Genomic DNA, 53,975 nt, shown 5'->3' with positions numbered 1-53,975 from the left:
AGGAATCGTGCGACCGCTGACAGCCAGGCACTTTGACCCTCTGTTCCCTCAACACAACAAGAGCAACCCAGCATGTCGATAGATAACAGCCTGATCGGTTCCGTCATCAACGCCCTGCCCATGGACCGCATGATCGCAGGCCCTTTGCAGGCCATGGTCCAGGCGCAGGTCACGGCCAGTAAATCGTACGCCGACTTCCTGATGCAGGTGTGCGTGCAGGACGGCAAGGCCGTGGCCATCCAGTTCGACTACGACGAGACCATTGTCGACGAACAGGGCGAATACAAGGGTGTGGTCAGCAAGACCATGAAAGTGCCGCTGCTGGCGGCCATCACCCACCCGAACATCTCCATCGATGAAGGTACCGTCGAGTTCGAACTGATCATCAACCAGATGTCGGAAGACAACTCCAGCACGGAAATGGGGGCCGAGGTGACCGGCTCGCTAGGCTGGGGGCCGTTCAAGCTGAACGTGAAGGGCAGCGTCAGCCACAAGTCCTCCCAGACACGCAAGACCGACACTCGCGCCCGCTACGCCTTCAACACGACAATGAGGCGCCAGGAACCACCTGAAGCGATGATGAGGGTGATCGAGTTTCTTACCGATGCTGCGACCAAGCCAACCGTGATCAAAACGGCTGAACTGGCAAGCCCGGACGAGATTTCCCAGGCAGACCGGTTGAAAGGGCCCGAACCTCAAAGCACCCCGACCCCGTGATACGACAGGGCCTCATACAACAGCCCCTCCTGGCTGGCCAAAGGAGGGGCACAATCCGGCTTGAGGAGTGGAACCATTGCAAAAGCCCCCTGCCCCCATGACGTCCCTTGACCTGCGAGAGATCACCCGCGGGCTGCAAGAAGCTGCAAGCGCCACCAACAGCCTGATTGCGCAGCAATACATCAACCTGTTCGACCAGTTCTTCGAGTGCGACCCCGACGCGCTGGGCGCCCCCATGAAGGCCAAGATGGTCGAAGTGGCCATGGATGGGCAGCACATCATGCGCGTGCCCTTGTTTGCTTTGGTGTCGCCCAAAGGCCTGGCCCTGGAGCGCATGCAGGTGGATCTGTCGGTTCGGGTCAAAGGCACCGAGGCACGGCAGGCACTAATGAACGCAGAAGGTAACCCGGCCGCAAGTTTCAAGGTCACTATTGGTGGTCATGGCCGCCAGGGCGAGAACCGTGACCCGGACGAAGTGCAGATCCGCATGCAATTCCAGGCCAGCGAGCCCCCCGAGGCCCTGAACCGGTTGATCGAGGAATACACCAGCCTGATCGTGCCAGTACGCACACCCAACCTGCCACCCTCGCCCGACACCAATGAGTTTATCGAGGCGGCCACCGTGCGTTGACGGCCACCTCGTCAGCGCATCAGAAATCGCGTTTGTAGAAGATATCCAGCGAGCTCGCCAGCCCACTGGCAGCCTCCAGGTACACCTTCTTGCTCAGCTTGTAGCGCAAGGCGATGGTGTTCGCAGGCTCGAATACACCTACGCCGTAACGCAGGCTCAGCTTTTCAGTGATGTTGCCGCTGGCCACAACGCTGGTGCTATTGCCCGAACCCTCGGTGTCCAGCTGGAAGTCATCAATACCCAAGCTCGATGCCAGGCTGCCAGTAATGCCGGCGCTGCCGGCCAGCCCCAGGCCCAACGCCGCTTCGGCAAGCATGTTGTTGTCCTCGCCAGAGTTGCCCAGGGGCCTGCCCAGCACAAGGTACGACAGCGCTTGCTCCTGGCTCATGGCAGGTTCCGAGAACACCTTGGTGGTCGGTTGCTCGGCACTGCCGCTCAGGCGGATACCGGCAATCACGTCATCAACCGTACGGATGGCTTCTATGTCCAGGTAGGGCTGGTCGATCGGCCCGGCGAACAGCAGGCGCGCGCGGCGGATGGTCAGGCGCTGGCCGTAGGCACGGTAGCGGCCGTCGGCCAGGCTCAACTCGCCACGGGTATCGAGGTTGTCGCCTATATGCACGTGGCCAAGCAGGTTGGCGGTGAGGCCAAAGCCACTGAACGACAACTTGTCGCGGCCCACTTCCACATCGATGTCCATGGCCATGGCCATCGGCGGTTTGCCCTCCTCGGTCTGGTGGCCGACGATCACCGTGTCATCCGACACCTTTACGGTCGACGGCGGCAGCTCGCGCACGGTGATCTTGCCCTTGGGCACTTGCACCTTGCCGGTAACCGCCAGCTTGTCGTCGACCAGGCGCAAGGTCAGGTCCGGGGCGACTTCCAGCGTTGCATAGGGTTCGACCGTGACCGGCAATTGCTGGCCTTGCAGGCGCAGGTCCATGCCCAGCGCCTGGCCCCACGTCAGGTTGCCGGCAAGCTGGCCGCGGCCTGCATCACCACTGCGCCAGCTGCCATTGAGTTGCACCTGTTCGCCGGCAATCAGCGCCTGCAATGACAGGCCCTCAAGACTGACCGGTAGCTCGGCGCCACTGACCTCGCCGCCGCTGAGCGTGATGTTGCCGTTAACCTGCGGCGCCAGCAAGGTGCCCGAAAGCTGACCACTGCCATTGAGCTGCCCGGCCAGGCGTTCGACCATCGGCACAAACGGGCGGGCCACCGACAGGTCCAGCCCGGCCAGGCGAAAATCGCCCGACAGCGGCTTGTTCTTGCCCAGTGGGTCGAGGCGCGCATTGACGTTCAGTTCACCCAGGCGCTCACCCCGGAAGGCCAGGCGGGTGTCGATGCGCCGTGGCGCCAAGGTGCTGTCCACACGCAGCGCCTGGTAAGGGAAATCGACCCAGAGGCCTTTGTCGCGCACGCGCAGGGTGCCGCCGCTGGCATCGATGACAATGTTGCCTTTAGGGCCACTGGCCGGGATATCCATATTGATATCGGCATTGAGCAGGCCTTGCCAGGCTAAGTCCTTTGGCAGCCATTGCGCAAGGCTGTCGAGCGGAAACTGCTTGAGGTGATAGCGCAAGCGCGGCTCAGGCGCCAGACGCTGGTCGTCCCCACACAGGCTGGCCTGGCCGGAGCGCCAGCAATGGGCACCGAAATCCAGTTGGCCGCTGGCCAGACGCTGCAGGCGTGCCGGCGCTTGCAACTGCCAATCCTGGCCACCGGCCTGGATGCGCCCACTGGCCAGGCGCCCACGCCAGTCACCCTTGTTCAGCTGGCCATCCAGGCCGAGGTCGAGCTTCAGTTGCGGGCCATCCAGCGCCAGGGTCAAGGCCTGCTGACGAATGTCGCCTTTGCCGTTGGCCTGTAGCGTGCCGAGTGCCGTGTCGCCCAGGTGAATACCCGTGGCCTTGAGGTCGATCACGCCTCGCTGGGCATTGTCCAGGCGGGCATCGAGATCCAGTTGCTGCAAACGGTTTTCGGCCAGGGCCAGGCGCTGCCCCTGCAAGGTCAACGTACCTTGCGGGGCTTGCAGGGTGCCCGCTACATCCAGCCGGCCCTTGACCTGGCCCTGCAGCCGTGGCCACAGCTGGCCCAGGCGCGGCAGGTCGAGGTTGATGCGCCCAGCCAGGCGCTGCTGCAAACTGCCACTGCCGTTGATACGATTGTCACCCAGCTGGATCGCCAGGGCGCCGAGCGTCCAGCTCTGCCCCTGCCCCTGGGCTTCGGCCTTGAGCACGGCCGGCTGGCCGCGCAGGCGGCCTTTGAGATCAAGCTGGGCATCAAGGGTGAGTACTTCGCCCTTCATCTCACCTTTGCTGCGAAGCGGCCCGGCCAATGTGCCTGGTAGCTCCGCCAGCCAGTAAGCCGGGTCGAGCGCCGAAAGCTGCAGGTCCACATCCCAGGCCAGGGTGTCAGCAAAGCGCACGGCAACACTGCCGGCAGCTTTGCCTTGCCCGGCGGTCAGCGCCAGCTGCGGGAGTTTCACCTGGCCAAGGTCGCCTTCGAATGGACTGGCCAGGCTGAATGCACCTGCGGGGCCGTCGAGATCACCCTTGAAGGTGCCCTGGTAATTGCCATCGCGGTAATGCACTTGGGTATTGAAGCGCTTGAGGGTGACCTCGGGCGGCGTCTCAAGTGGGTACAGGCGCAACCACGGGAAGTCCTGCCAGTCCAGTTGCGCGTCGGCGGTCAGGCCTTGCTGCCAGTCGGCCGAGGCCTGCAGTTTGACGCGCTGGGTGTCGCTGGCAGTCAGGTCAAGGGCGTCAACCCTGGCGCCTTTGCTTGTCACCAGCCCGGACAACGCCAACGCGATTGGCGACTGTTCAGCCGGCAGGCTGGCCGTTCCCGATAGTTGATAGCCCTTGAGCAGATCGCCCTTGGCTTCAAGCTTGAGTTGATTCAGCTGCAAGGTGTCGGGCAACGCGCCCGCCGGTTTGAACGCCTCTGAACGAATCTGCAGGGTCGCTGGCAGGTGCTCGGCCAACGCTTGCAACTGCCCGCTCAGCGTGGCGTCAAGGTAACCGCTGCTGGTGCCGTCAAGCTTCAAGGTCTTTTGCAAGTCGCCGGTGGCGGTCAGCGCCAGCTGCCAGGGTTTGCCCTCAACGGCAGGCAGTTGCAGCTGCGCCTGGAGTTGCAATGGCCAGTCACCTTCGGGCTGCAGGTCGCCCTGCAGGTTCAATTGCAGGTCATCGCGCTGCAGGTGCAGGCTGTCGATGCGCATGCCAGTACCGGTCCAGTGCGCCGCCAGTTGCACGTCGCCCAGCAGGTCGCTGCCATCCAGCCGCAGTTGGCCGACCTTGACCTCACCCAGTTCGATAGCCAACGGCAAGCGCAGCGCTGGCAACTGCAGCGGACCACTGTCGGCCGGCTCGGTAGTTGGCGCAAAGGCCATGTCGATGCGTTGCGCTTGCAACCGGTCGATGCACAGGGTGGCGCGCAGCAAGCAGGCAGGCGACCACGCCAGTATCGGTGCCTGCACCTCTACCGTGCTGCCGCCGTCGGCCCAGCGCAGCACGCTGGCCTGCCAGCTACCCGCCAGGCGACCCTGGAAGCCAGCCACCTCAAGCCCGGGCACCTTGCCCAGTGCCCAACGGCTGCCCGCCTCGGTACCTACTAGCAGGCCCAGCGCCAGGCCCAGGCTCGCGACGAGTCCGAGCAGGCCCAGCACACTATATTTGATCACACGTTTCACAGCTCAGGCCCCATGGAAAAGTGCAGGCGAATGCCCCCTTCGTCATCCAGCGCCTTGGCCAGGTCCAGGCGCAGCGGCCCGACTGGCGATACCCAGCGCACACCAAAACCCACACCGGTCTTGAGGCTGGGCAGCTCAAGGTTGTTGAACGAATTGCCCTGGTCGACAAACGTCGCGATCCGCCACTTTTCAGTCAGCGAGTACTGGTACTCGACACTGCCGGCCACCATGTAGCGTCCGCCGATGCGGTCGCCATCACTGTTTTTCGGTGACAGGGTCTGATAGTCGTAGCCCCGCACGCTCTGGTCGCCACCGGCGAAGAAGCGCAGCGACGGCGGGATGTTGTTCTTGAAGCCATTGGTCGCACTGCCGCCGAACTGCACACGGCCGAGCAAGCGGTGGTTGTGACCGAGCGTTGTAAGGCCCTTGAGCAGCACGTTGCCGTGCAGCAGGTTAGTGTCGGAAACCAGCCCTTCCTTGGCCCCCTGCACATCGAATTGCAGGCGGTAACCGTTGTGCGGGTCAATACGGTTGTCGCTGCGCAGGAAGGAATAGCTCACCCCCGGCATCAGCAGGTTGCTCAACCCGGAGTCGTCACCCAGGCGATATTCCTCGCGCTGGTACTTGAGCGAAATGACGCGCTGCCAACCGCTGGGCAGCTTGCTGTGCCACTCAGGGCCGACGGTCAACAGCTTGCTGAGGGTATCGGTACCGGCAATTTCCTCGTTCTGGTAGCCGCCGGCAAAGCGCAACTTGTCGGTCAGTGGCGGGTCGAGGGGAATGTCGTACCACAGGCCCACGTTCTGCCGGGGTGCCGAAAGCTCGGTTTCCCAGCCATAACTGTGGCCCTGCGGGTTCACCCAATGGCGGGTCCAGTTGGCCTTGCCGCGCGGCCCGACGTCGGTCGAGAAACCCAGGCCCAGGCCCATGGTGCGTGGCTTGCGGGTTTCTAGGTGGACATCTACCGGAATTTCCTCGCCCACGGCGGCGGTCGGCGCAGCATCCACCCGTACCCCTTCGAAATAGCCGCTCGACTGCAGGTCGTTGTTCAGTTCGGCGATCAGTTCCGAGTCGTAGGGCGTTCCCGGCTTGAATGCGACCATGCGCTGCAGCAGGTCGTCGTCCAGCGGTGTGTCGCCACCGAAGGTGACGGCGCCCAGGTGATAGCGTGGGCCACTCTGGTAGACCAGTTCGATATCCGCCACACCCGCCTGTGGGTCGACCGCCAGGCGCTGGCGGCTGAAGCGGCCACTGAAGAAACCATAGCGCGAGGCCTGGTTCTGGATCAGCCGCTTGGCATCTTCGTAATGGCCATGGTTGAGTTGTTCGCCCGCACGCAGCGCCTTGCTGTCGGGCACGCGGAAGGCCTTCATCTCGCTGGCCGGGCCTTCGATACGCACGGTCACGTTGCGCAGGCGAATCGGCTCGCCCGGGTTGATGTTGAGGATCAGTTGTGGGGAGTGGTCGGCATCTTTGGGGGGCTTGACCTCGGTATCGATCTGCGCCTGATAGTAGCCAAGTGCCTGCGCGGCTTTGCGCGCCTGCTCCTCTGCCCCGCGACTGAAGCGCAGCAGCGCTTCTTCATCGCGGTCACCCAACGTGCCTATATAGCCTTCGACATTGGCCTTGAGCGCCTTGTTGGCTGGTTTAACCTTCACCAGCAACTCGCTCTGGCCCCATGCTGCGAAACTGGCGGCCCAGAAAACCAGGCCCCAGGTCAATCTTCCTGAATACGTCATGCGGCGCATGCTACCAGAGCCAGGCGCTCAAGGGAGCAGCCTGGCCGCCTGCTCAGGCAAAAGCCGAATTTGATGAGACCGGATTGGGATGGAAAAACACCCTTTCACGGATTGGTCCTACAGCCACCTCGCCAATTTCTTCATAGCCCTGGCGCTGGTAAAAAGCCAGGTAATGCTCATTGCCGGTGTCTAGTACCACGCCTTGGGTACCGGGGTCGTCCGCACACCAGTCATGCACCGCTTGTAACAATTGCTCGCCGTAGTGCTTGCCCTGAAATTGCGGGTGCACTCCCAGCAATGGCAACACATGTACCTGGTTGGTGGGCAAGCAAGTGGCCAGGGCGGCCTGGTAGTCCATGTAGCGCCGCGTGCAACGCAGGCCAGTACCCAGGATCATGCGCAGGCGCCAGGCCCAGCTGTCGGCCACGCCCAGCCGGCGCAGCGGCGGCACGATCAGGGCCAGGGCGATCAGGCGGTCATCCACCAGCAAGCCAATGGCCGGCAGTTGCAGGTAGAAGTGCTGGCGTACCCATTCGCGCACCATCACCCGCAAGCGCCGCTCATACCCTGGGCGCTGGGCTTCGAAGATATAGGCAAAGGTAGGTTCGTGGCGGTAGGCGTTGTACAGCAGTGAACGCGCCTCGCGGCTGAAACCGTCATCGAGCAGGCAGATACGAGCCGGAGCGGCAGTGGTTTCGGGCATTGCGGGCAGACCTCCTGGAATGGGCGTACAAGGCCTTGGAGGTGCCGCACCGCGTATCGTTCACCCCCTTTGGCACGTTAGCAGCTGAATCCCCAGGCTGCCACGCTGGTGATGACGGGCGATGTCGGCTAGCATCGCGCCTTTTACCGGGATTGTCTTTCCATGAAGATCGTCTGTTTCAACATCAACGGCCTGCGGGCCCGCCCGCACCAGTTGGCGGCGCTGATCGAAAAGCACCAGCCAGACGTGATCGGCCTGCAGGAAACCAAGGTCAGCGACGATCAGTTCCCGCTCGCCGACGTACAGGCACTGGGTTATCACGTGCACTACCACGGCCAGAAGGGCCACTACGGCGTGGCCCTGCTGTCGCGCCAGGCACCGCTGAGCCTGCACAAGGGCTTTGCCACTGATGAAGAAGACGCACAGCGCCGCTTCATCTGGGGCACGTTCGCCGATGCCGATGGCAACCCGATCACCATCATGAACGGCTATTTCCCCCAGGGCGAAAGCCGCGACCACCCTACCAAGTTCCCGGCCAAGCAGCGCTTCTACAGCGACCTGCAGGCGCTGCTGGAAGGCCAGTTCCGCAATGACCAGCCACTGCTGGTAATGGGCGACATGAACATCTCGCCGCAGGACTGCGACATCGGCATCGGCCCGGACAACGCCAAGCGCTGGCTGAAGACCGGCAAATGCAGCTTCCTGCCGGAAGAGCGTGAGTGGATGGAACGCTTGAAAGGCTGGGGCCTGGTCGATAGTTTCCGTCACCTGCACCCTGACGTGAGCGACCGCTTCAGCTGGTTCGACTACCGCAGCCGCGGCTTCGAGGACGATCCCAAGCGTGGCCTGCGCATCGACCTGATCATGGCCTCGCAGCACCTGGTACCGCGGATCAAGGCGGCGGGCGTGGACTATGAACTGCGCGGGATGGAAAAACCTTCGGACCATGCGCCGATCTGGCTGGAGCTGGGCTGAGGTATTGGGCTGCGGCGGCCTGTCTTGGGAGTTGCGGCGCCTGTGAGATTGAGCGCCGCCCGCGCGGCGCTTCGCGGGGCAAGTCGGATCGCCGCACCGCCGCTCCCACATTTGTTGCAACGTGCCGAACCTGTCAGGCCATGGTTGCCAGCCTTGTCGGGCCGACTCGATTTCCCTACTGGCGCTGCTACCGCCCACCCGTCTCAAGACATGCGCCAAGGCTGACAACGCCTCTTCCACAGGCATGGCCACGTTGCAACAAATGTGGGAGCGGGCTTGCCCCGCGAAGCGCCGCGCGGGCGGCGCTCGATCTCACCGCCACCAAAAATCCCAAGGCATGCACCCTGAGGTTCCCTCACAACCCCAACCGCAACGCCTCCCCCACCCCCGCCCCACGCACATCATCCGCCGCGCTGACCAAGGCAAAGTTGTAAGCCCCATGCGACCAATAGCGCGCCTCCAATTGCCCATCAACCCGCTGCCCGTCCGGCATGCGCCGATACAGCTCGCCCGGTGAACGCAGGAACAGGCTGATGCGCTGCCCCTTGCCATCTTCAAACACCAGCAGCGCCGCCGGCCCTTGCTCGTTGCTGAGCAAGCGCGCCCCCACCGGTTTGAAGCCATAACCGGCCAAATCCGGTAACTGGCCCACGCGGCTGAAATGGCGCCCCAGCCAGTCACGCAACTGCCCTGGGTCGCTGGCCTGGATATCCAGCGCCTCGCTGGCGGCGAACAAACGATGGGCCTGCACGGCATCGGCCATGGGCAGCTCAACACGCGCCAGGGAGGCATCGCGCACCTGCCAGCCGCCTACCCCACCAACGCCCACTGCCAGCATCAGCACCGCCGCCGCCGCCCAACGCCGTTGCCGACGCTGGCGCAATTGCCGACGCAACTGACCAAGGTCCAGCTGCGCCGCCCCAGGCAGCTCACCAAACCCGGCCAGCGCCGTACGCAGCCGCCGAGCATCGGCGCGCCAGCCCTCTACGCGTTGCGCAGCCTGCGGATTCGCCGCCAGCCAAGCGTGCACCTCAGCCCGACGCACAGGCTCCAGGCGCTCATCGACGTAAGCGTGCAATTCGTCTTCGCTGGGGATCAGACGGGTCATTTCAGTCTCCGCAAGGCCGGTGGCTGGGGGTTGCCCTCGGTCAGTTCGCGCAAGGCACTGCGCGCCCGCGACAGGCGCGACATCACAGTGCCGATGGGGATGCCCAAGGCCTCGGCGGCCTCCTTGTAACTCAAGCCTTCGATGCTCACCAGTAGCAACAAGGCACGCTGTTCGGTGGTTAACCGGGCAAACGCCTGCAAGTCAGCTTGAGCCAGGACAATGGATTCGAGATTGTCACCGGCCGGTTCTTCCTCACGTTCGCCACGCCCAAACCAGGACAGCCACCGCGCATGCAGGCGGTCGCGGCGCTTACCATCGAGGAACAGCCGATAGAGAATGGTGAACAGCCAAGCCCGCAGGGCCTCGGCTTCACGTTGCTGGTCGCGCCGGCTCAGCGCCCGCTCGACCGTGGCCTGCACCAGGTCGTCAGCGCTGCCAGGCTCGCGGGTCAGCCACACGGCAAAGCGGCGCAGGCGGGCCAGCAGCTCGCGCCACTGATGGTCGTCCAGATCGTGCATGGCAAAGTTCCAGGCGTTGAGGTTGTCAGTGTAAAAGGCAGACGCCCGGCAGCAAATTCTATTCCCGCCGATGGAATAAGTTTTTCCCTGCGCCGTCGTACCGGCACACTCACCCAACCGGACGATGACCATGAACCCACCCTTGCACGGCCCGGCCAAAGCCTTGCGCCTGGCCGCCATCGGCGCCGTGATGCTGGCCGCAGGCGCCGGCTTTGCCTATGCAGCCGGCTGGCTCGGCGAAACCCGGCTGACGCCGCAGCGCATCATCGACACCTTCGAGGCCCAGGCCGGGCACTACCCGGGCTACCGGAAAAACCACGCCAAGGGCCTGTGCGTCAGCGGTTACTTCCAGGCCAGCGGGCAGGCTGCCAGGCTGTCCACGGCGCGCGTGTTCAGCCAGGCGCGCGTGCCGGTGATCGGCCGTTTCGCCATTGGCGGTGCCAACCCGTTCGCCCCGGACACCGGCATCCCCGTGCGCAGCCTGGCCATCCAGCTGAGCACAGACGACGGGCAGGTCTGGCGCACTGGCATGAACAACCCGCCAGTGCTGGCGGTCAGCACCCCCCAAGGGTTCTACGAGCAAGTACTGGCGGGCACGCCCGACCCCGCCACCGGCAAGCCGAACCTTGCCAGCATGCAGGCGTTCTTCGCCGCCCACCCGGAAAGTGCTGCGTTTCGCCAATGGGCGGCGGGCTACAAGCCCAGTAACAGCTTTGCCAGCACGCAGTACCACAGCATCAATGCCTTTATGCTGATTGACGCAGACGGCACGCGCCACCCCGTGCGTTGGCAGCTTGAGCCGCAGGCCGCGTTTGCCGCATTGCCTGGTCAGGTCGATGACAAGCAATTCTTGCAACACGACCTGCAGCAACGCCTGGCCCAAGGCCCGCTGCGCTGGACGCTGCGCCTGGTGCTGGCCGAACCCGGCGATGCGGTGGACGACCCTGCCCACCCCTGGCCAGCCGAGCGGCGCAGTGTAGACGCCGGCACCTTGGTGCTGGAGCAGGTCGACGCTCCGGAACAGGGGGCATGCCGTGACCTCAACTTTGACCCGCTGATCTTGCCCAAGGGTATCGAGGCCTCTGCCGACCCAATCCTCGCTGCCCGTTCGGCTGCCTATTCGGAATCGTTCAACCGCCGCAGCCGCGAATCGCTCGGCACCGGAGCCCGCCCATGAAACCTGACGCCTTCCACCCGTTCGCCCGCTTGCTGCACTGGCTGATGGCCGTGCTGATCCTGGCCATGCTGTTCATCGGTGTGAGCATGGTTGCCGACCTGTCGACGCGCCACCCGGTACTGATCGGGCTGCACAAGGCCACCGGCCTGGCGCTGCTGGTACTGGTGCTGTTACGTATCGGCGTGCGCCTGGCCGTGCCTCATCCACCCTTGCCGCGAGACCTGCCGCCCTTGCAGCGTTGGGCCGCCGGGGCATCGCACCTGGTGCTCTATGGCCTGATGCTGGCCATGCCGCTGCTGGGCTGGGCCATGCTGTCGGCCGGCGACTACCCTCGCCCGTTGGGCTTGCCTGCCATCGCCCCGCACAACCTGCAACTGTATGCCGTGCTGCGCATGGCCCACGGTTGGGCCGGCTACCTGCTATTCGCCACGGTACTGGTGCATGTGGCTGCCGCCTTGATGCACGCGTGGGTGCGCCGGGACGGCGTGTTGCGTAGCATGTGGCCTGGCCCCCTGCACCGCAGCGAATGACCTGCAGCAGCCCGGGGCATTAGACATGCGATAATCATTCTTATTAAGATCGGCGCTCTTATTGCCGCACTGCCCTGGACTGCCCATGAACGTTGCAAAGGATCCTGCAAGACTTCTACCCGCCAACACACTGGACCTGCGCCCGCTGCTGCTGGCCAACATGGCCTGTACCATGTCGATGATGGCCTTCGTCGCCCTGATCGGCCCGATTGCCCGCCAACTCGGCATGGCCACCTGGCAGGCCGGCGCCGCGGTAACGGTCGCTGGCGTGGTCTGGGTGCTGCTGGCGCGCCCCTGGGGCCGTGCAGCTGACCGTTTGGGCCGCCGGCGCATCCTGCTGCTGGGCACCGCCGGCTTCACCATGGCCTACTGGCTACTGTGCCTGTTCGTCGAAGGTGCCCTGCGCTGGATGCCAGGGGCGACCGCAGCGTTCATCGGCCTGATGGTCGCACGCGGCTGTATCGGTGCCTTCTATGCCGCCATCCCGGTAGGCGGCAACGCGCTGATTGCCGATCACATCGAACCGCAGCGCCGGGCACGGGCCATGGCCTCGCTGGGGGCGGCCAACGCCGTCGGCCTGGTGGTCGGGCCGGCGCTGGCGGCGCTGCTGGCGCGGCACAGCCTGAGCCTGCCGTTCCATATCATGTCACTGCTGCCGGCGGCTGCGTTTGTCGTGCTGCTGTTCACCCTCAAGCCGCAGGCGCTGCCCCACAACCATGCCCCCAGCCCGGTGCGGTTGAACGACCCACGCCTGCGCCGGCCCTTGCTGGTAGCGTTCAGCGCCATGCTCAGTGTTACCGTTTCGCAGATAGTTGTCGGCTTTTTCGCCCTCGACCGCCTGCACCTGGGGCCAGCAGAAGCGGCGCAGGCCGCAGGCATCGCGCTGACCACCGTGGGTGTAGCGCTGATGCTGTCGCAAGTGCTGCTGCGCAAACTGGAATGGCCGCCGCTGAAAATGATCCGGGTGGGTGCCACCGTTTCGGCGATCGGCTTTGCCTGCGGCTCGCTCGCTACCAGCGCACCGATGCTATGGGCCTGCTACTTCGTCGCAGCAGCCGGCATGGGCTTCGTATTCCCGTCGTTTTCAGCGCTGGCCGCCAATGCCATGCAGGCCTCCGAGCAAGGCGCCACAGCCGGCTCCATTGGCGCTGCCCAAGGCATGGGGGCAGTCATCGGGCCGCTGGCCGGCACCTTGGTCTATGCGCTCGATCCGCGCCTGCCGTTCCTGGCTGTGGCCGCGCTGTTGCTGCTGGTCGGCCTGTGGCCGATGCCGCGTGAACAGCGGGTTTGAAAGCACAGCGCGCAAGCGACCAGAGTGTGTTTTAATGCGCATCGCTCATTATTATTGACACCTCTGATTACAAGGCGGCTATGGACACGGGGACGCGACTCAAACTGGTGCGTGAACGCAACAACCTCTCCCAACGGGAACTGGCCCGCCGCAGCGGGCTGACCAATTCGACGATCTCTCAGATCGAGCAGAATCGCGTCAGCCCTTCGGTCAGCTCCCTTAAAAAGCTGCTCGAAGGCATCCCGATGAGCCTGGCAGAGTTTTTCAGCTTCGACGAGCCGGTCCGCGAGGAGCGCTACGTGTTCCGTGGTGGCGAACAGCCAGACCTGGGCCGCAATGGCCTGCGCATGCTGCTGGTGGGAGCCAGTGTCGAGGGCCGGCAGATGCGCATGCTGCGTGAGCTGTATGCGCCCGGTGCCGACTCGGGCGATCCAATCGTGCACGCCGAGGGCGAAGAATGTGGCCTCGTTACCCGGGGCACCGTGGAGCTGTGGGTCGATGGCCAGGTCAGCGTGCTGAACTCGGGCGATGGGTATTACATCCCCACTACCCTGCCGCACAGCTTCAAGAACATCGGCCAGGACGAAGCCGAGATCATCAGCGCAAACACGCCGGCTAACTTCTGACTGTTTGGTGCGCAGTGCATGGCACCGGCTACGCCGGTGTTCGCGGCTGAAGCCGCTCCCACAATGACCGCGTAGCCGTAGCGTTCAAGCTGGATGCGACAGCGCCTCCTCGACAAAGTCCAGACGGTCCTGCCCAAAGAACATCGCCTCGCCAACGAAGCAGGTCGGTGCGCCGAAAACCCCGCGCCCGACCGCTGCCTCGGTCGCCTGCCTGAGCGCTGTTTTCACTTCGCCGTCAGCCACCACGGCATGAAAAGCCTGCGGATCGAAGCCTGCCTGGGCCAGTGTTTCATCCAGGACTGCGCTGTCGCTCAGGTTGCGGCGCTGCACCCACAACCCGTTGAACAGCGCGGCCAACAACGCCTCGAACCGCTGCGGTGAATGCATCTGGGTGCCCATCACGCCGCGCATCAAGTTCAGCGTATTGACCGGAAAACCTGACGGCATGCCGAACGGCACCCCATAGCGCGCAGCAAAGCGTGCCAGGTCGGTGAACATGTAGCGCCCCTTGGCCGGGATCATGGCCGGCGACGCATTGCCGGTAGCCTGGAACACCCCGCCCAGCAGCATGGGCCAGTAACGCAGCGTGGCGCCCTGGCGGGCACACAGGCCTGGCAACTGGGTCCAGGCCAGGTAGCTGGCCGGGCTGCCCAGGTCAAAATAGAAATCGACAGTCTTGTGCATGGTTTCGGTCCTTGCTCGGTGAAAGAGGCTTACCAGCGTTCCATCCAGGGACGCAGGTCCAGTTCAAATGTCCAGGCGTCGCGGGGTTGGGCGTGCAGGAACCAGTAGCTGTCGGCAATGTGCGCCGGGGCGAGGATGCCATCCTGGTCCTTGAGGGCATAGCGCTCAGGGAAGGTGTCACGAATGAAGGCGGTGTCGATGGCCCCATCCACCACCGCATGCGCAACATGGATGTTTCGCGGTCCGAGTTCGCGTGCCATGCTCTGGGCCAGCGCACGCAAGCCATGCTTGGCCCCGGCGAACGCCGCGAAACCCGCCGCCCCGCGGGTTCCCGCAGTGGCTCCGGTGAACAGGATGGTGCCGCGCTCACGCTGAACCATGCGCCGGGCAACCGCCTGAGCGGTGAGAAAGCCGGCAAAACAGGCCATTTCCCAGATCTTGAAGTATTTGCGCGGGGTTTCGTCAAGAATGCTGCAGGGCACGTTTGCGCCGATATTAAAGACAAATACCTCGATCGGGCCGATATCGCGCTCGATGGTCTCGACCAACGCTGCAACTTCATCCTCCTTGCGCGCATCGGAACCAAACCCGTGGGCCTGGCCGCCGGCGTCGCGTATTTCGTCCAGCAGCGGTTGCAGCTTTTCAGCCTGACGCCGGGTCACGCAGGCAATGTAGCCTTCACGAGCGAAACGCTTGGCAATCTCGCCACCGGTCGCGTCGCCCGCACCGATCACCAGCACTACTTTTTGTTGTTCTGCCATGCCTGCCTCCATTGGTGAATGATCGTTTAGTAAACGAACGCTATGTTATGATCCCCGTCATCGTCAAGCCCGCCTGCAGAGGCAAGTGAATGCGTTACTCCACCGAACACAAGCAACAGACCCGCGAGCGGTTGCTGAGCAGTAGCGGCGCGCTGGCCAAGCGCGGGGGCTTTTCCAGCACCGGTGTAGCCGGGCTGATGAAAGCGATCGGCCTGACCGGCGGCGCCTTTTACAACCACTTCCCCTCAAAGGACGACCTGTTCACCGAAGTCGTGCGCCAGGAACTGTGCAACAGCCCACTGGCGCGCCTGGCCAACCAGGGCGCCAACCGCGAACGCCTGGGCCGCTGCCTGCAGCAGTACCTGAGCCTGGCCCACCTGCACAACGCCGAAGGTGGCTGCCCGCTACCGCCGTTGGGTGTGGAAATCGCCAGGGCTGCAGCGCCAGTGCGTGAACAGGCCGAACACTGGCTGGTCGAACTGCACCAGGCCTGGAGCGCAACCCTTGAGGATGAGCAGCTGGCCTGGGTGCTGATCAGCCAGTGCGTAGGTGCATTGATGGTCGGCCGCATGCTGGCCACAGAAACAGTGCAGGCGCAGGTGCTGGACGCTAGTCGCCAGTTCGTCGAAAAGGCCCTGCATGAAGTGGATTAGCGCAGTGCTGGGGTTGCTGCTGGCAGTGCCTGCATTCGCCGAACAAGCTTGCCCGCCCGGGCAGTACCAGGTGTGCCTGATGGGCTGTTTTTGCGCGCCGATCGACCCTGGGCAGGCCGGCCAGATTCTCAAGGATGTTGAAGTCATGGCGTCGTCCAGCCTGGCGTTGGCCTTACGCCAGGCCAGGGACGAGGCCACCGCCAGTGGCGTCGAGCCCATCCCGCTTCATATCCGTGCGCAGCTCGAAGCCTGGTACGACTTTGCCGTACTCGACGCAGCCCGCTTCCGGGTAGGTGACGCGCAGCAGATGAGCGCGGCCAATGCGCTGCTGCAAAACCCCGACGTGAATGCCGTTACGCTGATCGATACGATCATTTTCCGCCGGGCGGGCGATGCCGAAGACAACGTGGCCTTGTGGGCGCACGAGTTGAAGCATGTGCAGCAGTACCAGGAACTGGGCGTGGAGGAATTTGCCCGGCGCTATACGCGCGACTATGACGCGCTGGAGGGGCCGGCTTACAAGATCGAGGCCGAGGTGGGCAAGGCCTTGCGCGAACGCGCTTCGGGCCAAGCCCGCTGATATCAGCTACTACGCGATCCCTGTGTAGGAGCGGCCTTGTGTCGCGACGGGCTGCAAAGCAGCCCCTTATTCAGAGTCGCTGCTGATATTGCCGGGGCTGCTTTGCAGCCCGTCGCGACACAAGGCCGCTCCTACAAGGGACCGCGTATGGGCTCAGGACGCGGCAGAAGCCTCTTCAGCCACCTGTTCACGACTGGCATAGCGCTGCGCCAACACTGCACAGACCATCAACTGGATCTGGTGGAACAGCATCAGCGGCAGGATCATCGCGCCAATACCACTGCCCACGAACAGCACCTGGGCCATGGGAACCCCGGTAGCCAGGCTTTTCTTGGAGCCGGCGAACAGGATGGTGATGCGGTCTTCGAGGTCAAAGCCCAGCAGCTTGCCAAGCACACGAGTGCCGAACAGCACCACCGCCAGCAGAATCCCGCAGACGGCAAACAACCCGGCCAGGTGCTGCGGCGAGACTGTGTGCCACAACCCGGTGACCACGGCTTCGCTGAAGGCGGTGTACACCACCAACAGGATCGAGCCCTGGTCCACCACCTTGAGCCAGCGCGCATTGCGCTTGACCCAGGCGCCAATCCAGCGCCGCGCAATCTGCCCGGCAACGAACGGTACCAGCAGCTGCAGGGTGATCTTCAGCACGGCATCCAGACCAGAACCCGTATCACCACTGGCGCCCAGCAACATCATCACCAGCAACGGGGTCAGGAAGATGCCCAGCAGGCTGGACGCCGCTGCGCTGCAAATGGCTGCCGGCACATTACCGCGGGCCAGCGAGGTGAAGGCGATGGCCGACTGCACGGTGGCCGGCAAGGCGCACAGGTACAGCACACCCAGGTACAGCTCGTTACCCACCAGCGGCAGGAACAACGGCTTGAACGCCAGGCCCAGCAGCGGGAACAGCACGAACGTGCAGGAGAACACCAGCAGGTGCAGACGCCAGTGCCCGGCACCGGCAATGATCGCCTCACGCGAAAGCTTGGCCCCATGCAGGAAGAACAGCAAGCCAATGGCCAGGTTGGTCAGCCAGCCAAAATATACCGCGCCGTCGCCCGAGCAAGGCAGCACGGTGGCGATCAGCACCACCCCGAGCAAGGCCAGGGTGAAATTGTCGAATAACATGCGCAAATACTTCATCACTGTTTCCATCTTGTCATTGTGCAAGGGCAGACGATAAGGTCTTCGGCTTTTTACCGCTAACGCCGGAACCCCCACCGGTATCGCTCAACGGACACGTTCCACAAAAGGACCCTGCCATGCCCCTCTCTCGCCTGGCCGCGCTTGCGGCCGCCACCACCCTTGCGCTGGGCCATGCCGGCGCCCAGGCTGACGACCAGCTGCAAGCCAAGGTAGACCGTATCATCCGCCCGCTGATGCAGGAGCAAGGCATCAGCGGCATGGCCGTGGCCATCTATGCCCGCGACCACGCGCACTACTTCAGCTACGGCGTGGCCAGCAAAACCGACAACGTGCCGGTAAGCCGGGATACGCTGTTCGAGATCGGCTCGCTGAGCAAGACCTACACGGCCACACTGGCCGCGCTGGCCAGTGCCGAGGGCAAGCTGGACCTCGCGGCCAAGGCCAAGCGCTATCACCCGGCACTGGCCGGAACGCCCCTCGGTGACGCCAGCGTGCTGGACCTCGGTGCCTACAGTGCAGATTGCCTGCCATTGCAGTTCCCCGACGAAGTACAGTCCCCGCAACAGGTCGTCGATTTCTTCCGCCACTGGCAGCCCCGCGCCAAGCCCGGCACCCAGCGCTGCTACTCCAACCCCAGCCTCGGCTTGTTCGGCGACCTGGCTGCACGCGCACAGCATCAACCGTTTTCCACGCTGATGAGCGACGGCCTGCTGGCCGAAATGGGCCTGAAAACCACCTACCTGCATGTCCCGACCAGCGCTCAGGGGCTTTATGCCCAAGGCTACGACGCCGCCGACAAACCGGTGCGCGTCGGCCCAGGCCCTTACGCCGACGAGGCCTACGGCATCAAGACCAGCGCCAGCGACCTGCTGCGCTACGTGCGCCTGAACATGCAGCCAGACGACCTGCGACCGGCGCTGGTGAAAGCCACCGAAATCACCCGGCAGGGCTATTTCCAGGTCGGCGCCATGACCCAGGGCCTGGGTTGGGAACGCTACCCCTACCCTGTCACGCTGGCCACCCTGGTCGATGGCAACAGCCCGCGGCTGATCCGTGAACCGCAGGCAATCACGCGCTTGCAACCGGCCCTGCCGGCACAAGCGGCCGCCTGGTACAACAAGACCGGTTCAACCAACGGCTTCGGTGCCTACGCCGCGTTTGTGCCCTCTGAGCAACTGGCTGTCGTGTTGCTGGCCAACCGAAATTACCCGAACGAAGCGCGGGTTCGCGCCGCCTTCGAAATACTGTCCGGGCTGTAACGGACGCAGTGATTGTCGAACAAAATGACAAAATGTAGTGCCAAAAAATATTCACTACAAAATCATTGACGCCGCTCATCGCCCTTGTGCATGATGAAGCCGTCTCCCTGATCGGGAGCGGTGGCAAGGGTGTTCCAGACGGCCTGCGCGGTAACGCAGGCCGTCCGTGGAGAGGGAACTGTCCAAAAGGCAGCGTGAGAAAGCCCCTGTTGCGATGCTGCTGTAGCAGCCTTGGTAGTGCGCTACACCGTGGTAGCGCCAACTGTGAAAATCACCAACGAATGGGTAATGGGGGCTTTATGATGAACTTGAACAACAATCCGACTATCGATCAACTGGCGCAGCTGTTCGCCGTACGCAAGGACAGCCTTGACGACCACTTGCTGTGGGTCAGCCAAACCGGTGAGGTGCGGCTCGACCGCCTGCCACCGAACACCATCGAAGATGAATTTGAAGAGCACCTGCCCAGCATGCGTGCTCGCTTCAAGGTCTACCGCCGTGGCCAGGGCTACGTCGGCAAGAAAGCCGCCGCCGACACCGAATTCGTTGGCCGCGTGCTGCAGACCCTGCAACAAGAATGGCCCGCTGCCCGTGAGCAGCAGGCAGTCAAGGTGATCGAACCGCTCAACTGAGGGTTCCCGCCTTTACCTGAGCCCGGCCCACCTTGGCCGGGCTTTTTCATGCCTGGCGCCGATGGCTGCGGGTTTTCGGCAAAGGCAAGGCTCCGGTTGCCATGGCCCGGGCACGGTCGACACCCCACACCAGGGCGCGGGTCATGGTCTCGCCGGGTCGTGCCGGGTAGTACTCCTCCAGCATTGCGTGGCCATCCTTGGCATACAGCCCCAGAAACAGCTGGGTCGCCCCAAGGCGTGACAGGCGTACCTGCACATCCAGTGTGGTACCGTCACTGAGGGCTTCGTCGTGGCTGCGGCTGTGCAGCTGGGCGTCGGCCCACTGCCAATAGGTCTGTTCCCTGACTCGCATGAGCATTCAACCTCCGTTACTGGAATGCCCTGCCAGAAAAGCACAACCTCGGCCAGCCGGCGAGTGCTACCGATCAATGCCATGAGGCGGATCAACAAAGCGCAATAAAAACCCCGCCATTGGGCGGGGTCTCGAGCTGGATGCCGGTTCACTTCTTCAGCGGAACCCGCGGCATGAAACGGCCTTTTTTACTGCGCTGCAGGTGTGCAGGCTGAAGTTGTTCGGAATCATCCAGCGTCATATGGGCGAAGCCCAGACGGAACGCCGCCTGGCCACAACGCACCTGGCTGTTGATCGGGAACGCGTCATTCAGGTCTTCGAAAAAGGATTCGCTCATGCCCTGTCTCCCTCCAGTGGCGGACGCGCCAGCAGCCAGAAAAGCTGCCAAGGAAACGCGGCCTGTGAAAGTGAGACTAGCCGGTCATTTGCGGACTGCCCGGACAAGCGCCCGACAGCCGACCAGTGGCAGACCGCTCTATTTCAAACGCACCGCCGTGCCAGTGGCAAATACCACGACCATGCCGCCCTGCACCGACGGCATGCTGATCTCAAAATCCACACCCACTACCGCATCGGCGTGCAACTGGCGTGCCCGCGCCTTGAGTTCTTCGGTGGCCTGCTCGCGGGCCTCGCGCAGGGCGCTTTCCAGCGTTTGTGAGCGGCCACCAAAGAAGTCCCGAAAACGTGCAAAGAAATCGCGGACGAAGTTGATACCCTGCACCGATTCGGAGCTGACCACGCCCAGGTATTCGGCAATAGGGCGGCCTTCGAGCTGGCTGGTGGTGGAAATGATCATGAAAGCGCTCCATTGGCCTGGCAAAAGAGGCCGATTCTAACAGAGCACAAGTCACCCCACAGATCCGCTGGTTGGCCGCAATCCCTGTGGGAGCGGGCGCGCCCGCGAACACCGGCAAAGCCGGTGCCATCCACTGCGTCGCCTGTTTCGCGGGCATGCCCGCTCCCACAGTGACCGCGCAAGGCTTTGCAGACTCATCACATCATGCATTGGCCGCGCGAAACCTTTGCCCGATACGCGCACCAAACACGTTCACCAGCAACCCCGCCATCACCAGCAGGGCACCCCAGCCCTGGGTTGCGGTCAGGCGCTCACCCAGTAGCAGCGCCGACGAACTCAGGCCAATCACCGGCACCAGCAACGAGAACGGCGCCACTTTGCCAGCCGGGTGGCGCGACAGCAGCTTGCTCCACAGGCTATAGCCGAGCATGGTGGCGACAAAGGCCAGGTACGCCAGGGCCAGCACCGAGCTCCAGCTGATGTTGCCCAGGGCATGGCCAATACGCTCAGGCCCTTCCAGCCACCAGGACAACGCCAGGAACGGCAGTGGCGGAATCAGGCCACCCCAGATCACCAACGCCACCAGGTCGACCGAACCAAAACGCCGGGTGATGATATTGCCCAAGCCCCACATGGCTCCACCGCACAAGGTCAACACCAGCGCCAGCATGGGCACATGGCCGCCATCTTCATTGCCGATCAGCGCCAGGCCGCTGGCGGCCACCAGCAGCCCCAGTACGCTGGCCAGGCGCAACCGCTCACCGAGGAACACCGCGGCGAAGCCCAGGGTAAAGAATGCCTGCGACTGCAGAATCAACGAGGCAAGCCCGGGTGGCATACCGCTGTACATGGCCTGGAACAAGAAGGCGAACTGACCCAGCGATATTGTCGCACCATAGGCGATCAACCAGCGCCAGGGCAGTTTGGGCCGTTTGACCAGCAAGATCGCCGGGAACGCCACCAACAAGAAGCGCAGCGCACCCAGCAGCATCGGCGGCAGGCCGTCGAGGCCAACCTTGATGACCACGAAGTTGACTCCCCAGGCGACAATCACCACCAGGGCGATGAGCAGGTCCTTGAGCGGCATTGCGGCTTCCTTCTTTAGGCTTTTCTAGACATATTTCGTTACAGCATAAGGCTATTCCTTTGCCAGGGAGCAGTACAGTTGCGGCTGAGGGTTGCGCAACAGTGCGACTGTTATCGTATGAGCGGCACACGACCCTGTAGAAGCGGCCGTGCAGCTTTGCCAGGTCGTGTCAGTCCCGGTAGCCAGGCGCTACCTTTTCCAGCACCCGCAACAACGCTGCCCAGGCCAGTTGCAGCGCATCCGGGTCCGCCAGTTCCCCCTGCTTCAACCCCCTGCCCGGCTCGTTGAACTGCCGCTCGGTATGTGCGCACACCGCCTCGGCCGGCAGAACCAGTTGCCCGGCACTCTGCGCCGCCAACTGGATCTCGCAGGCCTTCTCCAGGTAGTACATGCGCAGGAACGCTTCGGCCACGCTGCGCCCGGTGGTCAGCAGGCCGTGGTTACGCAGGATCATGACCGACTTGTCACCCAGGTCGGCCACCAGCCGCTGCTGCTCATCCATATCCAGCGCGATACCTTCGTAGGCGTGATAAGCCACCTTGCCGTAAAACTCCATGGACATCTGGTTGACCGGCAGCAACCCGCACTCCAGCGCCGCCACTGCGCAGCCTGCCCGGGTATGCGTGTGCAGCACGCACTGGGCATCTTCGCGGGCGGCATGAATGGCGCTGTGAATGACGAACCCGGCCGGGTTGACCGGGTGCGGGGTCGGCTCCACCGGCCTGCCCTGCAAGTCGATTTTCACCAGGCTGGAGGCCGTGATCTCATCGAACAGCAGGCCGTACGGGTTGATCAGGAAGTGATGCTCCGGGCCAGGCAAGCGCAGGGATATATGGGTGAAGATCAGGTCGCTCATGCGAAAGTGCGCGATCAACCGATAACAGGCTGCCAGCTCCTGGCGCAAACGCTGTTCCATTGCGGTCATGGTTGTTGCCCCTGTAAATGAAGTGGCGAGAGACTACTTGGTCGCCCAGGCATTGAACCGTTGCTCCAGTTCTTCGCCATGGTCCACCCAGAACGCCACATTCATTGCCAGCGCCCCTTGCAGGTTCTGCGGTGAAGTAGGCACCCAGCCGGCCAAGGCCGGGTCGAGCCTGGCAGCAGCCTGGATGTTGGTAGGCCCATAGGGAATCTGCTGCACATAACGCAGCTGGGTATCGGGCTGGTTGGCATAGGCGATCAGCCGCTTGGCCTGGTCGACATGCCGCGAGCCTTTGATGATTGCCCAGTAATCCATGCCATACAGGCTGCCGGGCCAGACCACTGCCAGCGGGCTGCCCTGCTGCGCGGCCACCGCAATACGCCCGCTGTAGGTGGAGGTCATTACCACATCACCGGCGGTCAGCCACTGCGCCGGCTGGGCACCCGCGTCCCACCACTGGATGTAGGGCTTGAGTTCACTCAATTTGGCGAAGGCACGTTCAACACCGGCCGGCGTCGACAATACCTGGTAGACATCCTCGACCTTGACCCCATCGGCCAGCAGGGCGAACTCCAGGTTGTACACCGCACGTTTGCGCAGGCCGCGCTTGCCCGGGTACTTGTCCACGTCCCAGAAGTCGGCCCACGAGGTGGGTGCCTGGGCCAGCTTGTTGCGGTCATAGGCAATGGCCACGCTCCACACCAACGCAGCCGAACCGCAGTCCTGGGCTGCATCGGGGATCAGTTCGGCGGCATGGCCCAGGCGCTGCCAGTCAAGGTGCTCGTACACACCTTCGTCACAGCCGCGCATCAGGTCCGGGCCTTCGATCTGCACCACGTCCCAGTCGACATTGCCGGTGTCGGCCATGACCTGGATACGCGCCATCTCACCGTTGTACTCGCTCTGGATCAGCTTGCTGCCGTCCTGCGCACTGAACGGTTTGAATATCGCCTCGTCCTGGGCTTTCTGACCCGCGCCGCCATAAGCGACCACAACCATCTCTGGCGCGGCTTGCGCACAGCCCAGGCCAAGCGCGAGCAATGCTGCGCAAAGGCCATTCACCCGTGGGAATACCTGCATCGTAGTTGCCTCCTGTCGGTGCCCGAAGGGCCCGATTTCTTGTTGTTGTGAGGTCACGCCCTCGCTGTGAGGGTGAACAAAAGCTAGTCGCGCACCAGTTAAAAAACAAGTTGATTTTTTACTCCCGCTACACTTTTATAAACAAAACAAGAACAACACCATACCGGAGCCGCCTGTATGCAGACCGCCTTCCCTCACCTGTTCGAAGCCTTGCAGATCCGCGGCAAACGCTTGAAGAACCGCATCATGTCCACCGGCCACGACACCTGCCTGCCCACCGACAATCTGGTCAACGACAAACTGATCGCCTACCAGCGCGACCGCGCAGCCGGCGGCGTCGGCCTGATCGTGCTGCAAGTTGCCGGGGTGCATGACAGCGCCCGCTATACCTCACATGTGCTGATGGCTACCGACGATGCCTGCATTGAGGGCTACCGCCAGCTTGCCGAGGCCTGCCATGCGCACGGTACGGTGGTGCTGTCGCAACTGTTTCACCCCGGGCGGGAGATCATGGAGTCGGCGGACGGGCTGCTGGCGGTGGCCTACTCCGCATCGTCGGTGCCCAACGAACGTTTCCGGGTGATGCCACGCGCACTGGACCAGGCGATGATCGACGAAATCGTCCAGGGCTACGCCAGTGCCGCCCGGCGCCTGCATCAGGCCGGGCTGGACGGGGTCGAGGTGGTGGCCAGCCACGGCTACCTGCCCGCGCAGTTCCTCAACCCGCGGGTGAACCTGCGCAGCGACGGCTACAACGGCGACCTGGAACAGCGCCTGAGGTTCCTGCGTGAGGTGCTGGCCGCCGTGCGCGCCGCCACCGACGAGCAGTTCATCATCGGCCTGCGCATCAGTGCCGACGAACGCGACGACCAGGGGCTGAGCGAAGACGAATCGCTGGCCGCAGCGGTAGCCGTGCAAAGCCAGCTCGACTACCTGCACATCGTCGCCGGCACCTCGGCGTCCCTGGGAGGGGCGGTGCATATCGTTCCGCCCATGGCCATCGAACCGGCCTACCTGGCCCGAGAGGCTGCCACCTTCAAGCAGCAACTGGATATCCCGCTGTTCGTGACCGGGCGCATCAACCAGCCCCAGGAAGCCGAACTGATCCTGGCCCGCGGCCAGGCCGATGTCTGCGGCATGACCCGTGCACTGATCTGCGACCCACTGATGCCGAGCAAGACCGAGCGCGGCCAGGTCGAGGACGTGCGTGCCTGCATCGCCTGCAACCAGGCCTGCATCGGCCATTTCCATCGTGGCCTGGCCATTTCCTGCATTCAGCGGCCGGAAACCGGTCGCGAGTTGCAATACGGCCAGCTAACGCCCACCACCACGCCCAAACGCATCCTTGTGGCCGGTGGCGGGCCCGCCGGCATGAAGGCCGCCGCCGTTGCCGCGGCGCGCGGGCATAAGGTCACGCTGTACGAGGCCGGCCCTCAACTCGGTGGCCAGGTGCTGCTGGCCCAGCTACTGCCACGGCGCAGCGAGTTCGGCGGCGCCAGCACCAACCTGCAACGGGAAATGGCCTTGGCCGGTGTGGAAGTGGTCCGCAATACGCGGGTCGACCGCGCCCTGGTCGAGCGCGAACGCCCCGACCTGGTCATCGCCGCCACCGGTGCCACCCCCTACTGGCCGGCGTTCGAGCGCACCGGTGAGCTGCAAGTGGTCGACGCCTGGCAAGTACTGCGCAATGACGTGAAGCTTGGGCGTTCGGTGCTGGTGATCGACTGGCGTTGCGACTGGATCGGCCCCGGTATTGCCGAACGCCTGGTGCGCGAAGGGCATCAGGTACAGCTTGCGGTCAACGGCACCCATTGCGGCGAAAGCCTGCCGCTGTACGTACGTGACCAGCTGGCCGGCGAGCTGCATCGCCTGGGCATCCCGATCACCCCGTATGCACGCCTGTATGGCAGCGACGACAATACGGTGTACCTGCAGCACACCGCCAGCGGCGAGCCGATGATCTTCGAGGGTATCGACACTTTGGTACTGTGCCTGGGGCATCAGCCGCAAGACAGCCTGCCCAGCGAGCTGGCCGGCCTGGTAGAAGTGCGCCGCATTGGCGACTGCCTGGCGCCGCGCACCGCTGAAGAAGCGATTCACGACGGCCTGACGGTTGCCTGGTCGCTCTGAGGCTGTACATACTGCGGCTTTTACGATGGACCGACGTGCATGAGCCAACTCCCCCAGCCCCCCGCCAGCGAAGCCGGGGGCCCTGCGCCGCAGTTCCTGGGCACCCGCATCCGCGGCCTGCGCAAGCGCCGCGGCATGACCCTGGCGGAGCTGGCCGCGCACAGTGAACTGACCGCGGGCTACATCAGCCAACTGGAGCGCAACCTTTCCTATCCGTCGATCCCGGCGCTGTTCAACATCGCCCGCAGCCTGGGCGTGACCATCCAGTGGTTCTTCGCCAGCGAGGCCACCACCGCACCCGAGGACCAGGGCTATGTGGTGCGGCGCAACAGCCGCCTGAGCGTGCATTACGAGGATGGCATCGTCGATCAACTGCTCACCCCCCAGCCCAACCGCCAACTGGAGATCCTGCACTCACGCTTCCCGCCGGGCACCTACAGCCAGCAAAGCTACAGCCATGAGGGCGAAGAAGCCGGCTACATTCTCAGCGGCAGCTTCGAGCTGTGGGTGGGCGAGCGGCATTTTCAGCTGGGTGAAGGCGACAGTTTCAGCTTTTCCAGCCAGGAACCACACCGCTACGGCAACCCCGGTGAAGTGGATGCCGTAGTGATCTGGGTAATTACCCCGCCAACATTCTGAGTTGCAGGATCAGGCAGCAGCAAACAGCTCGTTGGCAATCTGCGCCTGGGCAGCATCAATCGCCTGGCTGCGCTGCTCAGGGCCATAGGCCAGGCCATGGGCGCGGACGATTTCCAGGTCGGTGATACCGATGAAGCCGAGGAATACCTTGAGGAAGTCTTCATGCCCGGCGCCAGTCGGCTGGCCAGCATGCAGGCCGCCGGCGGTGGACACCAACACCACCTTCTTGTTGCCGCACAGGCCTTCCGGGCCCGCTTCGGTGTAGCGGAAGGTCTGGCCGGCGACGGCAACGCGGTCGATCCAGGCCTTGAGCTGGGTGGGCACGGTGAAGTTGTACATCGGCGCACCGATTACCACTGCATCAGCGGCCAGGAACTCTGCGAGGGTTTCAGCACTCAGCTTGGCTTCAAAGGCCTGGGCTGCATCACGCATATCCTCGGGGGTGCCGGCGGCGACCAGGGTGGCGGCAGAGAAGTGGGCGATGGCGTCGGCGGCCAGGTCGCGGTACACCACGTCCACGCTCGGATCAGCGGCTTTCCAGGCCTCAACCACTTCACGGCTCAGCTGGCGGGAGGCGGAGTTGTCGCCCAGGATGCTGGAATCGATGTGCAACAGTTTCATAGGAATCTCCTGTGATTGAAGACCGCGGTGTTGAGCGGTCACGATGGGGAGAATCCTACCTGGGTGAGCAATGGCTGATAAGCAGGCAAAAATGCGTTAGTTTGTCCCACAGGTGGAACAGTGAGACATTCCCATGCAAGACCTGAACGACCTTTTCTACTTTGCCCGCGTGGTCGAAGCCGGTGGCTTCGCCGCCGCCGGGCGTCAGCTAGGCATCCCCAAGTCACGCCTGTCACGGCGCATTGCCGAGCTGGAAGAGCGCTTGGGCACACGCCTGCTGCAGCGTACTACCCGGCAGCTGAAACTCACGGCGGTGGGCGAGCGCTATCTGCACCACTGCCAGGCCATGCTGCTGGAAGCCGAAGCCGCTGATGAAGCCGTGGCCAGCATGAGCAGCGAACCGCGCGGGCGCTTGCGGGTGTCCTGCCCGGTGGCGCTGGCACATGCCTTCCTGCCGGATGTGATCAGCCGCTTTCTTGCCCAGTACCCGCTGGTGCAACTGGACATGGTGCTGCTCAACCGCCGGGTCGACCTGATTTCCGAAGGCATCGATGTCGCGCTGCGGGTGCGCGACCTGGGCGACGAAGACCCAGCCCTGGTTACCCGCCGCTTGCGCCAGGCGCAGATGCAGCTGGTGGCCGCGCCCGGTTTCGCCGACCACATTCGTGAACCGGCTGAGCTTGCTTCACTGCCGGTACTGGGCGCCGCTGAGGCGGACCGGTTGGTGCACTTTCGCTTGTTAGGCCCCCATGGCAAGCAGCAGGAAATCGCCCTGGAACCGCGCCTGGCCATTGACGATTTCGTAGTACGTAATGCTGCTGTACGAGCTGGCCTCGGCTTCACTGCCCTGCCCAGCATGTTTTGCGAGGAAGAACTGGAGCGCGGCGAACTGGTGCGCCTGCTGCCAGACTGGTCACTGCCAGGCGGCTACCTGCAGGCGGTATACCCGCATCGGCGGGGCGTGCTGCCTGCCGTGCGGGTATGGATCGATCACCTGGCGGCATCATTCGAGGCCTGTGGAGAGCGGTATGTCTGAAAGGAAGATGAGCGAAGCCGAAGTGGCAGCGTTTTGCCTGAGCCTGCCGGGTGCGCGCGAAGACTACAAATGGGGCGGTATCCGGGTGTTTTCGGTGGCCGGCAACAAGATGTTCGCGGTGCTCGACCTGGCCGGCGCGGGGTTGTCGTTCAAGGTGGCCGATGAGCTGTTTCTCGGCTATTGCGACCGCCCCGGGGTGCGGCCTGCGCCGTATCTGGCGCGGGCAAAATGGATCAGCATGGCGCTGCCCTACCCCATGGGCCGTGATGAGCTGTGTGATCTGTTGCAGCGTTCGCACCAGCTGGTGGTGCGCCGGCTGCCGAAGCGCTTGCAGGTGGGGTTGGTGATATAGGGTTAGCCTGTACCGGCCTCTTCGCGGGTAAACCCGCTCCCACAGGGATATCACATTCCTTGAAGCCTGCGGCGTACCTGTGGGAGCGGGTTTACCCGCGAAGAGGCCGGTCCAGCCACGCATCAAGCAAAAGGCAGGTAGCGCCCTGCAAAAAACAGCCAGTCCGCCCAGAACACCTGATGCACCAGCACAATCCCCCAGAACACCAGCTGGTAAGACACCTTGCGGGTCTTGTGCCGAAACACCTGCTGCGCCACCAGCGCCCCTGGCCAGCCGCCCAACAGCTCGCTGGCATGCAGCACTTTCTCGGGCGTGCGCCAGGCCTGCGTACGTGCCTGCTGTTTATCCTGCCAGTACAGCAGCACACTGATCAGGCTCATCGCCGGGTACAGCGCCAGCGGCCACCAGGCCTGGTCGTTCCAGGCCATGCGCGCCGCACCCAATAAAGGCAGCAGGCACAACACCGCCATCAACAGCAGCTTCAGCCGCACATTACGCACGCCCTCCACCCGCTGCCCACGCGACGCCTCAGCCATGGGCGGTCGACCAGTCAACCCAGCCGAACTGCCAGGTCGCCAGAATCAGCAGGCCGAACACAATGCGGTACCAGGCAAACGCCGCGTAGCTGTGATTGGCAATGAACTTGAGCAATGCACGCACGGCAATCATGGCGAAGATGAACGACGTCACGAAACCAATGGCAAATACCGGCAGGTCGCCGGGCTGGAACAGGTCACGGTACTTGTAGCCCGAATACACCGCCGCACCGACCATCGTCGGCATCGCCAGGAAGAACGAGAACTCGGTCGCAGCCTTGCGCGACAGGCCAAACAGCAGGCCACCGATAATGGTGGATCCGGAACGCGAAGTACCCGGAATCATGGCCAGGCACTGGACAAAGCCGATCTTCAGCGCATGGCTCCAGCGCATGTCGTCCACGTGGTCCACCTGCACGCGGTGCTCGCGACGCTCGGCCCAGAGCATGATGACGCCGCCCACCACCAGTGCCGCCGCCACGGTGATCGGGTTGAACAGGTATTCGTGAATCAGGTCGGCGAACAGCACGCCCAGCACCACCGCCGGCATGAACGCCAACAGCAGGTTACCGGTAAAACGCCGCGCCTTGGGCTCGCTGGCCAGGCCGAACACCACTTCGAGAATTTTGCCGCGAAACTCCCACACCACTGCCAGGATCGCCGCCAGCTGGATGATGATGTTGAAAGCCATGGCCCGCTCGCCACCAAAACCGATCAGGTCGGCGACGATGATCTGGTGCCCGGTACTGGAGATCGGCAGAAACTCTGTCAGCCCTTCGACCACACCTAAGATGATTGCCTGGAAGGCAGTCCAAAAATCCATCATTCCCCCGGATGGAGCGCTGCTCGCTGCAGGCCCCTTGTTCTTGATTTGCTTGAAATTGCCGCACGCGGCCCGGCTGTTTTACAGCGACTGTTGGGCGCAACGCCAGTAGAAAAGTTCACGGCTGCTAAAGGTTTCATCTTGCGCGGCCGAAATCCTGGCAGAGCGCCTTTGCAAACGCTTTACAGGACCTGTTGCAGACTATTGCAAAGATAGCACCTAGCCATTAGTCGGGTGGGGGCCTGTCGCAAAGCATGCTTGGATGCACCTCAATAAAAAGAACAATGCGGGAGCGCCTGGATGAACACTCTGAGATCTATGTCGATCAGCCGTCGCCTGTGGCTGATCCTTTTGGTGGCGGTGGCCATGCTGGTGGTGCTTGGCCTGCTGATGCTGCGCCAGATCCACGGTGACCTGTACCAGGCCAAGGCCGAAAAGACCCGTCACGTCGTGCAGACCGCGGCCGGGGTGCTGGCCTACTACCAAGGGCTGGAAGCAGCCGGCACGCTGAGCCGCGATGCCGCCCAGCAACAGGCGCTGCAAGTGGTGCGCGCGCTGCGCTATGACCACGACGACTACTTCTGGATCAACGACCTGGGGCCGAAGATGATCATGCATCCGGCCAACCCCAAGCTCGACGGCCAGGACCTCTCTGCCATCCGCGACCCCGACGGTTTTGCCGTGTTCAACGAAATGGTCGCTCTGGCCCGCCAGCAGGACGCCGGGCCGGTCAACTATCGCTGGCCCAAGCCCGGCGCCAGCGAGCCGGTGGCCAAGACTTCCTACATACAGCTGTTCAAGCCCTGGGGCTGGATCATTGGGTCGGGTGTGTATGTCGATGACGTGCAGGCCGAGTTCGCCCGCCAGCTGCGCGACGCCTCGCTGGTGGGCGTGGGCATTGCCTTGCTGATGGCCCTGGTGGTCATGCTGATTGCCCGCAGCATCGCCCGCCCGCTGCAGGAGGCCGTGCAGGCCATGGGCAACATTGCCAGCGGCGAAAGCGACCTGACCCGGCGCCTGGACACCCATGGCCGAGACGAAATCACCCACCTGGGCGAGCACTTCAACCGCTTCAACGGCAAGCTGCAGGGGGTGGTCGGGCAGTTGCAAGGCGCAGCCCACTCGTTGGCCCAGTCCGCCGGGCACGTCGGCGACAATGCAGGGGCTGCACAACAGCACAGCGCGCAACAATCGCTACAGATGGACCAGGTGGCCACGGCCGTGAACCAGGTGACTTACGCGGTGCAGGACGTAGCCAAGACTGCCGAACAGGCCGCTGGCGAAATGCGCACCGCGCAGCAACAGGTAGCCCATGGCCAGGAAGCCATCCATGGCAGCCTGGTGCAGATTGATCGGCTGTCGCTTACCATCGAGCAGGCCGTGCAGGTAATTCGCGACCTGGCTGGGCACAGCACGCGCATCGGCGGTGTCCTCGATGTCATTCGCTCCATCGCCGAGCAGACCAACCTGCTGGCACTGAACGCCGCCATCGAAGCGGCACGGGCCGGCGAGCAAGGCCGCGGCTTTGCCGTCGTTGCCGACGAAGTGCGCCTGCTGGCCCAGCGCACCGCGCAGTCGACGGCCGAGATCCATACCATGATCGAACACCTGCAAAGCCAGTCGGACGCAGCAGTCAAGGCCATCGACACCAGCAGCGAAGCCTCGCATCAAACCGTCCGGCAGGCCCGCGAGGCCGGCGCAAGCCTGGATGCCATCAACCAGGCACTGAACAACCTCACCGCGTTGAATGCGTCCATCGCCAGCGCCACTTTGCAGCAAGCGCATGTGGTCGAGGAGATCAATCGCAACGTGCTCGATACCGCCGGGTTGTCCCAGCAAACCGCTGATGCGGCACGCCAGTCCAGCGATGCGGGGGTGGCGTTGGGCCAATTGAGCGAGGAGCTGGAGCAGCTGTTGCGACAATTCCGGGTATGACCTTGGCAGGAGCAGCCTCCTCGCAGCACGAGGCTGCTCCTACAAAGGTTCGCCTGCAAGACATCGACCCGCTACAATCGCGCCCTTCCCCGATTGTCTGCCCAAGGATCGCCGATGTCCGGCCTTGAACTCATCGCCGCCGTCCTCGGCGTCACCGCTGTCTGGCTAACGGTCAAGCAAAACGCCTGGTGCTGGCCGATTGGCCTGGTCATGGTGCTGATCTATGGCTGGCTGTTCTACGAGGTAAAGCTGTACTCGGGCATGCTGCTGCAAGTGGCCTACGCCCTCCTGCAAGTCTACGGCTGGTGGCAATGGAAACGCCCCGGCCACGCCGAAGACGCGCGTCAGGTTTCGCGCCTGCAATACCAGGCGCTGTTCACCGGCCTGGCTGCCGGGGTACTGCTGAGCGCAGCGTTGGGTGCGGCCATGGCCACCTGGACCGATGCCGCCCTGCCCTGGCTGGACGCCACCCTGACCGGTTTCAGCCTGGTGGCGCAACTGTGGATGGCCCAGAAACGCCTGCAATGCTGGCCGCTATGGGTGGTGGTGGACATCGTCTATGTGGGCCAGTACCTGCATCAGCAGTTGTATTTCACCGCAGGCTTCTTTGCCGTGCTCACCCTGATTGCCGTGCGCGGCTGGCTGGAATGGCGCCGTGACCCGGCATTGGTGCAGCCATGAGCGCTCAGCAAGCCATGAAGGTGCTGGTGCTGTGTGGCCCCGAGTCCAGTGGTAAAAGCTGGCTCAGCGGCGTGATCCAGGCGCATTTCGGCGGCGTGGTGGTGGCCGAATACGTGCGCCACTTCATCGACCAGGAGCGCCGTGACACCTGCTACGCCGATATCCCCACCATCGCCCGGGGCCAACTGGCCTGGGAGGACCGCGCCCGTGAACAGGCGCCACCGTTGCTGATCCTGGACACCCACCTGCTCAGCAACATGCTCTGGAGCCAGGCCTTGTTCGATGACTGCCCGGCCTGGTTGGAAAAGGCTTTGCTCGCACGGCATTACGACCTGCATTTATTGCTAAGCCCGCAAGGCGTGGACTGGATTGCCGATGGCCAACGCAACCAGCCCGATATCAACGACCGGCAACGCTTTTTCGACAACAGCCTGGCCTGGCTGAAACGGCACAATCAGGCGCACCAGATACTTGAGGGCAATTGGCCGCAGCGCCAATTGCTGGCCTTGCAAGCTGTTGCTATGCTGCTTGATAGCGATGCGCCATCTTGCCCGACCGAGTGTTAAGCCACTGATACAGGTGGACGGGTCAAAGCCCCCGAAAATGCGGGGGTTTCCCCTGCTCCGGGGCCAGTGTCAAGCCAGTGAAACACCCCTGCAAAATCCCTTCCAGTCAAAGCCAGCGCAGGCTTGGCCCGCACCACTCCCCGCAGCCTGTATCACCACTGAGACACAAAACGCCGCAAATTCTCAACCCATTGCCTTAACCTGTTGATCTGCAAACGATTCTCAAAAACGGCACACCTTCTGCTCTGTTGTTCGCATCGCTGAACAAGGCCAGCGCTCAAAGAAGGAGTTGCCGTCGTGAGGAAGAGTGACAAACGCCTCTATCACTGGGTGCTGGTGGGTTGTGTATTGGGCTCACTGAGCCTTGCCGCCCAGGCGGACAACGGGATCATCATCATCAAGCGCGACGTGCAGGTACGCAACGCGACCATACCGCCCTTGATCCCCGACCCGAGCCCCACCACGGTCAACGCCAACCCTTCTGCCTATGTGCTCAAGCAAACCCATGAACTGAGTGATGGCGACTTCGCCAGCATCAGCAGCGGCGCGGGCATCAGCAACATGATCACCCAGCAGACCAACAACCTGGGTGGCAACCTCGGTAACCAGAACCAGTTGCCCAACCTGTCGGGCGGTCGCGGTACGGGCGGCTCCGGTAACGGCATCTCGAACATGGTCAATTCAAGTGTGCAGCGCGGCCTTGCGCCCTTGCAGATCCTGACCGGCGGGGGCAAGTGACATGAAGCACACGCTGCTGATCCTCGCCACCCTGTGCAGTGCTCCGGCGTTCGCCGAGTCGCTGGTTCCCGTCATCAATAACGCCGACATCAACAACTCCGGCAGCCGCTATCAGGGCAACCTCTCGGTCAACCAGGCCGCGGGCGACAAACAGCAACAGGTCAACGCACGCGCCATTGCCGCGGGGCCTGAAGCCAACGCCAGCACGCAGATCCGGCAACGGCTGGACACACCCGCAGACCCCGCCATGGATGCCCGTTCGACCATCCAGGGCAACGCGTTCAGTAACGGCAGTGGGGCTTTGGGCGTGAACCAGAGTGCCGGTGCCAATACCCAGCAAGCCAACGCACTGAGCATCACCCTCAGTGCGCAACCGCAAAGCATCGACGACAGCGTCCTCATGCAACAGAACGTGGCGCTGCTCAACAACTCCGGAGCAACTGACATCCCGTCCGGCTATCGCCAGGTCACCACAAGTGACCAGGCCTTCACCGGTAGCCGTGGGGTGATCCAGTTGAACCAGAGTGCCGGGGTGGGAAACCGAATGGCCAACACCTTGAGCATCCGGGTCGCGGATTGACCCTTCCAGTTAAGAACAACACTTAACCTAACTAGAGTACGGAGAATCACCATGAAACCCTCGATGGCAATCAAGCCTCTGGTGTTCGCAATTGCTGCGGTCATGGCTGTTGCTGTACAAGCTGGGCAAAACGATCGGCGCAATGACCACCATAACGGCCACCATAACAATGGTCAGCACACGCCTCCTCCAACCAAGATCCCGGTGTATGCAACGGCCAATGCCTGGGATACTCAGTCCAGTACTGATAACCGCATCACCAACCAAGGCACCATCAACGAAGCCGAAATGAGTGACTCGGGCACCGGCTCCAGCGGCAACGTCGGCATCAACGTGGCGGCCGGTAACGGCAACCAGCAGGACAACGCCGCTGCCATTGCCAACGCCGGCTCCGAATCCAGCCTGGACAACAGCTTCGTGTTCGGCATGGCCAATGCTACTGCCGATGTGCAGCAAACCAGCAGAAACAACCGGGTAGACAACTACTCGACCCAGTCGTCGGCTGTAATGAGCGGCTCGGCCAGTGGGGCTGAAGGCAACATCGGCATCAACATCGCCGGTGGCGACCTCAACCAACAGAAAAACACCATGGCCATCGCCAACACCGGTGCTCCACTGGGTAACGCCACTGCCACGGCTTCTGCCGAACAGGACGGCCCAGGCCTGATCGTGAACAACGCGGCTGACCGCACCTATCGCGTCGACACGATCACCATCACCACCTCGGCCAGTGGCTCGAGCTCGCGTGATGGCTCGTTCAACTCGACCGACGACCGCAACTCGTCATCGAGCTTCAGCGTGGCCGGCGCGCAAAGCGCCAGCTCCAGTGGCTCCAGTGGCTGGAACTCAAGCGGCTCGAGCAGCTCGAACGCCAGTGGCTCCAACAACTCCAGCGCCAGTGGCTCCAACAGCTGGGGCCTGAACGGCTCAGCCAGCGGCAGCAACAGCTCGTCGAGCAGCGCCAACCTCAACGCTTCGCTGGATGCAGCCGCCAACGCTACGCGTACCCTTACCACCGATGATGGCCGTCGCGAGCGCACCCGCTCCAGCACCTTCGATGGTTCGCTGAACGCATCGCTGGATGTATCGGTCGACAAGTCGCACGAAAGTGCCTACGACTCGTCGTTCGAGAAAGCCTTCGACTCCAACTACGACAAGTCGCATCAATCGTCGTATGACAAGTCCAAGGACTCTTCATACACCAAGTCTCACGACTCCTCGTACGAGAATGCTTCGGCGTCTGACTTCTCCAAGTCTGGCGAAAAATCGAATCAATCCTCGAACGACGTTTCGAAGAGCTACAGCGAAAGCAGTGCTTACGACTTGAGCAATACCGTGTCCTTCCAAGTGCTGACCCCGACCGGCTGGGCCAACCCTGTTACCAATACTGCAACCCTTAGCGGTTCGGTCAACGGTGGCAGCGGCAACCTGGGCGTGAACGTGGCAGCCGGTGTGGGCAACCAGCAGAGCAACTCGCTGGCCATCTCCAACACCTCGTTCTAAACGCCGCGCTTGAGGCCCCCTTCGGGGGGCCTTTCTTCAACACCCACCGGAAGGCATCCGATCATGCGCATTATCGCCTTGGCGTTTTTGCTGTGCCTGGCCAGCGTGAGCGAAGCGGCACAAATGCCGCTGTCCGTCCTGCCGGGCGGGGCCGTGGTATTCAAGCCCATCCAGAGCGTGCGTGAGCGCAAGTTCGCCGACCTGGTGCAACAGAAAACCGACTTCAGCTGCGGCGCCGCCGCACTGGCAACCATCCTGCGCCAGGCCTACTGGCTGGATGTGGACGAACATCAGATCATCGAAGGCATGCTGGCCCACGCCGACCAGGACCTGGTGCGCACGCAAGGCTTCTCGATGCTCGACATGAAACGCTACGTCGAAAGCCTGGGGATGCGCGCCCGCGGTTACCGGGTAGCGCCCGACACCCTTCACAGCGTGCGCATCCCGGTCGTGGTGCTGATGGATGTGCGCGGCTACAAGCACTTCGTGGTAATGCAGAAGGTCGACAAAGGCTGGGTATATGTCGGCGACCCGGTACTGGGCCATCGGCGTTACAAAGTCGACGACTTCCTCAAAGGCTGGAACGGCATCATCTTCGCCGTGATCGGCCAGGGTTACGACAAGAACAACATCCTGCTCGACCCACCCCTGCCGCTGACCGCCAAGGGCCGGGTGGACAACTTCACCCCAGTGAAGGACGCCGAGCTGCTGGACTTCGGCTTCATCAAAAGCGACTTCTTCTAACGACTGTTCTAATGACAAGGAGCATGATGCTCCAGGGAGCATTTCATGAAGACTTCATTGTGGCTGGCCATGGCTTGCCTGGCTGCCAGCCTGCCAAGCCACGCCGAGCCATTGAAACCCATCGAACTGAAGGACCAGGAGTTGGCCAACCTGCGTGGCCGCTACGTGATGCCGGGGCGAATCGTAAGTTTCGGCATCGTCATGTCCAGCACCTGGCAAAATGCCAAAGGGGACGTGATCGGGGCGACATCCACGCTGCAGGTCCAGCAATCGACCATCAAGCCGCAGTTCTATGTCTCGATGATTGATGAAAAAGGCACAGGTTCGGCGTCGAGCAACGCTTCTGCTGCGGGCACCGGCGTGGTGACTGGCGGCAACGGCCTTACCACTACCGAAGGCGTCACCCAGGTAGTGCGTGCTGCCGGTGACAACAACACCGCCTACAACAACGTCGATATCAACGTGACCAAGGCCAACCAGGCCCCCGCCGTGCAGCAGCAAGGCCAGGTGCTCGCCGCCGGCCAGCCCCTGGTCGGCGAAAACGGCGCCGGCGCGCTCAGCGTGTCTTCGAGCGGCGTAGGTGTGCAGCTCAACATCAATGCCAGCAATAACCAGGGCAGCAGCGTGCAACGCCTGGCCCAGGGCGGCCTGATGCAGAACTCGACATTGCTCGGCAACGGCAACAGGGTCAACAACGTCACCTCGCTGAACGTTGTGATGCGCGAGAGCGTACCGACCGCTGCGTCGCTCAATGGCAGCCTTGACCAGCTCAAAGGTCTTCGCACCTTCGGATACTGATCTACGCTCTGTCTCATCAAAAGTAGTTGGAAGGGACGGCAACTCCATGTACCGATCTTTATCGCTCAGAGCTTTTGTGTGTTTGACTACCCTGGCCCCCACCGCACTCTACGCAGCCGCCGACCCGCAGGTCGAAGCACTGAAACAGGAACTGATTGAACTTAAACGCCGTTACGAGGCGCAGCAACAAGCGCTGATGGTGCTGGAACAACGTGTGCGACAGGTCGAGGAGGCCCCGGCAGCGGCGCCACCCAAGCGCCTGGTCAAGTCCCCCGCCGAGGGGGTCAAGGGGGCGCAGACCGTTGCGTCTGGCGCGCCAGGCACTACCGGCAGTTCCTACGGCCAGGCGCTTACCGCCGACTCCGAACCCGCGCAGAGCGTATCCAACCTGTATGACGAGGCCAGCGGCTTCTTTGGCGGCGGCAAGTTCAGCTTCGAAACAGGTGTTACCTATACCCATTACGATACCCGGGCGCTCACGCTCAATGGCTTCCTGGCGCTGGACTCGATCTTCCTCGGCAGCATCAACCTGGACCGTATCAAGGCCGACAACTGGACCCTGGACATGACTGCGCGCTATAACCTGGCGCAGCGCTGGCAGTTTGACATCAACGTCCCTGTGGTGTACCGCGAGTCCACCTATTCCTCCGGCGGTGCAGGTGGCGCCGGCGCCACTACCTCGGACGCCAGCGTAACCCGTGACCCGGAAATCGGTGACATCAACGTGGGCGTGGCCTACAAGTTCCTCGACGAGGACGAAACCTGGCCGGACGCTGTCGCTACCCTGCGGGTCAAGGCACCGACCGGCAAGGACCCGTATGGCATCAAGCTGCGCGAGGTCGACGGTAACAGCAACCTGTCTGTCCCGGACAGCCTGCCAACCGGCAACGGCGTGTGGTCGATCACGCCCGGCATCTCGCTGGTCAAGACCTTCGACCCGGCTGTGCTGTTCGGCAGCCTGTCGTACACCTACAACATGCAGGACTCGTTCAGCGATATCAGCCCGCAGGTCAACAGCAAGGTGCCAGGTGACGTGAAACTCGGCGATTCCTGGCAGATTGGCGGCGGTATCGCCTTTGCCCTGAACGAAAAGATGAGTATGTCGTTCTCGGTGTCGGACCAGTTCGCTCGCAAAAGCAAGATCAAACCTGACGGCGGCGACTGGCAGTCCATCTCCAACAGTGACTACAACGCGGCCAACTTCAACGTCGGCCTGACCTTCGCCGCCACCAACAACCTGACCATCGTGCCCAACCTGTCCATTGGTCTGACCGATGATGCACCGGACTTTTCCTTCAGCCTGAAATTCCCCTACTACTTCTGATACTTGCCCTCTGCCTGGCCCGCACATGCGGGCCAGGCTTTTGGTTACCAGCCTTGTAGCAAACCGCTTTCCCTTCCCCGGCCTGTTATCATCCAGCACAGATGCATGACGATTTAATGGCAAAAGGGAAGTTTTTGTGAAGAACCTGTCAGACCACCCACGTACCCGGCTTGCCGCGTTGGCAGCCTTGGTGCTGGTGATCCCACTGGGTACGCGCGCCATGCTGGGTTGGTCCAACCCGCTCGGTTACCTGTCCGACCTCGCCCTCGGCAGCCTGCTGGTGTTGCTGCTGCACCGCCGGCCATGGTGGCTGGCCCTGCCCGTGCTGCTGGCCTGGGCAGCCCTGTGGGTGGCTTCGGCTGAACTTGTGAGCGCGGTGGGCCGGTTGCCCACCAGCGCCGACCTGACGTACCTCGTCGACCCGCAATTCATGGAGAATTCGACTGGCGGCGGCCTGGCCCATGCCTGGCTGCCCTTGACCCTTGGCGTTGGCCTGCTGGCCTGGCTGGCCGTCGCCTGGAACAGCCGAGCCCAACGCAGCACGCCGCTGCCGCGCAAGGCCTGGGCCATTCCCGTGCTGCTGTTCGCTGCCCATTGGGGCAGCCAGCAACTGGTACCCAGCGACGCTGACCAGTGGCGGCAATACAACCTCAGCCACCAGTTGATGTCGGCCGGGGTTGGCAGCCTGGAGCGCAAGGTCGAAGGCTGGCTGGGCCGCACGCAAACGTTCACACCGCTGGCCAGCAGCGGCCTGACCCAATCCGACTTGCATGGCCAGCGCTTGCTGGCCGGGCCCGGTAGCGCCCGCAACCTGCTGGTCATCACCGTAGAAGGCATCCCCGGGGCCTACCTGCGGCCCAACCGCCAGGCGCTGCGCAGCCGCTTCGACGAAGACCTCATGCCCAAGGTCAGCCAGTGGGCCGAGCGCGGCATGAACACCCCCGACTACGTACTGCACACCCACCAGACCATTCGCGGCCTGTACGCGATGCTGTGTGGTGACTACGACAAGCTGGCCAATGGCACGCCCAAGGGTGTGGAGCTGCTGACCCAGAACGAACGCAACCAGGCCTGCCTGCCGGCGCAGCTGCGCCAGGCCGGCTTTACCACCCACTACCTGCAAGGTGCCGGCCTGCGCTTCATGGCCAAGGACCGCATCATGCCGCATATCGGCTTCGACTCGGTGCATGGCCTGGAGTGGTTCCGCAACAAGAACTACCTGGACTTCCCATGGGGCAAGGATGACCGCGCCTTCTTCGAGGGTGCCCTGGACTACGTCGGCCAACTGCAAAAGCAGGACAAACCCTGGATGCTGACCCTGCTCACCGTGGGTACCCACCAGCCGTACTCGGCACCGGCCGAGTACCTTGAACGCTATGACACGCCCAAACAGGCGGCAGTCGCCTACCTGGACGATGCGTTGGGGGCGTTCCTCGACAACCTCGAGCGCCAGGGCGTGCTCAAGGACACCCTGGTGGTGGTGACTTCTGACGAGTCCCACGGCATCGACGGCGTGCGCCTGGCGTCGTCCTGGGGCTTCAACCTCACCCTGGCGCCAGAGCAGGCACAGCTGCCGCACATCAAGCGCGGTACTTACGGCCATATCGACCTGGCCACCTCTGTGCTCGACTACTTTGCGCTGCCCATTCCAATGGCGCTGGGTGGCCGCTCGCTGTACCGCGACTACGACACTGGCCGCGAGATGATCTCCTACACCAACGGCATGCTGCGCTACCACAACGGCCAGGGCGTGTTCACCGAGTGCGATTTCCAGCAGCGCTGCCGGCGTTACGCCAGTGAGGGCTTCATTGCCGACCAGGCCCGTTACCTGGGCCCCGGCGACAGCCTGCTAGGCCAGCAGATCGGTGCACTGGCCGGAGTGCTCGACCAGTCCCTGCTGCAAACCCCGCTCAACCTGCGTTACCAGTTCGGTGGCCCTTCGCCGATCAAGCTGCGCAAGCGCATTCACGATGACTGGGCCGACAACCTGATCGGCGCCCAGTACCTGGAAATGCCGGAAGGTTCGCATACTCGCGTGCGGGTCAAGGTACGCTCGCTGGACCCAAAACGCGCCGCCTACATCCAGCTCAAGGCCAAGCAGCTGGAGCAGGACGTGCCGCTGGGCCTGCCTGCTGAAGTGAAAGTCACCGCCGATGAGCCACTGGAAATGGAATTCAGCTTTGACAACCCGACCGAGCGCAAAGCGTTCTCCTTCCATTTGCTGGGCTACGGCGGCGGCAAGGTGGAAGTCAGCGACTTCAGCGTGATCACCGCGCTGCCCGGCGAGGATGACGCGGCAGATGAACTGAGCGAAGGTCATATCGCCCATTCCGGCTGAGCGGCTTACCGCTCATCGCCCGGCCACCGGCGCCTGTCGATTGGACCTGCGCGTGCTCGACTACTGTGTGAATCCCACAATGTGGAGGCAGCACCATGAGCACAAGCGAAAGCAGGCACCCGGTGGTTTCCCGTAGCCAGTGGCTGGCGGCCCGCCGGCAACTGTGGCTGCACGAAAAAGCCTTTACCCACCACCGCGACGCGCTGGCCGCAGCACGTCGCGCACTGCCCTGGGTCAAGGTCGAGCAGGACTATCGCTTCCACGGGCCAGACGGCGAGCTGAGCCTGACCGAGTTGTTCGCGGGCCGTAGCCAGTTATTGGTCTACCACTTCATGTTTGCCGAAGGCTGGAGCGAAGGCTGCCCCGGTTGTTCGTTCCTGGCCGACCATTTTGACGGTGCCAACCTGCACCTGGCTCACCACGATGTATCACTGGTGGCGGTATCGCGGGCGCCGTATGCCGAGTTCCAGGCGTTCCGTCGGCGCATGGGCTGGCAGTTCCCGTGGTACTCGTCACACGGCAGCGGCTTCAACGAAGACTTTGGCGTCAGTGTCGGCAGCGAAGGCCAGCGGCAGTACAACTATGAGCCGTATGATGGCAGTGAAAGCGAGCTGCCGGGTTTGAGTGCGTTCTATCGCGACACGGATGGCAGCGTTTACCACACCTATTCGACCTATGCCCGCGGGCTGGACATTCTGGTCAATACCTACAACTTCCTGGACATTGCGCCACTGGGACGCAACGAAGGCGGGACCATGGACTGGGTGCGGCACCATGACCGTTATGAAACGCAACCCGGCAAGCCTCATTGCTGCCACAACTGAATGCCAAGCCAGCTTCAATCCGGAAAACTGACCTGAAAACTCACCGCCCGATGATCCGAAGGGCCTGCGGGACTGACCTGCCCAGGCTCGACTGGGGTGCCATTGACGACTGCGTAGTCCAGCACGTTTTGCGGCGCGGTGCTGGGATGGGTTTCGGCGGCTGGCAAAGCCAGCTGGGCGATGTCGGGTGGTGAGATCCAGTTGCCTTGCCCCCTGGGCGTCTGGGCTGAAACGTTGCGTGGATCACGGTTGAAGTCGCCCATCACGATGAAGCGCGAGGGCGTGTGCCAACTTATTTCGCGCAGCATGCGCGGGGCGTTGGGACCACCTGAGGAAATGGCGTGAAAACAATATACCGTCATGTTTTGTTGCGATGTCGTACGACGGCGTAGCTGCAAACCCAGTGCAGGACGATATACCGGAGCATTCTGATCATCTGGCAAGCCATCGGAAATCACCACCGCTTGTACGATATCCAGCCCGCTGGCCTCGGAAACGACCAGTGCCAAATTGACCCGCAAGCGTTGACCGTCCAGATAGAAGATATGGTATTGCTCCGGACGCGACACGGTTCCGGCGTTCCACAAGTAGTGATCGACCCGCAAAGTCGTACCGAACTGGTCTGGAACCCGTAATTGGGCGGCGAGCAGCGAAGAAGACGGCATCACGCCTGCTTCCTGCAGGGCCACCACCGCATTGCTGCGCGCCAGTTGCAGCACGAAACTTCGCCATTTCGTCTCGGCCGTTTCCGAAGAGCCTTGCATGTTCCAGGTCGCGACGCTCACAGGATGCGTGCCAGTCAGCGGGAGCCTGCCCAGTTCGATCAGCGCGTCCTGGCCGTCATCGCGAACAGATGCGTGGTAATAGTCCCTGATGCCGCCTTGCAGGCGGATGCGGGAGTGCCAAGGGCCGTGCGCCGCACCGACGGCGAACTGCAGCATTCTGAGAGCGTCCCCGTGGTCGAGGATCAGAGGGCCACTCGGTGCCCGCAAGCCGTTCATGATCAAGGCGTGGTGCAGGTGATAAAAACATAGCAGCACCGGATAACTGTGCCGAGGATGCACTGCATTGATGTAATCGATGAAGCGACGTTCGTTATATAGGCGACGAAAGACTGACTCCAGAATCTGTGCGTATTGCTGCTGAGAAGCCTCGTTCGAGCGGTGCATGTAGTGGGTCGACACGAAATAGACAAGCCAGACCGCAGTGTGCCGCGCGTCGTCGGGCGCATGACGCAGCAGCGCCACGATATCCGTCACGATGATTTCGAACTGAATTTCAAAATGGACTGAGTCCGTGGACGGCGGCAGGTGGCTGCGAGTGTAGTCGTAAATGGCTCTATCAACCGACATGGCTGGGCTCCCAATCAGGATTGAGTATCAGGGTTGACATGCGCACCGGCATAGACGGCGACCAGCGCACCTTGCTGGACGGCCAGCGCCGGGCTTCCTTCGCCGCAATCGAGTTTGATGCTGCTTACCAGCGGGCTGACAGCGTTCCCGTCATAGCAGTACTGGTCCAGCTTGCTGCCATCGCCAGAGAACAGCAGTTTGAGCAGTCCGTTATGTACGCAAAGGCCGGGAGAATGAGGATATCGCTTGTCTATCAGGCTGATGCTGCTCGTCCAGTTTTCGCCATCGCATTTGAGCATGTAGTAACGTTTATCTGCCTTGTCCTGATAGATCAGATGAATCAGGTTCTGGTACGTTGCGGCAACCGGGCTCATGTAAGTCAAGAGGGATTGATTGCCGTTGTTCTTGACGACGGGCATCTGGCTCCAATTAATAAGATCGGATGTCGTGGCATACATGATATTGGAGCTATTTTGCACTTTATAAAACATGTGCAAGATGCCATTGAGCGCCGCGAACGCCGGTGTCTGCGACAGCTGTGCTTGTATGTGTGCCATGGTGATAAAGGTTCTGGAGGCTTCGTTGTAACGGCACACAACAGTCATGTTCGTGGCATCTCCATAGACCATGACCAGGTCATCCTTGAAGGACACCAGACCAGGCACGTTTGCACTTGTCTTTCCGGTAATCGCTGTGACCGAGGTCCAGGCGGAGGACGGGCGTCTGCTGAGCATCCTGATCTCGTCGCCGTTGAAGTAGACGCAGTACAGCACATCGTTGTGCCGAACCATTCTGCAGTCCTGGCTGGAGGTCTCGTCGAGCAGGGTCGATCTGCTCAGGATGCCGTGGAGGTTTTGCGAGTAGTTCAAATGCATGGCAGTGAGGTTTCCTGAAAGGGAACCGTCATCTGATCGGATCGCAGGCCTGATTTCTGTCGCCCGTCAGCGTTTGCGAATGTGGGAAACAGACTGTCCGTTGATGTCCGCTTTCCGCCCTACCAACCTCTGCGTGAACAGTCGGCGAGAAGTTCGCCAATCAGCAGTAGCGTACGGCGGAAGCGGTTCCCAACAGGGCCTGCGCAATCCTGACATTCCTTCAGCCACGCACACCCAGCATGCCGCGTTCGACAATGAAGTCGATCACCGCCTGCACCCCTTCGCCCTTCTTCAGGTTACTGAAAGTCCACGGCCGCTGCGGGCGCATGCGCTGGGTGTCGCGCTCCATCACTTCCAGCGAAGCCCCTACATAAGGCGCCAGGTCGGTCTTGTTGATTACCAGGAAGTCCGACTTGGTAATGCCCGGGCCGCCCTTTCGCGGGATCTTCTCGCCTTCGGCCACGTCGATCACGTAGATGGTCAGGTCGGCCAGCTCCGGGCTGAACGTGGCGCTCAGGTTGTCACCGCCGCTTTCGACGAAGATGACCTCCAGGTTGCCAAACTTGCGTGCCAGCGCCTCAACGGCAGCCAGGTTCATCGAAGCGTCTTCACGAATGGCTGTGTGCGGGCAACCGCCCGTTTCAACACCGACGATACGCTCCGGCTCAAGTGCGCCAGCCTCGGTAAGGATGCGCTGGTCTTCCTTGGTGTAGATGTCGTTGGTGACCACGGCAATCTGGTAGTGATCGCGCATGGCCTTGCACAGCGCTTCCAGCAGTGCAGTCTTGCCGGAGCCGACCGGGCCACCGACGCCGACGCGCAGGGGTTGTTGATAGCTTTGCATGAAGCCAGTCCTCAGGAACGGAACAAACGGGTGTATTGGGTTTCGTGACGCGATGAGGCAATGGCCAGCAACGGCAGGCCGCCACCAAGCTGGTCATCGCCCAGTGCCAGTGCCTGATCGAGGGCGGCAGGCAAACCTTCGCCCAGGTCGCGCAGCAAGGTCTGGGCTGCCTGCTGGCCGAACGGCACCAGCTTGACCCCAGCCATGACCGCGCCCTCCAGCCACGCAAAGCCATGGCCCAGGGCCAGCTGGCGCAGCGGTATGGCCCAGTGCGCAGCCAACCAGGCCATACCGCCCAATTGGGTCATTTCAAGGCTGGCGCGCCAGGCCGGCGACTGGCCCAGTTGCCAGCCGTCGAGCAGCCGCGCAAACGCCGCGCCGCGCTGCTGTTCTTCCAGGCGTAGCTCGGCGGTTTCGCGGTTGGCCAGCAAGAAGCGGCTCCACTGGGCAAACGCCTCGGCATCCTCGGCCTGACACGCCTGATACAGGCGCGCCAACACTGGCCAGTCGAGGCACGCCAGGGTGTCGTCGACCTGCTCGCGCTGCCAGGCAGCGAAAGCGTCCACACCCTTCACCCAGCCAGCCTCCACCGCCCACTCCAGGCCTTGCGAGTAAGTGAAGCCACCCACCGGCAAGCCGGGGCTGGCCAGCTGCAGCAGGCGCAGTAACGCCAGGTCGCTGCTCATCAACCGGCCAGCACCAGCGCCGCGCCGGCCAGCAGGCCACCGCCAAAGACCTTTTGCAGGCCGCTGTGACGGCGCAACAGACAGCCGACCGCAAAACCTGCCGCCAGCAGCAGGCCGCTGACCGTGACAAAGCCGGCGCTGAACTGCCAGAACGCGCTAGGCGTGGCTTCCACGCCATGGGCCCAGCCGTGGAACAGGGCAAACACGGGCATGGCCATGGCCAGCAGCAGCTGCCGGCTCGGCAGCAACACGGCACCGGCAGCCACCAGCACCGACAGGGCAATCAGGGTCTCCATGCCCAGCACGTCACCGAACAAGTGGCCACACACCGCCCCGCCAAACATCGCCGCCAAGGTGGCCAGGGGCAGCGTCAGGTTGCGCCGGGTCAAGGCCGCGAGCACCCCGGTGCCGAGCAGCATCAACAGGTGGTCCAGGCCGGTCAGCGGGTGCAGCAGGCCGTCATGCAATGGGTTGCTGTCATGGCCTGGGTGGGCGAAAGCGGGCACGGCCAGCATCAGCAGAAACAGGGCAAGCGTCTTCTTCATAGGGTGCTCCAAGGCAGTTCAGGAATGGGCAGGCAGGCGTACGAACGGGTGATCATGGCCGTGGCTATGGCCATGCGGCGCACTCTGGTAGGCACCCGCTTCGGGTTCGAACGGTGCCTGCTCGGTTTCTACCGTCAGGCCCAGGCCACGCAGCATGTCGTCCAGTACATGGTCATGCTGAAAGCGCAACAGGCCAGGCTCGATCTGCAGGGGTACATGGCGGTTACCCAGGTGATAGGCCGCGCGTGCCAGCAGGTGCGGGTCGGCGCAGCGCACCGTGGAGACTGTTTCGGGCGCTGCCAACACCCGAATCAGCTGGTTGCCCTCGGCATCGGCAAGCAGTTCTCCCCCGCGCAGCAGGTGGCCGCGCTCAAGCATCAAGCCCGCTTCGCGGCCATCGTCCAGGTTGAAGCGCAGGCGGCTCTTGATGCGGCTGTCCACATCCAGGGTCACGGTGCCGGTTTCAGTGAGCGCGCCAGGCTCGGTGATGCGGCGGGTCAGGACAATCATCGGTGCTCCTTCAAAACAGGAAGTAACGCTGGGCCAGCGGCAATTCACTGGCCGGCTCGCAGACCAGCAGTTCGCCATCTGCGCGTACCTGGTAGGTCTGCGCATCTACCTCGATCAGTGGTTGCAAGGTGTTGTGGACCATGTCCGGCTTGCGCACGCGGCGGCAGCCGTTGACCACACCAATCAGGCTGCGCAGGTTCAGTTCTTCGGCCAGGCCACGGTCCATGGCCGCCTGGGGCAGGAAGGTCATGCGTGTGGCATGCCGCGCCGCACCAAGGGCACCGAACATCGGCCGGTAATGCACCGGCTGCGGTGTGGGGATGGAGCCGTTGATATCGCCCATCGGCGCGGTGACGATCATCCCGCCCTTGATCACCAGCGCCGGTTTGACCGCGAAGAACGCCGGCGACCACAGCACCAGGTCCGCCAACTTGCCCGCCTCCACCGAGCCGACTTCGTGGCCGATGCCGTGCGTCAGCGCCGGGTTGAGGGTGTACTTGGCGATGTAGCGCTTGACCCGGAAGTTGTCGCTGTAATCCGTGTCAGGTGGCAAAGGCCCGCGTCGCAGTTTCATCTGGTGGGCGACCTGCCAGGTGCGCAGCACCACTTCACCCACCCGGCCCATGGCCTGTGAGTCCGAGGACGTCATGGCAAAGGCACCCATGTCGTGCAGGATGTCCTCTGCCGCGATGGTTTCGCGGCGGATGCGCGATTCGGCAAAGGCCACGTCCTCGGCGATGCTCGGGTCCAGGTGGTGGCAGACCATGAGCATGTCCAGGTGCTCGTCCACGGTGTTGACCGTGTACGGCAGGGTCGGGTTGGTCGAGGACGGCAGCACGTTGGCCTGCCCCGCCGCGCGGATGATGTCCGGCGCATGACCACCACCGGCGCCTTCTGTGTGGAAGGTATGGATGGTGCGGTCACCGATGGCCGCCAAGGTGTCTTCAATGCACCCGGACTCATTGAGGGTGTCGGTGTGGATGGCCACCTGGATGTCCATTTCCTCGGCCACGCCAAGGCAGCAGTCGATGGCTGCCGGTGTCGAACCCCAATCCTCATGCAGCTTCAGGCCCACCGCACCGGCCGCGATCTGCTCACGCAACGCTTCTGGCCGCGAGGCATTGCCCTTGCCCAGCAAGCCAATGTTGATCGGCAGGCTGTCGGCGGCCTGCAGCATGCGCGCCAGGTACCAGGGGCCGGGGGTGCAGGTGGTGGCATTGGTGCCGGTGGCCGGCCCGGTGCCACCGCCGATGAAAGTGGTAACACCGCTGTTCAGCGCCTCGTCCACCTGCTGCGGGCAAATGAAGTGGATATGCGAATCGACGCCGCCCGCGGTAACGATCTTGCCCTCGGCCGCGATCACTTCGGTGCCCGGGCCCACCGGCACATTGACGCCGGGTTGCACATCGGGGTTGCCGGCCTTGCCGATCACCGCAATACGCCCGTGCTTGATACCGATATCGGCCTTGACGATACCCCAGTGGTCGATGATCAAGGCATTGGTCAGCACCAGGTCCATGGCCTCGGCAGCCAGCATCTGGCCTTGCCCCATGCCGTCGCGGATCACCTTGCCGCCGCCGAACTTCACCTCTTCGCCATAGATCGTGAAGTCTTTCTCCACCTCTACCCACAGCGCCGTGTCGGCCAGCCGCACGCGGTCGCCGACCGTGGGGCCAAACATGTCGGCATAGGCCCGGCGAGAAATCCGGCTCATACCCTGCCCTCCAGCGTGCCCATCACCTTGCCCTGGAAGCCATACACCTCTCGCTTGCCGGCGTAGGCCACCAGTTGCACGGTACGTGCCTGGCCCGGCTCGAAACGCACCGCGGTGCCGGCCGGGATATCCAGGCGAAAGCCCAAGGTAGGCGCACGGTCGAACACCAGCGCGTCGTTGACCTCGTAGAAGTGGTAATGCGAGCCGACCTGTACCGGCCGGTCGCCGTGGTTGGCCACGCTGACGCTGACCGTTTCACGGCCAGTGTTCAGCTCGATGTCGCCAGCGGCGACCTGGATTTCACCTGGGATCATGTGGGTTTCCTGGGCGGGTTCAGACGATGGGGTCATGCACGGTCACCAGCTTGGTGCCATCCGGGAAGGTCGCTTCGACCTGCACGTCGTGGAGCATTTCGGCAATGCCGGGCATCACCTGCTCACGGCTCAGCACTTCGCGCCCCAGGCTCATCAGTTCGGCCACGGTGCGGCCATCGCGGGCGCCTTCCAGCACAGCGGCACTGATCAGCGCCACGGCTTCCGGGTAATTGAGCTTCAGGCCACGCGCCAGGCGCCGTTCTGCCAGCAATGCGGCGGTGAACAGCAGCAGTTTGTCTTTCTCTCTAGGGGTCAGCTCCATGGCGCTCTCTCAGGTGGCCCAAATTCGTGGAGGGCACGCAGGCAGGCCGAGAACGGCCGGACGCAGCACGTGCCACAGGCGTTGCAGGGTGCGTTGCAAGTGTTGGTTGTCATGGTCGAGCACACGGATGACCAGCAGCGACCCCAGCAGGGTCGCGCCAGCCGGGTTGGCCAGTTCCTCGAGCAGTGGGCGAACCTGCTCCAGCACTGCCTGGTCGGCCGGTGCCGCGCAGAACGTCGCGAGCAGCGGGTGGCCGCCCAGCTTGTCCAGGCGCCCGCCTGCTATGCGCAGGCGCTCATGCAGGCCGACTTCGTCGGGCAGTTCGATGTGCAGACGGCTGTCCAGCGCGCCCTGTTCGAAACGCTCGTTCATCACCGGACGCCCCATGCACAGGGTTTCCCAGGCCAACAGGCGCGCCCCGGGTTCCAGGGTAAAACGGCTGTCGAGGCTGGCGCGGGCGCCCGAAAAGAAGATGCTGTCTTGCGGCAGCCATTCCAGGGTGCTGCCAGCGCCCAGCCGAAAGCGCTGGGTCAACCGAGCGGTCGGGCCGATGCTGCGGTAGAACTTGCTGGCACCGGGCATGGTCAGCAGTGCGTGGCTGCCGGGTTCCAGCTGGATATCCAGTTCCAGACGGTCGCCGGCAACAACGCCCCCCGGCGGGTGCAGCACGTACACGTGGCACGGTCCACCTTCAGGATAGAAAGGCCGTTGCACCAAAAGAGGTCCGAAATGCCGCCACGCACCAAGGCGGGTCACGTCGTCACGCCTGACAAAGCGCAACTGCAAGTGGGCGCGCCAGCCTGCTTCGTCTTGTTGTAGTTCGATCTGCTCCGCGAGCGACATCCTGCGGCCCCTGAAATCCGTGGCCTACTGGCCGTTTAGAGGGTGCGGCGCAGGGCACTGCTTGCGCGCCCGGCGTGACCACTCGATCAAATTCGCAGGCTGGATATAGCAGGTTGCGGGCCAACTCCGCAGGTGAAGGCAGATGAAACTTTTACCGCAGCCGCTCTGGCATCGGGCATACCGGGGGATGACGCACAAAGCGGGGGCGCGCCCAAGCCCTGTTTCGGTGCCCTTCATTGTTACGGGACTGCAAGCTCCGCCCGACGAATAATTCGTTAGCCTGCTTTCATTTCCCTGATGTAACAGCCATCATGGAACCACGCCCAACCGCCCGCCCGCGAAAGAGCCCATGACCGCGCAACAACCCGCCCCCACCAGCAATACCCTGCACATCACCCTGCAGATCCTGTCTATCGTTTTCTATACCTTCATTGCCTTCCTCTGCATCGGCCTGCCGATTGCGGTGCTGCCAGGCTATGTGCACGACCAGTTGGGCTTTGGCGCGGTGATCGCCGGTGTGACCATTGGCCTGCAGTACCTGGCCACCCTGCTTAGCCGCCCGTTCGCCGGGCGCGTTGCAGATACCCTCGGCGGCAAGCAGGCCATCCGCTTCGGCCTGCTGGGGATTGCCGGTTGCGGCGTATTGACCTTGCTGTCCGCCTGGTCCCTGACGCTGCCGCTGCTCAGCCTGGCGTTATTGCTTACTGGCCGGTTGCTGCTGGGCATCGCCCAAGGGCTGATCGGCGTGGCCACCTTGAGTTGGGGCATCAGCCAGGTCGGCCCCGAACACACCGCCAGGGTGATCTCGTGGAACGGTATCGCCTCCTATGGCGCCATCGCGATTGGCGCCCCGTTGGGCGTGGTTGCCGTGGACGGGCTGGACTTCAGCGTACTCGGGCCGGCATTGCTGGTACTGGCGGTTGTTGCCCTGCTGGTGTTGCGCAAACGGCCTGACGTGGTGGTCGTGCGCGGCGAGCGCCTGCCGTTCTGGTCCGCTTTTGGCCGTGTCGCCCCATGCGGCCTGGGCCTTACCCTGGCCTCGATCGGCTATGGCACCCTGACCACCTTCGTCACCCTGTACTACCTGGAGCGCGGCTGGGCTGGCGCCGCCTGGTGCCTGAGTGCATTTGGTGTGTGCTTCATCATTTCGCGGTTGCTGTTCGTCAACGCGGTCAACCGCTTTGGCGGCTACAACGTGGCAGTCGCCTGCATGGCCACCGAGGTGATCGGCCTGAGCCTGCTGTGGCTGGCGCCTTCGCCGGCCTGGGCGTTGGTTGGCGCAGGGCTTACCGGTTTCGGGCTTTCGTTGGTCTATCCAGCGCTGGGCGTCGAAGCCATCAAGCAGGTACCCAGCAGCAGCCGTGGCGCGGGGTTGGGCGCCTATGCAGTGTTCTTCGACATGGCCCTGGCCATCGCCGGACCGGTGATGGGGGCAGTGGCCGTACACCTGGGCTATGCGTCGATTTTCTGCGTGGCGGCCCTGCTCGCCTTGGCCGGGGTAGGCCTAACGCTGTTGCTGTCGCGTCGCGCCCGCCTCGGCTGAGCCCTCGCCGAATTGCGCTGGGCCCAGCGCCTGGCTGAAAAACGCCGCGGTTTCGCGTTCCAGCGAATGATGGATATGGCGGCGGTCCACGCCCTCGGCATCTTTGCACAACGCCGGCATGCGCGCGTATTGCTCGGTGTCGCAATGGGCCATGAACACAAAGTGGCCGGCACCGGCCAACAGGCGGTAATCCGGTGTGACCGGCAACTTGCGGGCCAGCGCCTCGGCGTTGCGGTCCACGGCCACCAGCTGATCGCTGTCGCCGCTGTAGATCAGTGCAGGCACCTGCACACCGGCCAAGGCATGGCGGCCAAACAGCAGGCTCAGCGGAGCCATCAGCATCACGGCCCCTACGCGCGGGTCTGCCTGCGGCGCCAGCTCACTGCGGTCGGCGATCAGGATACCGTGGGTCTTGCAGGCGTCGGCGTCGTTCGGGCGCTCCAGGCAATACTGACGCAGGCGGTCCAGGTCGGGGCGCGCACCAGACAGGATCAACGCCGTTTCACCACCGGCCGAATAGCCGATCACCCCCACCTTGCCATCATTCAGGTAAGGCCCCAGCAATCCATCATCCCGGGCGGCGCTGATTGCAGCGCTGACCTGCAGCGGCCGACCATAAAGGTTACTCAGGGTGCCCAGGCGACTGTGGTCGCGGGCGTTGTCCCCGGGGTGCACCACCGCCACCACCACGAAGCCCTGGCGCGCCAACGAGGTGGCCAGGTAATGCAGGGCCAGCGGGCTGCCGGTATTGCCATGGGACAGCACCAGCAACGGGAACTCGCCGATGGCAACCGGCGCCTCTTCCGCCACCTCGATGGGGTAGCCGTCTACGCGGCTGCTGCGGGTTTTGCCGGTAGCGGGGTAAAACGCCAGCGCTTGCATTGGCCGGCTATCGACCGGGTCGGTCAATGTCATGTGGTGCATGCCGGCGACCCAGGGCGCAGCCTCGGCATGGGCCAGCAGGCCGCCGAGCAGGGCCAGCGCCAACACGCAGCGTGGAATGGTCATCGGCCGGCGGTTCCTTGCAGGGCGAAGTGATGGCCCAGCATAAAACCGGCTTGGCCCGTAGCGGATGAAAACTGGATGAAACCCTCGTCATGCAGGGTGCGCGTGCACGCTATGCATTTGCGCACGGTGTCGAACCCGTGGCATAGATGCAGGTCCACGTTAATACGTGACCGTATTGCGCCATTGAAGGAGATTCATGCATGAGCAAGCCCGCCTACGTGCCACCCAAGGTCTGGCGCAACGACGCAGCGTCCGGCGGCCAGTTCGCCAGCATCAACCGCCCGGTTGCCGGCCCCACGCACGACAAGGAGCTGCCGCAGGGCAAGCACCCGCTGCAGTTGTATTCACTGGCCACGCCCAATGGCGTCAAGGTCACCATTGCCCTTGAAGAGCTGCTCGCCCTGGGCCATGCCGGTGCCGAGTATGACGCCTGGCTGATCCGCATTGGCGAGGGCGACCAGTTTTCCAGTGGCTTCGTGCAGGTAAACCCCAACTCGAAGATCCCTGCCCTGCTCGACCGCAGTGTCGAGCCGCCGGTGCGGGTATTCGAATCGGGGTCGATCCTGCTTTACCTGGCAGACAAGTTCGCAGCGCTGCTGCCCACATCACCGGCTGCGCGTACCGAAAGCCTGAACTGGTTGTTCTGGCAAATGGGCGCGGCACCTTACCTGGGTGGTGGCTTTGGTCATTTCTATGTCTATGCGCCGGAAAAGTTCGAATACGCCATCAACCGCTTCACCATGGAAGCCAAACGCCAGCTGGATGTACTTGAACGGCGCCTGGCTGAAAGCCGCTATTTGGGCGGCGATGAGTACAGCATTGCCGATATCGCCGTGTGGCCGTGGTATGGTCAATTGGTGCGCGGCAACCTGTATGGCGCAGCGGAGTTCCTGGCGGTGGATGAGTACCCCCATGTACAGCGCTGGGCCGAGGAGATTGCCCTGCGCCCGGCGGTGCAGCGCGGTACCCGGGTGAACCGCACTTGGGGGGATGAAGACAGCCAGGTGCCAGAGCGGCACGCTGCGGCGGATCTTGATTAACGGGTTACGGCAGTACGCTGGGCAGCTTTCTTGCTGGGAGGCTGCCCTTTTTGCGGTATATGGATATCAATAAAAAACCTTTCTAAAACATACCTTTATTGAGCACTAGCAGCGTCGCAGCGCCTGTAAAACAATGTCCTTACTTCACAGATATTTTTTAAATAATAACTTGTAGCGAAACTTCCTACAGCTTTTTGGGACGTTTCAATCTCCCATGCAAATTCATCCATCGTTAATCTTCAGGCTTTCGCAAAGTGCTTGCGCCCGACCGGTCCGCGGCCAATGCGTGGATCAGACCTGGCAGTTAACGAGGATTAAGGATGTCCAAAGAGTCCGACGGCACTGAAACACCAGTTCCCACCAAGAAAAAGCCAGTGCTTCTCGAAGATATCGAGGCTAGGCAGCAGCCTCGCAGCGGCGCTGCCCCTGAACTTGACATGGATGCCCCTGGCTACCCCGCCGACCCCGAGTTCCAGATACGTGGCGCCTTCGAAAACCTGATGCTCGACGCGGCAAACCCGCTGTTCGGCCTGGTCATTCGCCTGCG

General features: G+C 63.0%; 57 protein-coding genes and 1 pseudogene (1 of these 58 running past the window's edge). 30 read left to right on the top strand and 28 right to left on the bottom strand.

Annotation, left to right across the window (positions count from 1 at the left end):
* The 3 genes from ACIQUI_RS21585 to ACIQUI_RS21575 all read left to right on the top strand — a co-directional run.
* A protein-coding gene (locus tag ACIQUI_RS21585; RefSeq protein ID WP_403202561.1) for a Mor transcription activator family protein crosses the window boundary here: on the top strand, positions 1–20 show its end. 361 nt of this gene lie to the left of the window's left edge; only the last 20 of its 381 coding nucleotides appear in the window; its start codon lies off the left edge, out of view; it ends in the stop codon at positions 18–20.
* Between the two features lie 52 nt (positions 21–72).
* Positions 73–717: a DUF2589 domain-containing protein gene (locus ACIQUI_RS21580; RefSeq protein ID WP_403202560.1), complete on the top strand. Its 645-nt coding sequence runs from the start codon at positions 73–75 to the stop codon at positions 715–717.
* 76 nt (positions 718–793) lie between these two features.
* A complete protein-coding gene (locus ACIQUI_RS21575; protein WP_403202558.1) occupies positions 794–1,348 on the top strand; it encodes a DUF2589 domain-containing protein in 555 nt (184 codons plus the stop codon).
* 19 nt (positions 1,349–1,367) lie between these two features.
* On the opposite strand, the gene ACIQUI_RS21570 is transcribed toward ACIQUI_RS21575, so the two are convergent.
* From ACIQUI_RS21570 to ACIQUI_RS21560, 3 genes are read right to left on the bottom strand one after another with little or no spacing between them, the layout of a single operon-like run.
* Entirely contained in the window at positions 1,368–5,042 is a 3,675-nt protein-coding gene (locus ACIQUI_RS21570) for a translocation/assembly module TamB domain-containing protein (protein WP_403202557.1), read from the bottom strand.
* Positions 5,039–6,781, bottom strand: coding sequence for an autotransporter assembly complex family protein (locus ACIQUI_RS21565; protein WP_403202613.1), 1,743 nt, complete (start codon positions 6,779–6,781; stop codon positions 5,039–5,041). Before ACIQUI_RS21565 ends, ACIQUI_RS21570 begins: the two co-directional genes overlap by 4 nt.
* Positions 6,782–6,833: 52 nt before the next feature.
* Complete coding sequence (locus ACIQUI_RS21560) at positions 6,834–7,484, bottom strand: GNAT family N-acetyltransferase (protein WP_403202556.1); 651 nt, start codon at positions 7,482–7,484, stop codon at positions 6,834–6,836.
* A 162-nt stretch (positions 7,485–7,646) separates the two neighbouring features.
* Here ACIQUI_RS21560 and xthA point away from each other — a divergent pair, with 162 nt between their 5' ends.
* Entirely contained in the window at positions 7,647–8,459 is an 813-nt protein-coding gene (gene xthA, locus ACIQUI_RS21555) for an exodeoxyribonuclease III (protein ID WP_403202554.1), read from the top strand.
* Positions 8,460–8,814: 355 nt separating this feature from the next.
* On the opposite strand, the gene ACIQUI_RS21550 is transcribed toward xthA, so the two are convergent.
* Both ACIQUI_RS21550 and ACIQUI_RS21545 read right to left on the bottom strand, forming a co-directional pair.
* A complete protein-coding gene (locus ACIQUI_RS21550; RefSeq protein WP_403202552.1) occupies positions 8,815–9,567 on the bottom strand; it encodes an anti-sigma factor family protein in 753 nt (250 codons plus the stop codon).
* Positions 9,564–10,085 (bottom strand): sigma-70 family RNA polymerase sigma factor, encoded by a 522-nt coding sequence (locus ACIQUI_RS21545; protein WP_403202550.1) that lies wholly within the window; start codon positions 10,083–10,085, stop codon positions 9,564–9,566. Before ACIQUI_RS21545 ends, ACIQUI_RS21550 begins: the two co-directional genes overlap by 4 nt.
* 124 nt (positions 10,086–10,209) lie before the next feature.
* Here ACIQUI_RS21545 and ACIQUI_RS21540 point away from each other — a divergent pair, with 124 nt between their 5' ends.
* From ACIQUI_RS21540 to ACIQUI_RS21525, 4 genes are all read left to right on the top strand, one after another.
* The gene (locus ACIQUI_RS21540) at positions 10,210–11,262 is read left to right on the top strand and encodes a catalase family peroxidase (protein ID WP_403202549.1); all 1,053 of its coding nucleotides are present in this window, start codon (positions 10,210–10,212) and stop codon (positions 11,260–11,262) included.
* Positions 11,259–11,792: a cytochrome b gene (locus ACIQUI_RS21535; protein ID WP_403202547.1), complete on the top strand. Its 534-nt coding sequence runs from the start codon at positions 11,259–11,261 to the stop codon at positions 11,790–11,792. Before ACIQUI_RS21540 ends, ACIQUI_RS21535 begins: the two co-directional genes overlap by 4 nt.
* 85 nt (positions 11,793–11,877) lie before the next feature.
* Complete coding sequence (locus ACIQUI_RS21530) at positions 11,878–13,083, top strand: MFS transporter (RefSeq protein ID WP_403202545.1); 1,206 nt, start codon at positions 11,878–11,880, stop codon at positions 13,081–13,083.
* Positions 13,084–13,163: 80 nt separating this feature from the next.
* Positions 13,164–13,709 (top strand): cupin domain-containing protein, encoded by a 546-nt coding sequence (locus tag ACIQUI_RS21525; RefSeq protein WP_391133318.1) that lies wholly within the window; start codon positions 13,164–13,166, stop codon positions 13,707–13,709.
* Between the two features lie 84 nt (positions 13,710–13,793).
* On the opposite strand, the gene ACIQUI_RS21520 is transcribed toward ACIQUI_RS21525, so the two are convergent.
* Positions 13,794–14,393, bottom strand: coding sequence for a 2-hydroxychromene-2-carboxylate isomerase (locus ACIQUI_RS21520; RefSeq protein WP_403202542.1), 600 nt, complete (start codon positions 14,391–14,393; stop codon positions 13,794–13,796).
* 29 nt (positions 14,394–14,422) lie between these two features.
* A complete protein-coding gene (locus ACIQUI_RS21515; protein ID WP_403202540.1) occupies positions 14,423–15,154 on the bottom strand; it encodes an SDR family oxidoreductase in 732 nt (243 codons plus the stop codon).
* Between the two features lie 89 nt (positions 15,155–15,243).
* Here ACIQUI_RS21515 and ACIQUI_RS21510 point away from each other — a divergent pair, with 89 nt between their 5' ends.
* Entirely contained in the window at positions 15,244–15,807 is a 564-nt protein-coding gene (locus ACIQUI_RS21510) for a TetR/AcrR family transcriptional regulator (protein WP_403202538.1), read from the top strand.
* A complete protein-coding gene (locus ACIQUI_RS21505) occupies positions 15,794–16,387 on the top strand; it encodes a DUF4157 domain-containing protein (protein WP_403202536.1) in 594 nt (197 codons plus the stop codon). The genes ACIQUI_RS21510 and ACIQUI_RS21505 overlap by 14 nt, the downstream gene beginning before the upstream one ends.
* A 153-nt stretch (positions 16,388–16,540) precedes the next feature.
* On the opposite strand, the gene ACIQUI_RS21500 is transcribed toward ACIQUI_RS21505, so the two are convergent.
* On the bottom strand, positions 16,541–17,533 hold the full coding sequence (locus ACIQUI_RS21500; protein ID WP_403202534.1) for a bile acid:sodium symporter family protein: 993 nt from the start codon (positions 17,531–17,533) through the stop codon (positions 16,541–16,543).
* Positions 17,534–17,652: 119 nt separating this feature from the next.
* On the opposite strand from ACIQUI_RS21500, the gene ampC reads away from it, so the two are divergent.
* Complete coding sequence (gene ampC, locus ACIQUI_RS21495; protein WP_403202532.1) at positions 17,653–18,795, top strand: class C beta-lactamase; 1,143 nt, start codon at positions 17,653–17,655, stop codon at positions 18,793–18,795.
* A 299-nt stretch (positions 18,796–19,094) separates the two neighbouring features.
* On the top strand, positions 19,095–19,427 hold the full coding sequence (locus tag ACIQUI_RS21490; RefSeq protein ID WP_284353762.1) for a hypothetical protein: 333 nt from the start codon (positions 19,095–19,097) through the stop codon (positions 19,425–19,427).
* Positions 19,428–19,473: 46 nt separating this feature from the next.
* On the opposite strand, the gene ACIQUI_RS21485 is transcribed toward ACIQUI_RS21490, so the two are convergent.
* The 6 genes from ACIQUI_RS21485 to ACIQUI_RS21460 all read right to left on the bottom strand — a co-directional run bounded on the left by ACIQUI_RS21485 (position 19,474) and on the right by ACIQUI_RS21460 (position 23,664).
* The gene (locus ACIQUI_RS21485) at positions 19,474–19,785 is read right to left on the bottom strand and encodes a hypothetical protein (RefSeq protein WP_403202530.1); all 312 of its coding nucleotides are present in this window, start codon (positions 19,783–19,785) and stop codon (positions 19,474–19,476) included.
* Positions 19,786–19,927: 142 nt separating this feature from the next.
* Positions 19,928–20,116: a hypothetical protein gene (locus tag ACIQUI_RS21480; RefSeq protein ID WP_003253897.1), complete on the bottom strand. Its 189-nt coding sequence runs from the start codon at positions 20,114–20,116 to the stop codon at positions 19,928–19,930.
* Positions 20,117–20,254: 138 nt separating this feature from the next.
* Complete coding sequence (locus ACIQUI_RS21475; protein WP_008098148.1) at positions 20,255–20,575, bottom strand: YbjQ family protein; 321 nt, start codon at positions 20,573–20,575, stop codon at positions 20,255–20,257.
* A gap of 202 nt (positions 20,576–20,777) precedes the next feature.
* Positions 20,778–21,662, bottom strand: a complete 885-nt coding sequence (locus ACIQUI_RS21470) for an EamA family transporter (protein ID WP_403202528.1) — start codon at positions 21,660–21,662, stop codon at positions 20,778–20,780.
* 169 nt (positions 21,663–21,831) lie between these two features.
* Positions 21,832–22,587, bottom strand: a complete 756-nt coding sequence (locus tag ACIQUI_RS21465) for a class II aldolase/adducin family protein (RefSeq protein ID WP_403202526.1) — start codon at positions 22,585–22,587, stop codon at positions 21,832–21,834.
* A 33-nt stretch (positions 22,588–22,620) separates the two neighbouring features.
* Complete coding sequence (locus ACIQUI_RS21460; protein ID WP_403202524.1) at positions 22,621–23,664, bottom strand: ABC transporter substrate-binding protein; 1,044 nt, start codon at positions 23,662–23,664, stop codon at positions 22,621–22,623.
* 177 nt (positions 23,665–23,841) lie between these two features.
* On the opposite strand from ACIQUI_RS21460, the gene ACIQUI_RS21455 reads away from it, so the two are divergent.
* Both ACIQUI_RS21455 and ACIQUI_RS21450 read left to right on the top strand, forming a co-directional pair.
* Entirely contained in the window at positions 23,842–25,794 is a 1,953-nt protein-coding gene (locus ACIQUI_RS21455) for an FAD-dependent oxidoreductase (protein WP_403202522.1), read from the top strand.
* A gap of 39 nt (positions 25,795–25,833) precedes the next feature.
* Positions 25,834–26,433, top strand: coding sequence for a helix-turn-helix domain-containing protein (locus tag ACIQUI_RS21450; RefSeq protein ID WP_403202520.1), 600 nt, complete (start codon positions 25,834–25,836; stop codon positions 26,431–26,433).
* A 9-nt stretch (positions 26,434–26,442) separates the two neighbouring features.
* On the opposite strand, the gene ACIQUI_RS21445 is transcribed toward ACIQUI_RS21450, so the two are convergent.
* Positions 26,443–27,054, bottom strand: coding sequence for an FMN-dependent NADH-azoreductase (locus ACIQUI_RS21445; RefSeq protein ID WP_403202519.1), 612 nt, complete (start codon positions 27,052–27,054; stop codon positions 26,443–26,445).
* Between the two features lie 133 nt (positions 27,055–27,187).
* Between ACIQUI_RS21445 and ACIQUI_RS21440 the strand changes: the two genes are divergently transcribed.
* Complete coding sequence (locus ACIQUI_RS21440; protein ID WP_403202517.1) at positions 27,188–28,090, top strand: LysR substrate-binding domain-containing protein; 903 nt, start codon at positions 27,188–27,190, stop codon at positions 28,088–28,090.
* The gene (locus ACIQUI_RS21435; protein WP_403202515.1) at positions 28,083–28,442 is read left to right on the top strand and encodes an MmcQ/YjbR family DNA-binding protein; all 360 of its coding nucleotides are present in this window, start codon (positions 28,083–28,085) and stop codon (positions 28,440–28,442) included. The genes ACIQUI_RS21440 and ACIQUI_RS21435 overlap by 8 nt, the downstream gene beginning before the upstream one ends.
* 122 nt (positions 28,443–28,564) lie before the next feature.
* Here ACIQUI_RS21435 and ACIQUI_RS21430 read toward each other — a convergent pair whose 3' ends face one another.
* Positions 28,565–28,978, bottom strand: a complete 414-nt coding sequence (locus tag ACIQUI_RS21430) for a DUF1294 domain-containing protein (protein WP_403202513.1) — start codon at positions 28,976–28,978, stop codon at positions 28,565–28,567.
* Positions 28,971–29,801: an undecaprenyl-diphosphate phosphatase gene (locus ACIQUI_RS21425; protein ID WP_403202511.1), complete on the bottom strand. Its 831-nt coding sequence runs from the start codon at positions 29,799–29,801 to the stop codon at positions 28,971–28,973. The genes ACIQUI_RS21430 and ACIQUI_RS21425 overlap by 8 nt, the downstream gene beginning before the upstream one ends.
* A 300-nt stretch (positions 29,802–30,101) precedes the next feature.
* On the opposite strand from ACIQUI_RS21425, the gene mcpP reads away from it, so the two are divergent.
* The 11 genes from mcpP to ACIQUI_RS21370 all read left to right on the top strand — a co-directional run bounded on the left by mcpP (position 30,102) and on the right by ACIQUI_RS21370 (position 41,832).
* Positions 30,102–31,736, top strand: coding sequence for a methyl-accepting chemotaxis protein McpP (gene mcpP / locus ACIQUI_RS21420; protein WP_403202509.1), 1,635 nt, complete (start codon positions 30,102–30,104; stop codon positions 31,734–31,736).
* Positions 31,737–31,850: 114 nt separating this feature from the next.
* Positions 31,851–32,417 carry a nicotinamide riboside transporter PnuC gene (pnuC, locus tag ACIQUI_RS21415; RefSeq protein ID WP_403202507.1) on the top strand — a complete coding sequence of 189 codons (567 nt, stop codon included), beginning with the start codon at positions 31,851–31,853 and terminating at the stop codon, positions 32,415–32,417.
* Positions 32,414–32,983, top strand: coding sequence for an AAA family ATPase (locus ACIQUI_RS21410; protein ID WP_403202505.1), 570 nt, complete (start codon positions 32,414–32,416; stop codon positions 32,981–32,983). Before pnuC ends, ACIQUI_RS21410 begins: the two co-directional genes overlap by 4 nt.
* A gap of 297 nt (positions 32,984–33,280) precedes the next feature.
* A complete protein-coding gene (locus ACIQUI_RS21405) occupies positions 33,281–33,721 on the top strand; it encodes a hypothetical protein (protein WP_403202503.1) in 441 nt (146 codons plus the stop codon).
* A 1-nt stretch (position 33,722) separates the two neighbouring features.
* Entirely contained in the window at positions 33,723–34,301 is a 579-nt protein-coding gene (locus tag ACIQUI_RS21400) for an adhesin (RefSeq protein WP_403202501.1), read from the top strand.
* 51 nt (positions 34,302–34,352) lie between these two features.
* Positions 34,353–35,804, top strand: a complete 1,452-nt coding sequence (locus ACIQUI_RS21395) for a heme utilization protein (RefSeq protein WP_403202499.1) — start codon at positions 34,353–34,355, stop codon at positions 35,802–35,804.
* A gap of 63 nt (positions 35,805–35,867) precedes the next feature.
* Positions 35,868–36,548 (top strand): cysteine peptidase family C39 domain-containing protein, encoded by a 681-nt coding sequence (locus ACIQUI_RS21390; RefSeq protein ID WP_391133246.1) that lies wholly within the window; start codon positions 35,868–35,870, stop codon positions 36,546–36,548.
* A gap of 45 nt (positions 36,549–36,593) precedes the next feature.
* Complete coding sequence (locus ACIQUI_RS21385; RefSeq protein ID WP_403202496.1) at positions 36,594–37,346, top strand: hypothetical protein; 753 nt, start codon at positions 36,594–36,596, stop codon at positions 37,344–37,346.
* 46 nt (positions 37,347–37,392) lie between these two features.
* On the top strand, positions 37,393–38,670 hold the full coding sequence (locus ACIQUI_RS21380; protein ID WP_403202494.1) for a hypothetical protein: 1,278 nt from the start codon (positions 37,393–37,395) through the stop codon (positions 38,668–38,670).
* 136 nt (positions 38,671–38,806) lie between these two features.
* Positions 38,807–41,008: an LTA synthase family protein gene (locus ACIQUI_RS21375; RefSeq protein ID WP_403202492.1), complete on the top strand. Its 2,202-nt coding sequence runs from the start codon at positions 38,807–38,809 to the stop codon at positions 41,006–41,008.
* Between the two features lie 95 nt (positions 41,009–41,103).
* Positions 41,104–41,832, top strand: a complete 729-nt coding sequence (locus tag ACIQUI_RS21370; RefSeq protein ID WP_403202491.1) for a DUF899 domain-containing protein — start codon at positions 41,104–41,106, stop codon at positions 41,830–41,832.
* A 14-nt stretch (positions 41,833–41,846) separates the two neighbouring features.
* On the opposite strand, the gene ACIQUI_RS21365 is transcribed toward ACIQUI_RS21370, so the two are convergent.
* From ACIQUI_RS21365 to ACIQUI_RS21320, 10 genes are all read right to left on the bottom strand, one after another.
* Entirely contained in the window at positions 41,847–43,184 is a 1,338-nt protein-coding gene (locus ACIQUI_RS21365; RefSeq protein WP_403202489.1) for an endonuclease/exonuclease/phosphatase family protein, read from the bottom strand.
* 14 nt (positions 43,185–43,198) lie between these two features.
* Positions 43,199–44,059, bottom strand: coding sequence for a hypothetical protein (locus ACIQUI_RS21360; RefSeq protein WP_403202487.1), 861 nt, complete (start codon positions 44,057–44,059; stop codon positions 43,199–43,201).
* 220 nt (positions 44,060–44,279) lie between these two features.
* Positions 44,280–44,903 (bottom strand): urease accessory protein UreG, encoded by a 624-nt coding sequence (gene ureG / locus ACIQUI_RS21355; RefSeq protein WP_403202485.1) that lies wholly within the window; start codon positions 44,901–44,903, stop codon positions 44,280–44,282.
* An 11-nt stretch (positions 44,904–44,914) separates the two neighbouring features.
* A complete protein-coding gene (locus tag ACIQUI_RS21350; RefSeq protein ID WP_403202484.1) occupies positions 44,915–45,589 on the bottom strand; it encodes an urease accessory protein UreF in 675 nt (224 codons plus the stop codon).
* On the bottom strand, positions 45,589–46,134 hold the full coding sequence (locus ACIQUI_RS21345) for a HupE/UreJ family protein (RefSeq protein ID WP_403202482.1): 546 nt from the start codon (positions 46,132–46,134) through the stop codon (positions 45,589–45,591). The genes ACIQUI_RS21350 and ACIQUI_RS21345 overlap by 1 nt, the downstream gene beginning before the upstream one ends.
* 18 nt (positions 46,135–46,152) lie before the next feature.
* Complete coding sequence (gene ureE / locus ACIQUI_RS21340; RefSeq protein WP_403202480.1) at positions 46,153–46,644, bottom strand: urease accessory protein UreE; 492 nt, start codon at positions 46,642–46,644, stop codon at positions 46,153–46,155.
* Between the two features lie 10 nt (positions 46,645–46,654).
* Positions 46,655–48,358 carry an urease subunit alpha gene (gene ureC / locus ACIQUI_RS21335; RefSeq protein WP_403202478.1) on the bottom strand — a complete coding sequence of 568 codons (1,704 nt, stop codon included), beginning with the start codon at positions 48,356–48,358 and terminating at the stop codon, positions 46,655–46,657.
* Positions 48,355–48,672, bottom strand: coding sequence for an urease subunit beta (locus ACIQUI_RS21330; protein ID WP_403202611.1), 318 nt, complete (start codon positions 48,670–48,672; stop codon positions 48,355–48,357). The genes ureC and ACIQUI_RS21330 overlap by 4 nt, the downstream gene beginning before the upstream one ends.
* A gap of 19 nt (positions 48,673–48,691) precedes the next feature.
* A complete protein-coding gene (locus ACIQUI_RS21325; protein ID WP_003256923.1) occupies positions 48,692–48,994 on the bottom strand; it encodes an urease subunit gamma in 303 nt (100 codons plus the stop codon).
* A 9-nt stretch (positions 48,995–49,003) separates the two neighbouring features.
* Entirely contained in the window at positions 49,004–49,837 is an 834-nt protein-coding gene (locus ACIQUI_RS21320; protein ID WP_403202476.1) for an urease accessory protein UreD, read from the bottom strand.
* Positions 49,838–50,186: 349 nt separating this feature from the next.
* Here ACIQUI_RS21320 and ACIQUI_RS21315 point away from each other — a divergent pair, with 349 nt between their 5' ends.
* Positions 50,187–51,380, top strand: a complete 1,194-nt coding sequence (locus tag ACIQUI_RS21315) for an MFS transporter (RefSeq protein ID WP_403202474.1) — start codon at positions 50,187–50,189, stop codon at positions 51,378–51,380.
* Here ACIQUI_RS21315 and ACIQUI_RS21310 read toward each other — a convergent pair.
* Positions 51,342–52,388, bottom strand: coding sequence for an alpha/beta hydrolase family protein (locus tag ACIQUI_RS21310; protein ID WP_403202472.1), 1,047 nt, complete (start codon positions 52,386–52,388; stop codon positions 51,342–51,344). The two genes, ACIQUI_RS21315 and ACIQUI_RS21310, sit on opposite strands and share 39 nt — an antisense overlap.
* A 200-nt stretch (positions 52,389–52,588) precedes the next feature.
* Between ACIQUI_RS21310 and yghU the strand changes: the two genes are divergently transcribed.
* Together yghU and ACIQUI_RS21300 are read left to right on the top strand one after the other, a co-directional pair.
* Positions 52,589–53,428, top strand: a complete 840-nt coding sequence (gene yghU, locus ACIQUI_RS21305) for a glutathione-dependent disulfide-bond oxidoreductase (RefSeq protein WP_403202471.1) — start codon at positions 52,589–52,591, stop codon at positions 53,426–53,428.
* 320 nt (positions 53,429–53,748) lie between these two features.
* Positions 53,749–53,975: pseudogene (locus tag ACIQUI_RS21300) on the top strand (DotU family type IV/VI secretion system protein); the annotation flags it as partial.

This window comes from Pseudomonas sp. NPDC090592, assembly GCF_044769185.1.
GTDB lineage: Bacteria > Pseudomonadota > Gammaproteobacteria > Pseudomonadales > Pseudomonadaceae > Aquipseudomonas.
The sequence above is the reverse complement of the archived record's forward strand: the minus strand, read 5'-3'. Positions and strand labels throughout refer to the sequence as shown.

What these genes read in the sequence shown, in the direction of transcription:
- ACIQUI_RS21455 (WP_403202522.1), top strand. Translation starts at nt 23,842, where the DNA reads ATGCAGACCGCCTTCCCTCACCTGTTCGAAGCCTTGCAGATCCGCGGC.
- ACIQUI_RS21410 (WP_403202505.1), top strand. Translation starts at nt 32,414, where the DNA reads ATGAGCGCTCAGCAAGCCATGAAGGTGCTGGTGCTGTGTGGCCCCGAG.
- ACIQUI_RS21460 (WP_403202524.1), bottom strand. Translation starts at nt 23,664, where the DNA reads ATGCAGGTATTCCCACGGGTGAATGGCCTTTGCGCAGCATTGCTCGCG.
- yghU (WP_403202471.1), top strand. Translation starts at nt 52,589, where the DNA reads ATGAGCAAGCCCGCCTACGTGCCACCCAAGGTCTGGCGCAACGACGCA.
- ACIQUI_RS21440 (WP_403202517.1), top strand. Translation starts at nt 27,188, where the DNA reads ATGCAAGACCTGAACGACCTTTTCTACTTTGCCCGCGTGGTCGAAGCC.
- ACIQUI_RS21390 (WP_391133246.1), top strand. Translation starts at nt 35,868, where the DNA reads ATGCGCATTATCGCCTTGGCGTTTTTGCTGTGCCTGGCCAGCGTGAGC.
- ureG (WP_403202485.1), bottom strand. Translation starts at nt 44,903, where the DNA reads ATGCAAAGCTATCAACAACCCCTGCGCGTCGGCGTCGGTGGCCCGGTC.
- pnuC (WP_403202507.1), top strand. Translation starts at nt 31,851, where the DNA reads ATGTCCGGCCTTGAACTCATCGCCGCCGTCCTCGGCGTCACCGCTGTC.
- ACIQUI_RS21485 (WP_403202530.1), bottom strand. Translation starts at nt 19,785, where the DNA reads ATGCTCATGCGAGTCAGGGAACAGACCTATTGGCAGTGGGCCGACGCC.
- ACIQUI_RS21580 (WP_403202560.1), top strand. Translation starts at nt 73, where the DNA reads ATGTCGATAGATAACAGCCTGATCGGTTCCGTCATCAACGCCCTGCCC.
- ACIQUI_RS21310 (WP_403202472.1), bottom strand. Translation starts at nt 52,388, where the DNA reads ATGACCATTCCACGCTGCGTGTTGGCGCTGGCCCTGCTCGGCGGCCTG.
- ACIQUI_RS21505 (WP_403202536.1), top strand. Translation starts at nt 15,794, where the DNA reads ATGAAGTGGATTAGCGCAGTGCTGGGGTTGCTGCTGGCAGTGCCTGCA.
- ACIQUI_RS21365 (WP_403202489.1), bottom strand. Translation starts at nt 43,184, where the DNA reads ATGTCGGTTGATAGAGCCATTTACGACTACACTCGCAGCCACCTGCCG.
- ACIQUI_RS21500 (WP_403202534.1), bottom strand. Translation starts at nt 17,533, where the DNA reads ATGAAGTATTTGCGCATGTTATTCGACAATTTCACCCTGGCCTTGCTC.
- ACIQUI_RS21465 (WP_403202526.1), bottom strand. Translation starts at nt 22,587, where the DNA reads ATGACCGCAATGGAACAGCGTTTGCGCCAGGAGCTGGCAGCCTGTTAT.
- ACIQUI_RS21550 (WP_403202552.1), bottom strand. Translation starts at nt 9,567, where the DNA reads ATGACCCGTCTGATCCCCAGCGAAGACGAATTGCACGCTTACGTCGAT.
- mcpP (WP_403202509.1), top strand. Translation starts at nt 30,102, where the DNA reads ATGAACACTCTGAGATCTATGTCGATCAGCCGTCGCCTGTGGCTGATC.
- ACIQUI_RS21330 (WP_403202611.1), bottom strand. Translation starts at nt 48,672, where the DNA reads ATGATCCCAGGTGAAATCCAGGTCGCCGCTGGCGACATCGAGCTGAAC.
- ACIQUI_RS21475 (WP_008098148.1), bottom strand. Translation starts at nt 20,575, where the DNA reads ATGATCATTTCCACCACCAGCCAGCTCGAAGGCCGCCCTATTGCCGAA.
- ACIQUI_RS21360 (WP_403202487.1), bottom strand. Translation starts at nt 44,059, where the DNA reads ATGCATTTGAACTACTCGCAAAACCTCCACGGCATCCTGAGCAGATCG.
- ACIQUI_RS21325 (WP_003256923.1), bottom strand. Translation starts at nt 48,994, where the DNA reads ATGGAGCTGACCCCTAGAGAGAAAGACAAACTGCTGCTGTTCACCGCC.
- ACIQUI_RS21540 (WP_403202549.1), top strand. Translation starts at nt 10,210, where the DNA reads ATGACCATGAACCCACCCTTGCACGGCCCGGCCAAAGCCTTGCGCCTG.
- ACIQUI_RS21530 (WP_403202545.1), top strand. Translation starts at nt 11,878, where the DNA reads ATGAACGTTGCAAAGGATCCTGCAAGACTTCTACCCGCCAACACACTG.
- ACIQUI_RS21510 (WP_403202538.1), top strand. Translation starts at nt 15,244, where the DNA reads ATGCGTTACTCCACCGAACACAAGCAACAGACCCGCGAGCGGTTGCTG.
- ACIQUI_RS21520 (WP_403202542.1), bottom strand. Translation starts at nt 14,393, where the DNA reads ATGCACAAGACTGTCGATTTCTATTTTGACCTGGGCAGCCCGGCCAGC.
- ACIQUI_RS21430 (WP_403202513.1), bottom strand. Translation starts at nt 28,978, where the DNA reads ATGGCTGAGGCGTCGCGTGGGCAGCGGGTGGAGGGCGTGCGTAATGTG.
- ACIQUI_RS21370 (WP_403202491.1), top strand. Translation starts at nt 41,104, where the DNA reads ATGAGCACAAGCGAAAGCAGGCACCCGGTGGTTTCCCGTAGCCAGTGG.
- ACIQUI_RS21320 (WP_403202476.1), bottom strand. Translation starts at nt 49,837, where the DNA reads ATGTCGCTCGCGGAGCAGATCGAACTACAACAAGACGAAGCAGGCTGG.
- ACIQUI_RS21435 (WP_403202515.1), top strand. Translation starts at nt 28,083, where the DNA reads ATGTCTGAAAGGAAGATGAGCGAAGCCGAAGTGGCAGCGTTTTGCCTG.
- ACIQUI_RS21515 (WP_403202540.1), bottom strand. Translation starts at nt 15,154, where the DNA reads ATGGCAGAACAACAAAAAGTAGTGCTGGTGATCGGTGCGGGCGACGCG.
- ACIQUI_RS21525 (WP_391133318.1), top strand. Translation starts at nt 13,164, where the DNA reads ATGGACACGGGGACGCGACTCAAACTGGTGCGTGAACGCAACAACCTC.
- ACIQUI_RS21395 (WP_403202499.1), top strand. Translation starts at nt 34,353, where the DNA reads ATGAAACCCTCGATGGCAATCAAGCCTCTGGTGTTCGCAATTGCTGCG.
- ACIQUI_RS21535 (WP_403202547.1), top strand. Translation starts at nt 11,259, where the DNA reads ATGAAACCTGACGCCTTCCACCCGTTCGCCCGCTTGCTGCACTGGCTG.
- ureE (WP_403202480.1), bottom strand. Translation starts at nt 46,644, where the DNA reads ATGATTGTCCTGACCCGCCGCATCACCGAGCCTGGCGCGCTCACTGAA.
- ACIQUI_RS21545 (WP_403202550.1), bottom strand. Translation starts at nt 10,085, where the DNA reads ATGCACGATCTGGACGACCATCAGTGGCGCGAGCTGCTGGCCCGCCTG.
- ACIQUI_RS21400 (WP_403202501.1), top strand. Translation starts at nt 33,723, where the DNA reads ATGAAGCACACGCTGCTGATCCTCGCCACCCTGTGCAGTGCTCCGGCG.
- ACIQUI_RS21560 (WP_403202556.1), bottom strand. Translation starts at nt 7,484, where the DNA reads ATGCCCGAAACCACTGCCGCTCCGGCTCGTATCTGCCTGCTCGATGAC.
- ACIQUI_RS21425 (WP_403202511.1), bottom strand. Translation starts at nt 29,801, where the DNA reads ATGGATTTTTGGACTGCCTTCCAGGCAATCATCTTAGGTGTGGTCGAA.
- ACIQUI_RS21490 (WP_284353762.1), top strand. Translation starts at nt 19,095, where the DNA reads ATGATGAACTTGAACAACAATCCGACTATCGATCAACTGGCGCAGCTG.
- ACIQUI_RS21565 (WP_403202613.1), bottom strand. Translation starts at nt 6,781, where the DNA reads ATGACGTATTCAGGAAGATTGACCTGGGGCCTGGTTTTCTGGGCCGCC.
- ACIQUI_RS21345 (WP_403202482.1), bottom strand. Translation starts at nt 46,134, where the DNA reads ATGAAGAAGACGCTTGCCCTGTTTCTGCTGATGCTGGCCGTGCCCGCT.
- ACIQUI_RS21380 (WP_403202494.1), top strand. Translation starts at nt 37,393, where the DNA reads ATGTACCGATCTTTATCGCTCAGAGCTTTTGTGTGTTTGACTACCCTG.
- ACIQUI_RS21315 (WP_403202474.1), top strand. Translation starts at nt 50,187, where the DNA reads ATGACCGCGCAACAACCCGCCCCCACCAGCAATACCCTGCACATCACC.
- ACIQUI_RS21450 (WP_403202520.1), top strand. Translation starts at nt 25,834, where the DNA reads ATGAGCCAACTCCCCCAGCCCCCCGCCAGCGAAGCCGGGGGCCCTGCG.
- ACIQUI_RS21470 (WP_403202528.1), bottom strand. Translation starts at nt 21,662, where the DNA reads ATGCCGCTCAAGGACCTGCTCATCGCCCTGGTGGTGATTGTCGCCTGG.
- ACIQUI_RS21445 (WP_403202519.1), bottom strand. Translation starts at nt 27,054, where the DNA reads ATGAAACTGTTGCACATCGATTCCAGCATCCTGGGCGACAACTCCGCC.
- ACIQUI_RS21480 (WP_003253897.1), bottom strand. Translation starts at nt 20,116, where the DNA reads ATGAGCGAATCCTTTTTCGAAGACCTGAATGACGCGTTCCCGATCAAC.
- xthA (WP_403202554.1), top strand. Translation starts at nt 7,647, where the DNA reads ATGAAGATCGTCTGTTTCAACATCAACGGCCTGCGGGCCCGCCCGCAC.
- ACIQUI_RS21385 (WP_403202496.1), top strand. Translation starts at nt 36,594, where the DNA reads ATGAAGACTTCATTGTGGCTGGCCATGGCTTGCCTGGCTGCCAGCCTG.
- ACIQUI_RS21350 (WP_403202484.1), bottom strand. Translation starts at nt 45,589, where the DNA reads ATGAGCAGCGACCTGGCGTTACTGCGCCTGCTGCAGCTGGCCAGCCCC.
- ureC (WP_403202478.1), bottom strand. Translation starts at nt 48,358, where the DNA reads ATGAGCCGGATTTCTCGCCGGGCCTATGCCGACATGTTTGGCCCCACG.
- ampC (WP_403202532.1), top strand. Translation starts at nt 17,653, where the DNA reads ATGCCCCTCTCTCGCCTGGCCGCGCTTGCGGCCGCCACCACCCTTGCG.